Here is a 56827-nt window from a genome sequence, read left to right as displayed (position 1 = left end):
CCGGGACTCCGGGGTTTTGCCACAATGAGCGTCCGCATGCGGGCGGGAGGAACGTGATCATGCAGCATGAAGACACAGCACTGCTTCATGTCAGGGTAATGTCGTCGCTGGGCGGATGGTGGGAACAGACAGGCAACGCCCTGTACTTGAGAAATGGAATCATCGACCGTATCGGAGGTACTGCCGAGGTTCAGGCTATGGCCTCCAGCAGGAACGCACAGGTCCTCGATTTCGCCGGTACACCTGGAGCGACATGCTATCCGGCATTTATGGATGCTCACCTGCACCTTGACCTGTATGGATTCTCGCTTATGCGGTTGAACCTGAATGGCGAAACGTCACTCGATGGGGCCCTGGAGCGCATCCGTGTGGCTGGCAGACCGGACAGCGGAGTCTGGGTCCGAGGCGATTGCTGGGACGACGAACTCTGGTCCAAGAGCCCGCATCGCCGACAGCTCGACGACCTCTACCCGAATTCGCCAGTAGTGCTCAACCGCAAAGACTACCACTCGCTCTGGCTCAACACGGCCGCTCTCAAGGCGGTTGACCTGTGGAATTCCCGCCCGTTCGGTTCTGACCTCGTTCCATGTGACACGGACGGCCCCACCGGCATCGTCCGCGACGCCGCTCAGGACTGGGTTCTTTCCCGAATTCCCGCCCCCCAGCTCGACGAACGGTTCGCTGCACTCCACAGCGCCATCAGCAGACTGCTCTCGATGGGCTTTGCCTCGTGCTGCAGCATGGACTGGGGCATTCTCCCGGAACTCGAGGCGCTGATCCCCGCCATGAGTGAAGAACCTCGCATCCGGATCTGGCAGGCCATCGGCCTCAACAACCTCGACGCGGCCGTCTCGCTCGGGCTTCGGTCCGGTTTCGGCTCGGATTTCCTCCGACTCGGAGGCATCAAGCTCTTCGCCGACGGATCGCTTGGTTCCCGGACAGCGTACATGGAGGAGCCGTGGCAGGGAGCATCCGACAACCATGGCTACCACACCTACGAATCCGTGAACTGGCTGGCCGATCGATTCCACAAGGCGGACGAGAACGGCTTGTGGGTATGGATCCACGCCATCGGCGATAGGGCCAACAAGGAGACGCTGGATGCGTTCGAACAAGCCGGCGTCGCCGCTTCCAAGGGGCATGCTCACCACCGCATAGAACACGCCCAGTTCCTGCGCCCCGAGGATGTGGAACGCTTTGCCAACCTCGGGATCACGGCGTCCGTACAGCCCTCGCATCTCGACCTCGACATCGGTAAGCTGAAGTCAGTCTTCCCCACACCGCATCCACGTTCGTATGCCTTCAGGTCACTGCTCGACAGCGGCGTGGAGCTGAACTTTGGATCCGATGCCCCCGTCGAAGACCCCGATCCACTCAAGGGCATCGCGTTCGCCGCATTCCGGACACGACCAGGCGAGCAGCCGTATCAGCGCGAGCAGTGCGTCAGCGTGCAGGAGGCGCTTACCGCCTACACCGTCGCACCTCAAAACTGCGTAGGCCTGTCTGGACAGCGAGGCAATCTCGCGGAAGGGCAGGACGCGGATGTCGTCGTCCTGTCGAGGGACATCCTTGGAGACAACGACCCACAGGCAGTACGGTCGACCCAGATCCTCGCCACGATTGTGGCAGGTAATCTCGCATTCAGAGCCTGAGCAGGGGAGGGCATGCATGGCAGGAGGCCCCGCTCACGGGGGTCTCCCTGTTTTTGCAAATGTGTTCCAATTGCGATACTCAGTGCTCGATCCGGCGAGCCGGTTTGCGGTAGTAGAGCCACATGGCCAGGCCGAGTAGGCCAGCCAGAACAAGAAACCACACGACCCTGTCGAGGCGGACAGGGTTCTCCCTGCTGGAACCAGGCGTCACGACCGTCACGTTCAACGCGTGAATATCCGTTTCGCCCTGGTGCTGGACGCACACACGGTGGAAGACCCCGGTAATAAGCACGACGTCTCCAACTGTGCGGTAGTCCTCCACATGCGCAATGACAGGCATGGCCACGTCCTTTGGCACGAACACCCCCATGGCAGTGTTGTTGCCGTTCGACAGGTTCATCCATGTACCATCATTGCGTACCATCGGGCCCTGCAATACCTCTCCCTTGAAGAACACAGTCCTCCCGTCCCACTTGTAGGAGTTTTCTACAAGTTCCGTCGTCGACAGCACGGACGGTAGTCCAGCACTTACGGGAACCGGCGCGACGATCAAGGCCACGAGCGCCACGACTGTCAGAACGACACAGAGTCTCTTCATACGGCTACCTTCCTGAGTTTCATGCTCCGGAGACTTGTGGCGATGAACCCGAACAGCGTGAATACCGACAGAAACTCCAGACGTCCCATCCACATCTCCAGCATGTACACGATTTTCAGCAGCGTGGGCATGCCAGCCTGCGTCACTCCACACGAAAGCCCGGTGTTGCTGCCGGCCGACACGGACTCGAACAGTGCATCTGCCATGGGATATCCGTAGGCCATGCCGACGATGGCACCGACAGCGTAGATGAGGACATACAGGACGACAATGACTGCCGCGCTCTTGACCACGCCGTCGCTGAGGATGTTGTCATGCAGGTGATGATAGTGCCCCGTGACGACAGCACGCTCGGGAGACAGGAGCTTCCTGATGTCGGTAGCTATGCCCTTGACGATGATACCCATGCGCAGTCCCTTGAACCCACCGCCGGTCGAAGCGGCGCTCGCGCCGATAGCCATGGCGATGGTCGTCGCAAGCATACCGAGAGGACCCCATTCGCGCACAAACGTCCGCGCGTAGATGTTGGACTGGCCAGTCGTCGTATGGCCCGATACCAGCTGAAAGAATCCGCGCCGGAACAATGCCACGGCATTCGGATAGACGCCTCGCTGCATGAGTGCCAGACACACGAGAGAAAACGTCGTCAACACCGTGATCATGAACGAGACAATCTCCACGTTGCGAAGGATCTCCCTGCGGTTGCCGCTCCAGACAGCGTAGTGCAGAGCGAAGTTGAAGGAACCCAGGATAAAAAACACCATACTGGCGATGTCCATCGCGCTGCTGTGATAGTACAGCATGTTCTGGCTGTAGGGGGCGAAACCTCCGGTGCTCCAGGCGGACATGAAAATGTAGGCACCGTGAAAGAATGCAAGATGCGGTTTGATGCCATTCGCCATGGCGATGAGTCCGAGGACCACAGTTCCAACGCTCAGGTAGATGAGGGAGATGCGCCAGATAAGGACCGCGATGTGCCGGACGTTGGGCTCGAGTTTCTCTTCCTTGCCTTCGCCGACCATGATCTTGAATGCACCGCCCGTGGAACCGATCAGGAACGTCAGCGCCAGCACGACGATCCCCTGACCGCCGACGTACGTCAGGAGATGACGCCACATGTTCAGTCCCTCGGCAATGTGATCCAGGTCCTGCAGGAGAAACATGCCGGTCGTCGTGAACCCACTCATCGTGTCGAAGCAGGCATCGAGGAACGACTTCATGTGCCCGCTCAGCATGTAGGGAACACCAGAGAGCACCATGGCGACCAGCCATGATCCCGCGGCGATGACCATCGCATGGGTGAGCCCCGGCGTGCTCCTGGTACGAGAAGCGAGCGCCAGGACGTACCCAACAAGCAGTGTGAGTGCAACGGAAATGGCAAAATCCAGAGCGGAGGCCCATTCACGAAAAACGAGACTGGTCATCATCGGAACGAGCATCAGCAGACCGACGCCAATGGTAACGAGGCCGGTATAGTACCCTATGATGCGAAAGTCCTCCCTCCAGACCCTGCGAACCATAATTTAGCGCCCCACGAAGAACAACCAGGAGATGAGAAGCCCGACCCCGATGAGGGCGCCTGTAAACGCTACCTCGGTGAGCATCCCCAGGAGGTCACGACGGAGAGAAGTCGAACGCCTCGTGCGAGTCCTTTCCCTCATGACGGTCACGCCTTGACGAATACGCGTCTGAACTGCTCTTCCGCCTCAGGAGCCACCAGGCCGATGACGATGTCGCCTGCACTCAGAACCGTAGCCCCGCGCGGGAAGATCACGTCGCCCTCATGCATGATGGCAGCCACGACGCACCCGGCAGGCCATGTCAGTTGCCTGATGGTCTTCCCAATCACGGGAGACTCACTGGTAATCTTCAGCTCGACAAGAGTCGCTCTGCCCTTGCCCAGCGACACGAGAGGGATCATGTCATTCACAATGATGCCTTCTTCGATGACTGTCGCAAGGATGTTCGTCGAGTTCAGAGCAAAATCCACGCCGAACTTGTGAAAGATGTCCTCGTTGCGAGGATCATTGATGCGAGCAGTCGTCAGTGGAACCTTGAAGCGAACTTTGGCGAGCTGACACGCCACCAGGTTGTCGGCGTCGTCTCCCGTTACTGCCGCAAACCGGTCGGTCTTCTCGATGCCGGCGTCGATGAGAGCGCCCATGTCACAGCAATCGCCGTTGATGACCAGCGCCTTTCCCCAATCCGACAACGCCTCACAAGCCTCCGCATTTTGCTCGATAACGGCAACGTCATGCCCTTTGCCGACGAGCAAATGAGCAAGATAGGACCCAACCTTTCCTCCACCTGCAATAATGATATACATGGTTCTACCTCTCATTCAGATGGAAGATCGCGCTGACCTTTGGAAGGTCCGATACGTGCAGCGCCACCAGCAGGTGATCACTTTCGGCGACAACATCGGTTGCTTTGGGGAACGTCGTGGTTCCATCGCGCGTCAGCGAGATGACCTTGAAGTCGTCCAGAGCCTCGATTTCGGCTATCGTCTTCGCCGGAATTCTCGTGTGGAAGGTGACTTCGACCAGCTCGATACCGCCGCCGGGCAGAATGAAGTGACTGTCCTCGCTGCGGATCATGAACTTGCTGTAGATGATGTTCGCAGCTGAAGTCGTTGGACAGACTGTCTCGAGGCCGAGAGCCCGGTAGGTCTCCCCTTTGACAGGGTCGAACACGCGGGCGATCACCATGGGCACCTTGAAAATAGTCTTGGCGACCTGTGCGGCCATGATGTTCATGTTGTCCCCATCACTTACGGCAGCGAAGCCATCGGCATGCTCAATCCCTGCGGACTTGAGCACCTCGATGTCGAATCCAACTCCGGTGACAGTAGCTCCATTGAACTCATCGCTGAGCCGACCGAAATTGCCCGGATTGCGGTCTACCACAGCCACGTCATGGCCTTCTTCCGAGAGCTTCGTGGCAAGCTGAGCGCCAAGGCGCCCACAACCAACGATTACAATATACATGACCAGCATCTCCTTGCGAACCCGTGGAACGGACTCATCACAAACGAGTGAGTATAGGCAGCCCCCTGCGGACGTCAAGGTTTCCAATCTCCTTACTTGGGGTGTCCCTTCACATCGCCAGACAAGACCCATTCATAGGCTCTGCGTTGTTGCAGGCTCAGCGCAACGGTGCTACCATGGGCCGCGCACATTTGCCGTCATCAGGAGATACCATGCAGGAATCGCTCGAAAACCAACTCATCAAGACGAGTCCGAGAGGAAGCCGTCCGCGCCGCACGCGAGCTACGTCCCCGGTGGTATGGGGTCAGTCAGGCGCTGTCATGGCATTCTACCACAGCGGAGCGCTGGCTGATATCGTTATCATTCTAGGGATCCTCGGCGTTTTCTACGGCATAACTCAGGTCGGCCGCGAGTGGACGGGCGTTCTGAGGCCGACGGTACTGATCGACCTCTCATTCCGTGCGCTGCCTCGGTACACACTGTTCTCACTGGTCCGTGGGTTGGCCGCCTACTGCATCTCCTTCCTCTTCACTATTGTGTATGGCTACTGGGCGGCCAAGGACCGGCTGGCCGAGAGACTGCTTGTCCCCATCCTGGACATCCTGCAGAGCATCCCCGTCCTGGGATTCATGCCAGGCGTCGTGCTGGCACTCGTTTCCCTCTTCCCCAACAGCAACATCGGACTGGAACTTGCCGCAGTACTGATGATCTTCACGGGACAGGCATGGAACATGACGTTCAGTTTCTACAATTCTCTCAAATCGGTACCGCAGTATCTCCAGGAGGCCGGCACCATCTATCGCTTCAACTGGTGGCAGCGTCTCACTCAGATTGAGATGCCCTACAGCGCCGTCGGCCTTATCTGGAACAGCATGATGAGCATGGCCGGTGGATGGTTCTTCCTCATGGTCACCGAGGCATTTCAGCTGGGCAACAGGGATTTCAGGCTGCCCGGCATCGGGTCCTACATGTCCGTCGCTGTCGAGAAAGGCAACGTACCGGCCATGGTCGCAGCGGTCGTCGCCATGGTCCTGATGATCGTTGCGCTGGACCAGTTGCTGTGGCGGCCGACCGTTGTCTGGGCACAGAAGTTTCGTATCGAGGACACGAGCCAGGAAGAATCGATGGACTCGTGGTTCCTGGACCTCCTCCACCACTCGCATATCCTGCGCTGGATGGGCACTGCAGGTTCCTCCGTCGGCCATGCATTCGGCAGCCTGGTTTCGCGGCTGTTCCGGAACGTCCCTCGCACTATGCCGGGCAGCTCTCCTGCTGCTTCTCCTCCCGAGAAGCATGGGGTGTCGAACCGTCCTTCGGTCTCCGTCGTCTTCTCTCGAATCCTGTTCTTTCTGCTGGTGGCCGGACTGGCTGTTGCCCTTGTCCAGGTCGTTCGCCTCCTCATATCCGTTCGCATCGGTGAATGGCTGCGCCTGCTGAAGAGCGATCTACTGACCCTGGCACGCGTAACCGTGGCCATTGCCCTCGGGACCCTGTGGGCCTTGCCGGTAGGTCTGCGCATCGGACTCTCGCCAAAACTGTCGAGGATCATGCAGCCAATCGTCCAGGTCGCGGCATCGTTCCCGGCGCCGATGCTGTTCCCGGCCGTGATCCTCCTGCTGGCTCTGCTCAGAATCAATATAGGCTTCGGAAGTGTCGTACTCATGCTGCTTGGCACTCAATGGTACATCCTGTTCAACGTCATTGCCGGCGCACAGGCGATTCCCTTCGACCTCAAAGAGGCTGCTGCGAGCTACCGTGTTACGGGCAGGCAACGCTTCTGGTCCCTGTACCTGCCGGCCATCTTCCCGTACCTCGTGACCGGCTGGGTGACAGCAACGGGTGGAGCCTGGAACGCCAGTATCGTCGCCGAGATCGTGACGTTCCGCGGTGAGACCCTCAGAGCACAGGGGATCGGATCTGTCATCAGTGAGGCCGCATTTGGCGCCAAATTCGCCGAACTGGCTGCTGCAATCCTCATCATGTCGCTGACCGTCGTGCTCATCAACCGCTTCGTGTGGCACAGGCTCTATGCCGTCGCCAGTACGCAGTATAACCTCAGCAAATAGAGGAGACCCCATGGAAGGATCTGTGCAACAGCCCATCCTGCTCTCGAGCGAGAACGTCACTCAGCGCTTCTCAATGCCCAACGGAAACATGGTGACCGTCCTGGACAGCATAAGCATGGAGATACGGAAGGGGGAAATCATCTGCCTCCTCGGCCCCTCGGGCTGTGGCAAGTCGACATTCCTGCGCATCCTGGCCGGCCTCATGAAGCCCACCAGCGGCAAGGTGTTCGCCCGTGGCACAGAAATGGCAGGCCTGACCCCGGGAGTCGGCATGGTTTTCCAGATGTTCGCTCTCTTCCCGTGGATGACCGTGAGCGAAAACATCCAATCCGTCCTCGTCCCTCTGCAACTCCCACGTGAGGAAGTGCAGCATCGCGTCAGCACCGTGATCAAGATGGTCGGCCTCGAGGGCTTCGAAGAGGCGTATCCACGCGAGATCTCGGGCGGCATGAAGCAGCGAGTGGGCATCGCACGCGGTCTTGCAGTACAGCCTGAACTGCTTTTCATGGACGAGCCGTTCAGCGCAGTAGATGCCTTGACGGCGGAGTCGCTCCGCACAGATCTGGTCGACATCTGGGACGAGGCCGATGGTCAACCTGCCTCCATCGTCATGGTCAGTCACGACATCAAGGAAGTCGTCTACATGGCGGATCGCATCGTTGTCTTCTCGGCGAACCCGGGGCGTATCCGCACGATCGTCCAGAACAAGCTGGCACGACCTCGCGACTACCGGGCACCGGAGTTCCTGGCGATGGTGGACTACCTCCACGACATCATCACGACCAACGAACTCCCCGACATCCCTCCTGTGGCGGTAACCACTCCTTCACGGCCCGTCTACGAGCCACTTCCGCCTGTCTCGTCCGGTGACGTCGTCAGCTTCGTGGAGTACCTGGACTCACATGGCGGCCAAGGCGACGTCTTTGTCCTGGCTCACGAGTTCGGCAAGGAATTCAGCGACCTCATCAACATCGTCAAGGCTGCCGAGATGCTGGATTTCATCGATACACCAAAGCAGCGCACCGTGCTGACGCCCCTGGGGCACCGCTTCTCGGACATGGACACCGAGGACCAGAAAGTCGTCTGGAAACAGCAGATCCTGACTCTCAGCATCTTCAAGACGGTTCATGCGGACGTTCAGGCATCCCGGAATGGCACCATGCTCGACGACGAGGTCCAGGACCGCCTGGCACAGCTGTTGCCCAACGAGAACCCGGAGTTCACCTTTGCGACCTTCATCAACTGGGCCCGTTTTGGCAATCTGCTGGCATTCGACGAGGATTCGGACGAGGTGTCGCTCCAGTAAGACGAGCCGTTTGCAGCCCCTTCACAGCCACACCCCCTCAAGAACCTGAACGTCGGGTTGACAGAACGCGTATGGCTATATACTTACTCTTTGTTGGTTTTTGCTGGCAGGAGGGTGTCATTTGCCTCCCTCTGGGTCCAGACTCTGGAGGCACGAAATGAACATACTCATCATCCCTGTCGTTGCCGGCCTTACCTGCATTGGAGCCGCACTCTACCTGTTCCTCAGGCTGAAGGCAGCCAAAATCTCCTCTCCGAGAATGAGCGAGATCGCCAGCTACATAGCAATCGGGGTACGAGCGTACCTCTCCCGCCAACTCCGGGCGATTCTGCTCGTCACTCCTATCGTTGCAATAGTCCTGGGTTTCGCTCTGGACATCTGGATTGCAGTGACATTCGTGCTTGGCGTCTTCACTTCGCTGATTACAGCGTACATGGGTATGAGCGCGTCCACCCGTGCAAACGTCAAGACCGCCGACGACGCGACTCGATCGGTGAACACCGCGTTTCACACGGCTGTCTTTGGCGGATCCATCATGGGTTTCTCGATCACGGGATTCAGTCTTGTCGTGCTGTCGGTGCTCTATCTACTGTTCAAAGATCCAAACCCCCTCGTCGGCTTTGGATTCGGTGCCAGCCTCGCGGCTCTCTTTGCCCAGATCGGGGGAGGCATCTATACCAAAGCAGCCGACATCGGAGCGGATCTCGTCGGCAAGATCGAGGCAAATATCCCCGAGGACGACCCCCGCAACCCGGCTGTTGTCGCCGATCTGGTGGGCGACAACGTAGGCGACTGTGCCGGCAGAGGCGCAGACTTGTTCCAGACGTTCTCGGATGACATCATCACCGGAATGGTCGTTGCTCTCACACTGGTCCCCAAGTACGGAGGTGCCGTGCTCTTCTTCCCCATGCTCCTCCAGGCAGTTGGCCTTGCTGCTTCGATGCTTGGCGTCCTGTCCATACGGCTCTTCGACCGAAGCAAGCCCGAAACCGCCTTCTACCTCGGCATGGGCGTGACCACCGTCTTTGCGGTGCTCGGCTCCTTCCTGGTCAGCCATTTCCTGGTTCACGACATGGCCCTCTTCATCGGCACCTGTCTGGGAGTCACAACCACCCTTGCGTCTTCGATCATCACGCGGTACTATGCAGGTTCCTCGGGAAAACCGGTCCACGACATTGCCGAGGCATCCAAGCGCGGTGTAGCGCTCAACGTCATCACAGGGCTCTCCGCTGGTCTGCAGAGCCCCCTGGGATCTATCGTCATGATCGTCATCGCTGTCGCAGCGGCATACTTCATCTCCGGCGGCTCGCTGCTGGCGATCGTCGCCGTCAACATTGGTACCGATTTGCTCATCGGCTACATCATGACTGCCGACGCCTTCGGTCCGATCATCGACAACGCATCGGGTATCGCAGAGATGTCGGGGGCGCACGAGCAGGTCGTCCGCTCGCTGTCACAGCTCGATTCAGTCGGCAATACCATGAAGGCAACCACCAAGGCCTATGCGATGTCATCCGGAACGGTAACGTCCTTCGTCCTGTTCTCGACGTACTTCTCCATTGTCGGTCTCAAGACGATAAATGTGATGGAGCCGTACTCCATTGCATTCATCCTGCTCGGCATCTGCCTTCCGTACCTCATCAGTTCGCTCACCATCGGCTCGGCAGCCAAGACAGCAATGCTCATGGTCGACGAAGTCCGCCGCCAGTTCAGGACTATCCCTGGCATCCTGAAGGGTGAGGCAAACCCCGACTATGCAACCTGCATCGACATCTCGACGCGCAACGCCCTCAAAGAGATGATCCTTCCGGGCGTCATCAGCATCGCGGTGCCGATTTTCGTGGGACTGATGTTCGGCCATTGGGCGCTTGGGGCGCTCCTTATCGGAGCAGTACTCAGCTCGGCCCTGCTGGGGCCATTCTTCAACAACACCGGGACTGCCTTCGATAACGCCAAGAAGCTCATCGAAGACAGTGGACGCAAGGGGTCCTTCGAACATCAGGCAGCCGTTGCTGCAGACACCGTCGGCGACCCGCTCAAGGACGTGGCAGGACCCGCGCTGCTGATCTTCATGAAGCTCATCGGCATGGCAGCCCTGCTCATCGCGGGCATCAAGCCACTGTTCTAGCACAGGCACAGCGCCATCATCAGGAAGAGGCGGGACATCACGGCTCCCGCCTCCTGTGCAAATCCTGCCTCTTCTGGTATAGTATCGCTATCTCATGACACCAGCAGAGGAGTGACCCATGAACGTAGCTCAGTTCATCACCGGTTTGTTGCTCATCGTCCTGTCTGCAGGGCTCTATTTCGCGTCCAGATCGCGCAAGTCGCATGCCGGTCAGCTCTGCCAGGCACAGACACTGAACCTTCAGCAGGCTGCGCAGGGCCGGCTCTACGGCAAGTTTCAGGGCTCAATCGTCGCCGACCAGCCGCTCACGGCACCCTACTCGGCTCGCCCGTCGGTCGCCTGGAGCGCCCACCTGGAGAAAGGAACCGACGAATCGGACGAGGACGGCACGACGACCAACTGGGAGACCGTGTGGTCGCAATCCGCCAGAACGCCGTTCCAGCTGAAGGGCGCGGGCGAGTTGTGGTTTGACGAGCGCGGCGGTCTGCCCACCCTTGACGCGCCGTCGACCTTCGACCAGTCCATTCATGACGCGACGAACCCCATCATTGCGCCCTACGTCACCGGCAGCCGTGGCCTGCTCAGCCGGCTGAACAAGCCGAACTTCCACGCCGTCGAGACATCGTTTGCTCCCGGAAGTCAGGCATTCTTTGTCGGCCCCGTCGAGGCGGTCAATGGGTTCTGGGTCGCGCGCGCCGGTCAGAACAAGGAGTACAGTGTCCTGACGTGGAAAAGCGAACAGCAGGTCCAGAAACGCATGAGCGGTGTCGGCACCCTCTGGTGGCTGCTCAGCCTGGTCGCGTTCGCAGCAGGGGCCCTCGCCATCCTCGTTTCGTTTAGCTAGCATCTCTGGTCGCACAAGTATTGCCCAAGAAGGCTCTGTCCGAAGCCTCCAGCAAGGAAATTGCAGTCAAGTAGGTTCCATTCATACCCGATTGGGGCCCCAGACGTCTGTCCGAGGCCCTTCTTCATTTGTGCGAGACAACGTTGGACTATCATGTACTGGAGATAGGCGGTCTGTGCCCTGACGATGGAGGAATACATGCCTGACAACATGAACGTCAAACGTACCAAGATCGTCGTCACACTCGGACCAGCGACGAATTCCGAGGACATGATCCGGGCGCTCGCCGAGCGCGGGGTGGACGTCTTTCGGATCAACTTCTCACACGGTACGGACGAAGAACGACTTGCTACCATTGCTGCCGTGAAAAAGGTCCGCGGCGAACTCGACCTGCCTCTCGCCATCCTCCAGGACCTGCAGGGACCGAAGATCCGCCTGGGCACGTTCAGCCAGGGACCATGCGAGATCGCGACCGGAGATGACTTTCGTCTTACAACCCACATGATGGATGGAAATGCCCAACAGGCCAGCGTGGACCACCCTCGTCTCACCACCGAGGTGCGGCCCGGGGAACTCATCTTCATCAATGACGGCCTGATTCGTCTCAAGATACGCGAAATCGAGGGTGACACCATTGTCACGGAAGTCTTGAAGGGAGGAACCCTGTCGGACCACAAGGGGGTCAACTTCCCCCAGTCGGACCTCCATGTCCCGTCCATTACGGAAAAGGACAGACATGATCTTCTTACTGGGCTGCGGGCGGGCGTCGACTATGTAGCGCTCTCGTTCGTGCGCACGCCAGACGATGTTCGCGAGCTCCGTACACTCATGGAGACACACGACGCGCATGTTCCCATCATCGTCAAGGTGGAAAAGTGGCAGGCCGTCCAGAACATCGAGAGCATCCTCGCCGTGGCAAACGGCATCATGGTCGCCCGGGGAGACCTGGGCGTCGAGCTGCCTATCGAAGAAGTCCCCCTCATCCAGAAGAGAATCATTGCCCTCTGCAATCACATGGGCAAGCCAGTCATCACCGCGACGCAGATGCTCAATTCCATGGTCGAAAACCCATCCCCCACGCGGGCAGAAGTGACAGACGTCGCCAATGCCATCTTCGATGGTACGGATGCTGTCATGCTGAGCAACGAGACCGCAGCCGGCAAGTTTCCCGCGGAGACCGTCGAGATGATGGAGCGCATCATCGAGACAACCGAACGAAGCAACCTCTACTGGACGGCCATAGAGGCCCGTGATACCGAGTGTGCCTCGGACACGTCGGATGCGATCGCCTATGCCGCCGTCCGCACCGCTCAGACCGTCGGGGCCAAGCTCATCGTCTGCGCGACAGAGTCGGGCAGGACCTCGGTCCTGATCTCGCGCTATCGCCCACACACGCCCATCCTTGCTCTAACACCGAGTGACCTGGTTCAGCGCCACCTTGCACTGTACTTCGGCATCATCCCGATGGTCGTCCAGCAGTTTGAGAGTGTCGACCACATCCTCCGCACCGCCGTCGCCATGGCGCGCATGTCTCATCTGGCACGACGAGGCGACAAGATCGTCATTACTGCGGGTTCGCACGCAGGTGTCGCCGGCAGCACCAATCTCATCAAAGTCGAGGACTTGAACTAGGCTCGCTCCCAGAGCATTGCAAATCGACCGGTACACATAGAATAAGCTTGGTACAATACCCCGGAGTTCCGGGGTATGTCATAACAAGGGGGAACAAGCATGAAAAGAAAGGCATCCTACTTCAAGATCTTCCTGCTTGGATTCGGCTTCTTCGGTCTCTCGATCCTCTGGTCGCTCTACAACTCGGATATTCCCATCATGCTGAAAAACGTCTATAGCATGTCGTACACCGCATCCGGGTGGGTGATGAATCTCGACAACATTCTGGCCATTACGCTCATTCCTCTGGTTGGTTTCTGGTCAGACCACCTCTGGACGCGCATCGGCCGTCGCATGCCATTCATCATCTCGACACTGCCCATTGGCGGACTCCTGTTCGCTCTGGTCCCATGGATTCCGCTGTGGCTTGGAACAAGTGCAACATCACTCGCGGCATTCATCCTGGTACTCTTCTTTGTGAACATCTGCATGGGCATTTCACGATCACCCATTATCGCTCTGATGCCGGACCTCGTTCCGCCGGAAGAGCGCTCACCAGCCAACGGCGTCATCAATTTCATGGGAGGATTCGGGTCCCTGCTGGTGTACTTTGTTGTCGGAAAGATCTCGACGACCAACAGACCGCTGGGGTTTGCCATTGCAGGAGCATCGGTCCTGGTGGCCGCCGTCATCATGTTCCTGTCGATCAAGGAGACGCGTGACTCGCTTGACCGCAAGGCTCCTCAGTCGGAGCATGCTGACTTCTCCCTGCTTCGCAGGATGTGGACGCCGAAGTACCGCAGTCTCCTGCTCATCTGCCTGGCCATTTTCTTCTGGTTCATCGCGTTCAACGCCATCGAGACGTACTACCCGACGTACATGCATGCCGAGAGTCCTGCCGTCCGCGACCTCATCACGAGATTCGGCACTGCGATACCCACCGACGCAGCTCAGATTGCCCAGTTGGACAAAGCCCGCCAGGCGTCCGAGGCAAGTGCCAAGTTCAATCTCGGCGTCTTCTCCCTCGCGTTCATGCTCCTGTCGATTCCGGCAGGCTTCATCGGCAAACGGCTCGGCCGCAAGACGACGATTCTCATCGGGCTTGCAGGCGTCATCATCATGGTCCTCCTGCTCGCCTTCGGTATCGCCACGACCGCTGGACTGACCATCTTCGTTATGGGCGGCCTGTCCTGGGCTCTTGTCAATATCAACTCGCTGCCGACCGTTCTTGACATGGGGAACCTGGAGATGGTCGGAGCGCTGACCGGTATCTACTACTTCTTCTCCCAGGCCGCCAGCATCGTCAGCCCTCCACTCGTCGGACGTATCGCCGATCTCGCAGGCGGGACGATGTCGGTCATGTTCCCCTATGCGGGTATCTTCTTCGTGCTCGCAGCGGTCTGCATGCTCTTCATGCGCCCTGAAGACAAGCCGGCTGTCTCGTCCGACAATGGCCCTGCCGTTTGACAAGGCCTCCGCAGCTCCGATCCGCCACCAGGCAGGATCAGACACAGCCTGCCTCCTGCTGCACGGCTTGACCGGAGCACCTGCTCGCGACCTCTGGTTCCTCGCGGACTATCTTTCTGCACGCGACATTTCCGTCGTTGCCCCGCTGCTCACGGGCCATGGCAAGACGTGGAAGGAACTGGAGTTTGCGACGTCGGAATCCTGGCAGAATGACGCCCTCACGGGGCTCGATGAGGCGTGCGCGATGGGCAAGACCGTATTCGTGGCTGGACTGTCGATGGGTGGAACCCTCGCCCTGTACCTGGGAGAACATCGACCCGAAATCGCAGGGCTGATCACGATCAACGCGCCCGTCTATCTGGACGACCCCAAGATGAAAGTTGTCCCGATCCTGCGGCACTTTCAGAGAAGTCAGCCCAAGGCGCCTCCGGATGTCGCCGATCAGGACGCCATGCTCCCAGATCTCGGCTTCAACTCCCTGGAGGCCGTCTATCAGTTCGAACGCCTCATGCGGGGCGTCCGTGGCGACCTTGGCATGGTCACCCAGCCGCTCCTTTCCTTCCGTTCGACGCAGGACCACGTCGTCCCGCCCCGCAACGCGGAGTACATCCTTGACCACGTCAACAGCCGCGTCAAGAGCGTCATCACCCTCCAGCGCTCCTACCACTGCGCCACGATAGACTATGACCGCGAGAGGATTGCGGTCGGCATCGAACAGTTCATCGCACTGGTACAAGCGCGGCAAGGCTGAGCTTCGTCCTTCTCATAGCGACCGACACCACAAACCCCCGGCCTCACGGCCGGGGGTTCTGACAGATCAGAACCTGAACGCTATTTGCGCCGTAGGCGGAAGTTGATGCCTTCGCGCCGCAGAGTCCAGCCCCCCAAACCTGACCCGCGCCGTGCCGTATTCAGCTTCATGGTCAGGATGCGGTCGGTCGAGAAGATACGAGCCGCGACGGCAGCCAGAACGAAGAACAGCGCAAACTGGTAGACGATGCCCAGGGCGACCATCGTGAAGTTCTGGGCAAAGATGTACTGGGCCGCCAGGAAGGGGTGTGAAAACGGGATAGCGTAGATGAGCCATTTCAGGACGGGAGACGCCGTGTTGATGTCGATGAACATGGTAATGAGGTAGGGCAGCAGGACCATCATCATGAGCGGCATGATGATGAATTGCACACTCTTGAGGTCTTCGGCAAACGCTCCCAGAATGACGGCGATCGACAGGGCTACCATGATCCCGGCGAAGACGCTGAGCCCAAGAAGAACGTAGCCGCGCAGATCGAGAACCAGGCCCAGCTTCTGGATTGCCTGGGAAGCAGTCCCGGAGGTTCCACCACTGCTCCCCAGGAGACTGCCCATATAGCTTTTCATACCGACCATGTACGCAGCGGCGGACACCAGCGCAACGATGCCCGAGGCCATCATCTTGGCGGTGACCAGGGCGCCCCGTCCGATGGGCGTCGAGAGAAGTGTCTCGAGCGTCTTGTTCTCCTTCTCACCTGCAATAGAAGCGGCAATCATTTGGGCAGCCAGGATGATCACGAGTGTCAGGACGATCGGTATGACCATGGTCTGCTGCATGACGACGGTGACAATCTCCTGGGGGTTGCCTTCTGCCGATGTCGTCCCCACCGTGACAAACGACTGCGCGCTGATGGGGTGCTTGACGATGGCGGGGTCCAATCCAGGAGCCTCGGCCCTGATGTACATGTCGCCGACATACTCGTTCATGGCGTTCAGCGCGGCGTCCAGCCTGAACGTTCCCTGCATTCCCAGCAGCGAGAAATTGCGCATGATCGTGTAGGTCTGGACCTTCTGGGGATGCTGCGCCTGGATGCCGGCCTCAAATCCCTGTGGAATGACGAGGACAGCAGTCCCTCTCTCCGACGCGACCTTGCGGACGATGTCGTCGACGATGCCCTCAGTGACCGTCGTAACCTTGAAGTTCACGTTCGTGAGGATGCCGGCAAGCATCTGTGATGTCTGGCTGCGGTCAAGGTCCACGACCGTCACGGGCTGGGGGGCGGCCTGCTTCTTCTGCTCCTGGTTGATGACCCTGCCCAGAAAGCTGTAGATCACCATGATCAGCAGGATTGGGATGAGCGTCTGCCACGTGAGCATCTCTTTCAGTTCCTTCTTCAGTACGACGAAGAATCTCCTCATTGCTTCACCACCTGAACAAAGACCTCTTCGAGGTTTGCTTTGCCATATTTGTCCTTGAGTCCCTGGGGTGTTCCCACGTCATGGATCGTGCCCTTGTCGACGATGGCCACACGGTCGGACAAGTACTCTATCTCGAGCATGTTGTGACTCGACAGTAGCACCGCCATGCCTTCGGCTGCTGTCCTGCGAATCGACTCACGAATATCGATGGCGGCAACCACGTCGAGACCGCTTGTCGGCTCGTCGATGATGGCCAGTTTTGGGCGCGTCATGACGACCCGTGACAGAAGCAGTTTGCGCGTCATGCCCTTGCTGTACGTGCCTATCTTGTCACGCAACCGTTCGCCCAGTCCCGTGACGTCCGAGGCTCTCTGGACGTACTCACGCTGCACCGCAGCATCGGAAGCGAACAATTCTGCCATGAAGCTCAGGTATCCCAGACCCGTCAGGTTCTTGTAGGCACCGGCCTCTTCGGGCAAGTAGCTGATGATCTCGCGTATCCGGGCTGCATCCTTCTCGACATCCATCCCGTAGACACGAGCTGTGCCCGACGTCGGTTGCAGGATGGTCGCCACGATACGCAGGGCCGTGGTCTTGCCAGCACCGTTGGGTCCGATGAGCGCGAAGATCTCTCCGGGCGCCACCTCGAAGCTGATGCCATGCAGGGCCTCGAACTTCCCATAACTCTTCTTCAGGTTCTCAACAACGAGTGCCTGTTCCATGCTGAAACCTCCCCGCTTGTCCTCACACCGATGCACGCCTTTCCTCACGAAGCCCGGCGTCCTGCTGACGCAATTGTATCAGAATATTGGTACAGACGAGGATGTCAACTCCAGGCGTGAAACGTCAGGTCAGAGAACCCTCCCAGGCCCGGACCGCCAAGCTGCTGAGGGCAACTGGCGAGAGTGTGGTCATGCCAGGATATCCTCGAGGAACTCGATACACGGCACGGCTGCATCACTCATGAGGATGCTCATCGCATCGATGTGAATACCCCGCACGGGCCGCGTCAGGCCAGGTACGCCTGCCGCAAGGGCAGCCATCGTCGACCGTCTCAAATGCTCCTGCTTGCGACGATCAATCGCCTCAAGAGGACTTCCATATCCTGTCCCGTTCCTCGTCTTGACTTCAACCACGTGGACATGGCCGTTCTTCTCGGCAACAATATCCAGCTCTCCGTAGGTGGTACGAAGGTTTCTGGCCACGACATGGAAGCCGTGGTCAGTCAACCACCGAGCCGCAAGTTCCTCACCTGCGTTTCCGAGCGCTCGGTTGTGCTGTCCGCCCAAGGAGCGACTCCTCAGTCTCTACAAGTTGCCTGACAACGAACGTCCGCCGGTGCTCGCCAGACGGCCCCCTGGTCCGAAGGGCCTGAATGTGCTCGCGCGTGCCATAGCCAACATTGCCCTCGAATCCGTATCCGTGAATATGTCGAGCCATGACGCGCATGGCCGCATCTCGTGACACCTTGGCAGCGATGCTGGCTCCCGCAACTGATAGCACGGTCGCATCTGCGTCGATGATCGCCATGGCAATCAGATGCTCCTCATGCTCGAGGAACGGCGGAAGCAGCGAACCATCGACGACAACACCAATGCGTGAACCAATACCCCAGTGCTGTCTGACCGCCGGCAGGAGAAGGAGGAGAGCCTTTTCCATGGCCCGGTAGGTTGCCCGAAGAATCCCATCCGCGTCAATTTCCGCTGTGGTGGAACTCCCTGTCGCAAACAGCGCATGCGCAGGCAGAAGCTCGAACGCCTGTTCCCGCTGGCGCTGACTCAGAAGCTTCGAATCGTTGATGAACATGGTGCCCTGCGGATCCGTGATGGCACAGGCGCCCGCATAGACTGGTCCCGCAAGCGCCCCCCTGCCAGCCTCATCGATGCCGATAATGACGTCCAGCTCATACCGGGATTTGATGCCTTGCTCAAAAAGCGCTAGAGCTTCGTGTCGCATGTTGTTCTCCCCGTCCGCCGATGGAAAAACCCTCCCCGTCGAAACGAGGAGGGCAGATGGTCGCTGCTGCTATTGCGCGAGGCCTGTCTGGGCTCGAAGCACGACAAAGTGCTTGAGGGGCCAATAGGCGAACATTGCGCGCCCGACAATTGAACTTGTTGAAACGGTGCCAAAGGAACGCGAGTCGAGGCTCACCGCCCGGTTGTCTCCCATCAGGAACAGCTGCCCCTGGGGAACTGGCGTCGGCGAGAAATCCGGCATGACGTACCCGTGCAAATACGGTTCATCGGCTACCTTGCCATCCACGTACATCTTGCCGTCCTTTGCCTCCACGGTTTCGCCCGGAAGGCCAATGACACGCTTGATATACGGGTCGCCAGTGGTAACGCCGGGCGGCCAGAAAATAATGACGTCACCCCGTCGTGGCTGATGAAAATGGTACGAAAGCTTGTCCACCATGACGAGATCGTCCGGAAAAACAGTCGTCTCCATCGACGACATCTGAATCCGGTACGGCTGCACCACCCAGTGCCGTAGTGCATAGGACGCGCCGAACGCGACCGCGATAATGATGACCCAGTCAACTACTTCGCGAATGGCCTTATTCAAGGACTAGACTTCTCTCTTCTCCTTGACGTTGCGAGCCGTGCCGACTCTGTCTCTGAGATAGTACAGCTTCGCACGACGGACATCGCCGTGGCGCACGACCTCAAGTCTGGCAATCATCGGAGAGTAGAGCGGGAATACCTTCTCTACACCAACGCCAGAGGAGATCTTGCGAACCGTAAACGTTTCACGGCTGCCGCCGCCCTTTTTGGCAATGACGAGACCCTCAAAAACCTGGATTCTCTTCTTGCCACCTTCCACAATGTTGATGTGAACCTTGACAGTGTCGCCGACCAGAAGGACGGGCATGTCAGGCTTCACATATCTGCTCTCTACAAGGTCAATTGCATTCATTTCGGAACTCCTTTCACCGGGCTGACATTCACACGAACATTTAGTTTAGCAGAACGCCCACGTTTATCAAGGCGAGAAGTAACATGCAGATCCCGCACACTTGCCGAGGCGTCCTCACGCAACACATTGACAAAGCGACAGAAACCACCTGCAAGAAGTCTACACGTTTGCCGGATGGCCGCAAGCCCACAACTGCGAGGGATCACAGGGCCGAGAAACAGTTCTTGGCGAATGCCCTGCTATCGCGTATACTTTATGTATAGGGAGACCACCCGGCACAGATGGCAGAGACAGCATCGAGGAGACACTCGTGGACACAATTCGCAACAGGAGGAGCATTCGGAAGTACACCGCCCAGCCGGTGCCTCAGGAGCTTGTGACCAGACTGCTTGAAGCAGCCATGTCGGCTCCGTCGGCTGGCAACGAACAGCCATGGGAATTCATCGTCATCACGGATCGGGAACTGCTGCAAGCCATCACGAAGGTACACCCGTACTCCCAGATGTTGAGAGAGGCGCCGCTCGCCATCGCCGTATGTGGGAATCTGGAGCGAGAGAAGTACCCAGGGTTCTGGGTCGAGGATTGCTCAGCTGCAACGGAGAACATCCTTCTCGAGGCAGAGGACATCGGGCTCGGGGGCGTATGGCTCGGCGTCTATCCACACGACGAGAGGGTCAAGGGGCTCGCCGAACTGTTCGGACTGCCCTCATCCGTTATCCCGTTGTCGATCGTCGCACTCGGCTATCCTGCGGAGAAGAAACCGCCCGCCGAGCGTTTTGATCCCTTACGGGTCCACACCAATCGGTGGTAGATCGTTCTCCTGGTGGGAAGCTCTCTTTCTGCACTCTGCCACGACCCCGCGCGGGATAAAACGCGTGGCAAGCCAGACAAGGCCAGGCACAACAACCAAATCATCGAGCTGTCCCAGCACTGGCACGAAATCGGGGACAAGATCCACTGGAGAAGCCAGATAGACGAGGGCCGCCCCAAGAAGCCATTTTGACACTCGTGGGGTCCGTGGGTCCTTCAGCACAAGAGACCACACACGCACTTCGCGCCTGATGCGCGCGACGGCTGTGCCCAGGCTCACGTCAGGAGCGTCCCAGCAGGCGATCCAGGATGATCGCGGCTGCGCTGCGTACCGACAGGTGGTTGAACTCTGTCGGCCCCCAGATGGGCTCCAGGACATAGTCCATCTGTGCCATGATCTCATCTGCCAGGCCAAAACCAGTCCCGAACACCAGCAGGTACGGATGATCCGCTGAACGAATCTTCTCGCCTATTGCCATATAGCCGATGGAGTTGGCGAATGTCCGCGCGCTTGTCGCTACCAGGACTGGTTTCTCACCTTCCGCGTGTTGAATCTCGGCAACAGCTTCTTCAAAATGCGACACGACCCGCAGCAGTGACAACGATTCGGCGCGGTTTGGATTGTACTGAAGCCCGAATCCCTCGTTCCAGAAATGAGCGATGCGCAGGGCGATCTGTTGTTCCTGTGGGAGGGGCTCGACTTCATACATCGCCTTGGCTCCATAGGTCTTGCCGGCCCGCGTGATGTCATGGATATCATGGATGACGATGGATGTGGTGACAATCTCGTGGTATTTGTTGTAGACCGGGTGGTGCACAACGGCCAGGTACAACCTGAAGTCAGTCAATGATCCCCCTGAGGTCTGCCAGCACGTGGCTGAGGTACTTGCGGTCCTGGTCAGTCAAATCGAAATCACGCAGCAGGTCGGGCCTTCGGATGAGGGTTCTTCTGAGTGCCTCCTCTCGACGCCACCTGGCAATGTTCGCGTGATGGCCTGAAACAAGAACGTCAGGCACAGCCTTCCCGTCCAGCTCCCGTGGGCGCGTATACTGAGGATACTCCAGGAGTCCGGAGGAGAAGCTCTCCTCGCCCGTGGATGCGGCGTTCCCGGTAGCCCCCGGAAGCAGGCGGGTAATGGCGTCGATGATCTCGATTGCAGCAATCTCGCCCCCAGAGAGCACGACGTCTCCAATTGAGATAGTGAGGTCGAGCCGTTCCATGACGCGCTCGTCGATGCCCTCATAGCGCCCTGCAATGAACAGGAGACGCTCCTCGTGTGCCAGATCCTCGACCATGTTCTGTGTCAGGCGGTCGCCCTGTGGGGCAACCCCGATCTTGAGCCACGAGCCTGCTGGATTGTCGATTGTCTCCAGTGCCTCGATGAGCGGCCTGGGCAGGAACATCATCCCCGCACCCCCACCGAATGGGATGTCGTCGGTCGTGTGATGGCGGTCATGCGTATAGTCGCGAAGGTCGACGGCCTCGAACTCCAGAATGCCCTTGTCGATGGCCATCTTCATGACGCCGACCTGAGTGAACGGTTCGTACAGCAGAGGAAATATGGATATCGCTTTGATGTTCATGGCAGCAACAGTATAGCAGACGCACCGGCTTGCCAAGCATGAACCGCGCGTCACATGGAAACGCCCCGGTTGGATCCGGGGCGTTTCGAGACACAGAGATGCGAACTACTTCAATGCCGTACGGGTCTCGGTGCTGTTCGCCGGCTTGGTGGAGACCGGCTTCAGATAGGTGTCCATCCATCGACGGATACTGTTCAGACGATCGATGCGCCGGTCAGTGCGTCCGGTGCGCGACAGCCCATGTGGTTCCTCGGGGAAGACCACGAACTCACTGGGTACATGATTCACCTTGAGTGCCGTGAAGACCTGCTGACCCTGCTCCAGCGGGCATCGGAAGTCCATTTCGCTGTGAAGGACCATCGTGGGTGTGATGGCCGACCCCAGGTACTTCACCGGAGACCTGTCCCAGAGCACGTCGATACTCTGCTGCGGCGACTTGTCGCCACAAGGAAACTGGAAGATCCAGTTGAGATCACTGGTACCCCACATGCTGATAAGGTTGCTGACACTTCGTTGTGTCGCCGCGGCTGCAAAGCGGTGCGTGTGGCCAATAATCCAGTTGGTCATGTAGCCGCCGTAGCTGCCACCGGTGACACCCATGTGCTTACGATCGATGTACGACTTCTTCGCGACAAGGTCACTCCAGTCCATGAGATCGTCGTAGTCGACCGTGCCCCACCGGCCCCAGATGGCCTTCTCGTGCTCCTCGCCATACCCGGTTCCGCCCCGTGGATTGCTGAAGTACACGACATAGCCGGAGGCGGCCAAATAGTAGAATTCGTGCATGAACAGATTGCCATACTGATCCATTGGACCACCGTGGATCTCGAGAATCGATGGATACTTCCTCCTGGGGTCGAACCCGGGAGGTGTCATGATCCATCCCTGGAGGTCGTGTCCATCGCGTGCCTTGAACCAGACTTCTTCAACCTTGCCAAGATCCAGCCGACTCAGGAGTGCCTTATTGAGATGTGTCAGCTGACGAACGTCGCCTGTGTCCATATCGCGCACCCAGACCTGCCCAGGATCAGTCATCGTGCCAAGGAAATACGCCATGCTCCTCTGCTGATCGTCCACGGTGAATGTTCCGACGCTGCCGGGAGTGTCGATGACGGTGTAGAGGGTCCCCTCGTCGACTGCGATCGCCATCAGCCGGGTGCTCCCGTGTTCAGAAATCTGAAAGTACAGGACTTTGCTATCTGCCGACCACACGGGAGGCATCTGGAGCCCTCCTCCTACGTCGTTCAGGGTCGAACATGTGAGTGAGATGTCATACGGTCGTGTCACACTTCGTGCGATTCCCTTCCCATCAGCCGGAACGACCCACAATTCGACGTTCTGCCACCATTCGTTCCAACCCCTCGGGCCAATATAGCATATCGTGCTTCCGTCGGGCGCAAAGACCGGCGCACCGTTCCAACCTGGAGGCGTTTTGATAAGTCTCATATCGCCGCCAGCTGCCGGCATGACATAAATATCAACCAAGTCCGGTTCGAGGTCTGGGTCGTCGCTGCGATTGCTGCAGAATACGATGGACTTGCCGTCCGGAGACCAGGATGCGTTGTATTCGTCATACACCTTGCCGGAAGTGAGCTGCTTTACCTTCCCTTTGGCAACATCGACGACCCACAGGTGCATCCGTTCATGGCCGAGCCACCCCTGGCCGTCTCCACGGTAGAACACACGTGTGTAATGCCGCGATACGACGCCCAGCTTCTTCTTCTGCTCGTCCGCCTCGCGGTCAATGACTTCCTGGTCCTTCTGTGTGAACTCCAGCAGGAGGCTCCTGCCATCAGGCGACCATGTCAGGCTGGAGATCTCGCCCTTGAGATCCGTAAGGCGACGTGCCTCACCGCCATCGGCATTGATGACATAAACCTGCGCGCTCTCGCCTTCCCTGCGCGATGACAGGAACGCCAGAGTCCGTCCATCGGGCGACCACCTTGGCGATGCATCTGTCTGGTCTCCCTGCGTGAACTGGCGTTCGCCGGAACCATCTGTGGGTGCCATCCACAGATTCGCGTACTTCTTCTGTGTCTTCTTGTCCACCCGCTGAACGCCATAGACGACTTGCGATCCGTCCGGCGACACGCGAACGTCCGTGATAAGCTGCAGTGCATAGAGATCCTGCGCCGTGATGGAACGCAGAGATTGCCTCGGTCGTGTCATGCTTTCCTCCATCGTTTCCATGTCAGTGGCGGCGGTGCATGCGCACCCATTCCAGCCCCATAGTTCAATGTTCATTGTATGTAAAACCACACGCAGGTATAGCGGAAACCGAAAAAGACCCCGGCAGCCAGCACCGGGGCCTCCTGGACACGAATGAGAGTCGAGCTAGAATTCCTGCCGCTGCAGCATGTGGTACGAGATCCACAGCATGCAGGCGCTCAGAACCACGCCGACGACAATAGGCACGAACTGCGGTACGGGGCGTTGGATGAGAATCGGACTCCCGAACAACGCCAGCGGGTTGAGCCAGCGGAGAGGCTTGAACTGGCCCACGACTGCAAGAACGATGATGATGCCCCCTGAGAAGAGCATTGCTTTCATACGATCCGGCACGAGCACTGAGAGCAATGTCGCAAGCGACGCGAATGTCACGAGCGCAATCACGCTGTGCAATGTCGCAGTAAGCAAGAATGCCAGCTGGGGCGTCTTGCCGACAACGACGGCTCCCAGCACCGCTCCTCCCGTCGAGACCAGCACTGCCAGAACCAGCCCTCCAACCAGGACGATGACCTTGGAAGCCAGGATCATGCCCCTGCTGACTGGGCGCGAGAACAGGAAGATAGCGGTGTGGAGCTCCCGTTCACCGGCGACCGCCCCGCTCAGCAGAACGACTGCGAGGATAGCGCCCACCTGTTGCAGGTTCTTGCTGAACCACTGGGAATATAGGTATGCATTCACGTTGCTGAAGTCCGGCAGCAGCTTCTTGATCAGATCTGCATACTCTGGTGGGATCTGGCCCATGCCGGGAATTCCCCCTTCGAGGAAACGATATGCAATGGAGACAGCCACTCCCATCACCGACAGCAGTACACATCCCACGATCATCTTCATACGGTTTTCCCGCAGCTCTTTCCACATCAGTGCTTTCACGTCATGCCTCCACAAACCGCAGGAAGATCTCGTCGAATGGCAACGACTGCACGTTGAGCACGATGCCTCCAGCATCGGCAAACGCTGTGCGGGCTTGTTCCTGGTCGGCGAGCACCTCGATGTCCCAGGCGTCCTGGCCGAGAGCCCGCTCCCGCTGGATGGCAACACTCTTGACGTCGCGTGGGCTGTGTCCCACCCCAAACCGGACCGTGTAGACCCGATACCGCGCCTTGATGGATTCCACCTCGTCCTGGAGGACCGTACGGCCGTGGCGCATGAATGCCACCGTATCACAGATCTTCTCGACCTCGCTCAGAATATGCGATGAGAAGAAGACCGTCAGATTGCGCCGAGCCGTCTCGTCTGCCAGCACGCCCAGGAAATGTGACCGAACCATGGGGTCCAGACCCTCGGTGGGCTCGTCGAGGATGAGCAATTCCGGTTCCGTCGAGAGAGCGATGTAGACCCCAAGCAGCTTGCGCATTCCCTTGGAATACGTAGCAATCTTGCGTGCAAGTGGCAGTTCGAAGATAGTCTGCAGTCTCCGCACGTTCTCGTCCACGGAGCAGCCGTACAGGCGCGCGTTGAACTCCAGAATCTCAAGGCCTGTCATGTGCGCATAGAGTGAGAAGTCCTCGGGGACGAATCCGATGCGACGGCGTAGGGCCATTCCATCTCCTGACGGGACCGCACCGAGAACCGTGAGCGACCCGGCCGTAGGCTCCATCAGGCCGAGCATCAGCTTGATGCTGGTCGTCTTGCCTGCACCATTTGGCCCCATCAGGCCAAAGATGCTGCCCGTCGGGACGGTCAGACACATGTCTTCCAGGGCCCGTACCTGCCCGTAAGACTTGCTGACGCCAATCATTTCTATCGCATTCATGAACTACCTCCCTGATCATGCGCTTTCGCAGAAGTCTGCTTGCGCCTCTCCAACCGCTCAATAAGGTCATCGATCGTGAGGCCCGCGTTGCGAGCCTCGACGACCAGCATTTCCACCATGTGTTCAAGGCGTTCTGTCTCCACGCCGATCCTGCCTTCCCGCACAAACGTCCCCTTGCCGCTGACGGTCTCGACCATCCCCTCGCGCTCCAGGTCCCTATATGCCTTGGCAACCGTATTCGGGTTGACAGCCAACTTGACGGCAAGTTCGCGTACCGTAGGCAGCTGGTCACCCGGATGCAGAGTGCCGAGAGCCACACCATTCCTGACCAGCTGAATGATCTGCAGGTACACGGGCACACCATCATATGGGTTCACGTAGAATTCCATCATCACCTCTTATTGTACTATTACGATAGTACAATATGTTCAGTTGTCAAGAGTCGGCTGAGAGCGGCTGTTGTTGGACTGATGGAATGTGGAATGACGGAAGTCAAGTCCAGAATGTTGGTGTAAATTCTCCTTTCGGTAAGGATCAGGTCAGGCAGTCAATTGGTCAGTGTGGTTCAGTTCGTTACTGTCGAGTTGCATAGCTTTCCTGGCTTCTTCCTTATCAGCTTCATAGCGTTCCATGGTGAAGTACTTCTTGCCCGTCATCCACTTCTCATGCATCTCCATCAGGACAGAACCCATCAGCCGGATCATGCTGGCCTCATTGGGGAAGATGCGAATGACGCGTTCCCGCCTTCGCAACTCTTCATTTAAGCGTTCAATGCCGTTTGAGGTCCTCAGGCGTTTGCGGTATGGTTCCGGCAGACTGTAGACAGCAGTGATCTCATCAAACCGTGCATCCAGCAACGCCATGGCCTTGGGGGCTTCTTCCTGGTACCGCTCCAGGAGTTGGTCTTTCCTGGCAGTGGCCTCGTTGAGGTCGGGCGCGTTCTCCAGGTCAGTCAATGCAACCTTGAGTTCTGTCTGGAGCTTCTTGGGTGTCTTATCCAGCATATTCTTGGAGAAATGGGTCTGGCAGTGCTGCCAGCTCGCCCCACAGAAGTGCTTCCTGATGGCCTTCGTCAGCCCGCCGTGATCATCGCTGGTCACCAAATCCACATCCCTGAGCCCTCGTTCTTTCAGGCTCAGGAAGAACTCATTCCAGGCCGCCTCACTCTCTCCATCAGCCACCGTGAAACCGAGCACCTCCCGTATCCCCTCGTCGTTCACCCCTATGGCAATCAGGAAGCCTTTGGAAACTATCCGGTGCTGCTCCCGGGCTTTCATATAGATGGCATCGACCACCAGGAACGGAGTGTGCTGCGGGAGCGGACGATGCCTGAAGGCGTCCACGAGGGGATCCAATTGCTCGCAGAGTGCGGAGACGGTTGATTTGGAGAAGCTGCTCCCACACAGCGTTTCCGTGATCTCACTGATCTTCCGGGTGGAAACGCCCTGAATGACCATTTCCATCAGGCTCAGGAGGAGTGCCTGCTCGCTGCGCTGATAGCTGCTGAACAAGTCCGTTGAAAACGTTCCGTCCCTGAACTTCGGCACATGCAGGATCAACGAGCCCACCCGTGTGGCCAGCATCCGGGTCCGGGAACCATTCCGGTACGTGGTTCGCTCGTCGCTGCGTTCGTACGGCTCGGCATTGAGTTGCTCTGTTGCCTGAGCTTGCAACACCGCATTGAAGACCTGCTCCAACAGTTTTGTCACGGCTTCCTCGCGCTTTCCCAGCATCAACTCTTTCAAAATATCGTCTTCCAGTGTAAGATCTCCTTGAGCCATTGGTTCCCCTTTCAGTTCTTGGTTTGTCACAAACCCATTATACCGAAAGCGAGCCCTTGGCTCTTTTAATGTCTTGAATTTACACCAACTATACGGACACTATCATGACGGATTAAAGTTCGGTCATTTCGCCACAGAAGTTGATTACATCAGGGTTTGCAGAAATGGCGATACATTGGCTCAGTCAACGTTCGCACCTTGCCCCGTCACGCAGGTTAGTCAAAACATCGCTACCACGTCATACTTACAGTGGAGGGTATAATCTCCGCTGCGATGCCGCAACGATACGGCGCGCTGATGGCGCTGGTGACCAGGTTCCATTCCAACGCCCTTGTTGAAAGAAAGCACGCATTGGAGGCATACAACATGAAGACGACGAAATCACGATCCTGTTCCATAACGGCCACATTCCTGAGCATCCTGTTGATTGTCACTTTGATGGCAGGATGCAGACCATCGACTCCGGAGAATCCGCCCATCGACACAACCGGTTCGGCGGCAGCTGAACAGGTAGTCAGAGAATACTTCAAGTATTGGAATGAAAAGAATGTCACCGAATTGGAGAAACTCATGACTCCGAACAAGAAAGGCATATCGTGGGAATTTGACAATCTGGAGTATATAAAGCTGATAAGCATCACCGAGAAGAAATCGAGTGACAAGAACAGGAAAGTCTTTGAGGTGGCTTTTGATGTGAAATTCAAACTCGGCGTTGGCGGAGGATATATGAAGGACGGGAAGACTACGTGGGACTACCTGTTGAAACAGGACAGCGCCAACTCGCCTTGGCTCATCTATGACTGGGGACTACCACTGATCTAGGATAATGGCGTTCACCGACTGATTCTTCTGGCGTTTCAGTCTTGCCGCTCTCCTGATCTTGATCGAGCACGCTAGCAGAGGGCCCGAAAACGAAAAGTGCTGGTGTTTGGAGCCACTATATAGCCATGCTGGTTTCCAGCCTCTAAACACCAGTACTGTTTTGTCTCAGTCCAGCTGGTTCTGGAGGATTTCTGGATGCTGGTCCCCTTGGGAATCCTGTACGTCGTGCTGCCGCAGAGAGCATAGCGAGCGATGAAAGACGGGGCAAAGCTGCTGTGGAAGAGGATCTTCGCTGGCAGGAGCTGACGTGCTTTCGGGACGAGTCGCCCATACCTGACACCTAGTCTCCTGTGTTTTGGCGCTTTCTGAGTTCCGCATCTCTGTTGCTCTCCTACCAAGAAATTGGACCCTCTCTTCAGGAATTGAACCCCTGTTTTGGAAATTGATCCCCGATTTCGGGAATTGAACCGAATTGCCGATGATGCCAGTTGGTGACCAGTGTTCCTGCCATTCTGACATCGCAGCCCTCTCTGATCGCTTTCGAGCACCAGGCGCGAAACTACAAGACGGAAAGTGCTGCTATTCCCGACCCCTACGCAACCATACGGGTTTCCTGGCACGAAATACCAGTACTTTAATGCTTCAATCCAACTGAGACATTAAGGTACTACCATTTCGTACCCACGAACCTGCATCATTCCGTAGGGGGTCACAAATGCCGACACTTTACATTTGGAGGTCCTTGCCTGCACGCTTGAGTATTGCTGCGCGAGCTCAGGGGCCCATGTATGCCAGGATCAGTACCCCGAGGACGTGTCGCACCCAGGGCTGAGACAGGCTCTCCTACGGTCTACTGAGCGTGAAGACAGTGACCTCGGGAGGACAGAAGAACCGAACGGGCAGGACACTCATGCCAAGTCCCTGACTGACGTAGAGAGGAACGTCGCCGACCTGGTACAGGCCGCGCACGAAGGACGACCCTGTCAGGGCCGCGGTCAGGCGGTCTCCCCACAGAGGGAGCCTCACCTGGCCCCCATGCGTGTGGCCGGTCAGTACCAGCGAGGCATGCTCCGACGCCAAGATGCTGGCCACGTCTTCTGGACAGTGTTCCAGCACGATCGCCCGCTCGCCCGCTGCCAACCCGGAGAACCCCGCTTCGACATCCATGTGGTAGCTGTATGAATCGTCCAGACCTACGATGACGACTGGACTCCCGCCCGAGCGACGGCTGATCCGCGTCAGCTCGTTCTCCAGAACAACAAAGCCCGCCCGCCCCAGCTGTTCCAGGAACTGCTCCATGGCCTCTCCATCACCGAAGCGCCAGTGTTCATGGTTTCCCGGGACGTAGACGACCGGAACGCCCGCCGCCTCACAGAGCTGCTTCGCCCACCCGAGGACCACAGGCATGCTGGAACGCCTGTCGGCGACGTCTCCCGTAACGACAACGAGGTCAGGCCGTTCCCTACGGACCGTATCGATGGCCCGCCATGCTGCCGGCGACGGGTAGCCCAGATGGGGGTCGCTCAGCTGGATGACCGTTCCTCCGTTCCACTCTTCGGGCAGCCCAGCAACCCTCGCTTCGATCCGGCGAATGAGAAGAGTGTTTGGCTCGACGACTGCGGTCTCCAGGAACAGAGCAGCAGCCAGAGCCAGCGCCCAGATCAGCCGCCTGTGCCTGCGAGCGGTCACCGAGTGGGCGATCTGTCCAGCCTGCATGACGTGACCGTGATGAACGTCAATTCGGGCCGGCACAAGAACCGTATGGGAACATGGCTCATACCCATCCCGGCGTTGACATAGAAGAACGTATCACCCAGCTTGAACAGCCCGCGTGCGAAACGTGTGCCGTATCGCGAAGGAACACGCAAGGCACCGATGAACGGGAGGCGGACCTGCCCTCCATGGGTGTGGCCGGCAAGGACCAGCCGTGCGGCAGGACGCTGTGCCAGCTCCTCGAACGCCTCGGGAGCATGCGTCAGCACCAGCGCGAATGCGGTGTCGGGCACTCCCTTGAAGCTGGCATCCAGGTCAGCGTGCCCAAAGTACGGGTCGTCCGTGCCGACAAGCCACATGCGGTCGCCATGTCGACGCAGCATAACATTCTGATTTGCGAGGACTCGAACGCCCGTCTCCGCCTGGAGGCGCTTGTGCCACGCCTCAATGCTCTGTCTTGTCGGAAAGGCTCGATGGTCCCAGTTGCCGGGTACGACCACCATCGGCACTCCAGCGGCGTCCTGCAGCTCGCTCAGGAATGCGAGGCATGCCGATGCGTGCTCTGGGCGATCGACCAGGTCACCCGTGATGACGACAAGATCAGGACGCTCCCTGCAAATGACGTCGATTGCCGTGCGGTAAGCCCGCGAAATACGGTGGAGGTGCAGGTCCGACAACTGCGCGATCTTCAGGCCGTCGAAGCCTGCCGGCAAGCGCGGGGACGCAATCGCAAACCGAGTGACATCCAGCTGAAACGGCTCCCGCAGGAAGCCTTCAGCTGCTGCGGCACCCGCGAGCGCACCGCAGAGGATGCCTGCTGCCCTTCTTGTCGCTGCTGTGTTCACGTGTTTTCTCTCTCCCGTGGTCGTGATTGATACGCAATGCTCTGAGTATAGCGGTACAACAACGAAGGGGCAACCGTACAGAGCGAAAACCATGATGGCGGCGCCAATACGCCGCCATCATGGGAAAGGAAGGAGGATGACAATGTCGCCTCCTGTGTCGTCCGTCGGACTCTACAGCACGCCGAGCTTCTTCGCCTCCAGCGACAGGCTCTCTCTGAACTTCGGATGCGCTATCGCGATCAGCGCGAGCGCACGCTCACGCACGCTTTTCCCCTTCAGGTGTGCCACACCGTACTCTGTGACGACATAGTCAGTATCCTGACGGGGTACCGAGACGAAACTACCCGGACTCAGCATCGGTACGATGGTCGAAATCTCATCATCCTTCACGGACGACCGCAACGCAATGATGCCCTTTCCTCCCCGCGACAGCGTGGCGCCCCGGTGCATATCGAGCTGGCCACCAGTGCCCGTGTAGTGTCGGTACCCAATGGATTCGCTGCACACCTGTCCTGTCAGGTCCACCTGCAACGACGTGTTGATGCTCACCATGCGGTCGTTCTGAGCGACGACATATGGGTCGTTCACGTAGGAACCTCTAAGGAGCTCAACGCCAACGTTCTCGTCGATGAATTCGTAGAGGCGCTGACCGCCCATAGCGAAGGTGCCGACGATCTTGCCCTTGTGAAGCGTCTTCTGGGTATTGTCGATGACTCCCGTCTCGACCAGGTCGACGATGCCGTCAGTAATCATCTCAGTGTGGATCCCCAGGTGCTTCTTTCCCGACAGGAACTTCATGATGGCGTTGGGGATGCCCCCGATGCCTATCTGCAGCGTCGCTCCATCATCAATGAGCTGTGCGATGTTCTCGCCGATGTGCTGCTCGATATCCGTTGCCTGGATGACAGGGACAGTCAGGAGCGGAATGTTGTTCTGTACCAGCAGGTCGACGTCGTCAACGTGCACCTGCGTGTCTCCAAATGTCCTGGGCAGGTTCTCGTTGATCTCCAGCACCACAAGGTCAGCGTGTTCGATCATGTCCTTTTCGTAGACGAGACACAGAGACAAGGACATGAACCCGTGGCTGTCAGGCGGCGTTGCCGTCCCGACAAACACGTTGATCGGCTCCGCCTGGATCTTCTCTCGTCCGGCATTGTGCAAGTTGTTGGGGATGAACGAGAGGAGTCCCTTCTTGTAGAGCTCACGTTCAGCGTTGCCGAAGTACCAGCTCTCCATTCTGAATGGAGCATCAGCATCGGCTCCGACGTCAGCCAGGAATGGGTATTCCCTCAGGAGAAGGCAGGATATGACCTTCACGTTGCGTACGCGCTCCCGGATACCGTGCAGCGACGACAGGAATCCCTGTGGCTGGGCCGCCGCCATTCCCACGACGACCGTGTCATTTGACACTATCCTGCCAAGCACCTCGTCCATCGACACGAGCCTCTTCATCCACGATCCCTGCTGCATCGTTCCCTCCCTTGAGATCAATTTGCTCCGTGTCTCAGTCGATATGCCACCCGTCGGCCGAGTTCATGTTCCCAGAACGATGCCCCCGTCCACAGCCAGCGTTGCGCCGTGAACGAACGCAGCCTGGTCGGACGCAAGCCACACGTATGCATCTGCGACATCCTCAGGAGCCCCGATGCGTCCTACGGGCGTGTGGGCGACCATTCCTTCCAGGACCTTCTCCGGCATCGCAGCAACCATATCCGTCATTATGAACCCAGGCGCAACTGCGTTCACGCGTATTCCGTACTTGCCCAGTTCGCGCGCCCACGTCTTCGTCATTGCGATCAGGCCGGCCTTGGTCGCCGCGTAGTTCGTCTGTCCAAAGTTGCCGTACGCTGCGACCACCGAGCTAGCGCTCAGGATGACGCCATGCCCCTGCTTGATCATGTGAGGAGCGACGGCCCTCGTCGCGACGAACACGCCTCTCAGATTGACGCCGATGACAGCATCAAAGTTGGTGTCCGACATCGTTCCAGTGACGACCCCTTCCTTGTACTTGACCAGCTGACCGTCGCGCGTGATGCCGGCGTTGTTGACGAGTACATCAATGTGACCCCATATCTGGACAACCTCGGCAACCGCTCTTTCCACAGCCTCTGTATCGGCGACGTTCACCGCCTGGAACATCACGGGAGTGTCCAACTGCTTCAGGTCGGCCAGCGTCGCCGCCCCTGCCTCGGCATTCATATCCCAGATACTGACGCGCGCTCCCTCCTCGGCGAACCTCCTGGCAGTGGCCCGGCCGATGCCTGCAGCTCCGCCTGTGACGACGACAACCTTGTCCTGCAGTCCGTATCCCTTTGTCATGGCTTCCTCCCTATCTACTTGACGCGTTTCAGTACTGATGCGAAGTTGCTGACGTTCGAGCCACCGACGTTCATGACGAGCCCTACCTCCGGGTTGTTTGCACCGAGCCCAAGCGGACGGCCCTCAAGCTGGCGCGCGACGTAGACGTGCATCGACACACCCGTGGCCCCCACGGGGTGCCCCTTGCCAATGAGACCTCCGCTAAGGTTAACCGGGCAGCTGCCGTCCGGCTGTACGACGCCGCCCCGCTCGATCAGCCGGCCCCCGTCGCCTTCTGCACACAGCCCCATTGCCTCGTACGTCAGTAGCTCATTGATCGTAAAGCAGTCGTGGACTTCTGCGCAGTCAACGTCCGGTACAGTAATGCCGGCCTTGCTGTAGGCTGACTCGACAGCCATCCTGCCAGCAACGTTGTGCCACAGCTCGCGTTTGCTGGACTGCATGTGATCGGTGACAAGCGTCTGTGAGGTGATCTCGACCACGCGGTCCTTGAGGGCCTTGACGTCATCAATCGGTCCCAGCACCATGGCCGCCGCTCCGTCGCTGACCAGAGAGCAGTCCGTGAGTTTGAGAGGATCTGCAACGAGAGGGTTTTTCTCAGATACGTGCAGAGCGAACTCCAGACTGCTCGGCTTCGTGTACATATGCGCAAGCTCGTTGTGTGTCGCGTTGTCACGGTTCTTGGCATGCACCATGGCTTGCCACAGACTCATCTGGTCGTCGCTGTACCCGTAGTGCTCACGGTATACCTGGGACCACATGCCGAAGAGGCCCGGGAACGTCATGCCCTTGCTTCCCTCTTCTGGCCAGTACGATGCCATGGCAAGCGCATGAGTAACGCCGTCCCGGTCAAGCGCCGTCATCTTCTCGACCCCGATGGCCAGGACAAAACGGGCCTCCCCCGCGCCAACGGCCAGACGCGCTGCACGCACAGCGGCAGAGCCGGAAGCACATGCTGCCTCCTCTTTGACACATGGCTTGTAGAGCAATGCCGGGTCGATTTCGACGGCCCATGAGGCCAGATGTTCCTGGTTGTTGAACGACCCTGAGCTGTAGTTGCCAACCCACACCCCATCGATGTCTCTGGGATCGATTTGTGCGTCTGCAATTGCGCCGCGTCCAGCCTCAACGATGAGATCGTAGACGCTGGAGTTTTCGAGCTTGCCAAACCTGCTGCTATAGCTTCCGAGAATTCCGACACTCATGGTGTCCCCCTTTGTTCCGGATGGTATTTCGCCCGGCGCCTGCGCCGTTACAGTTTCAGACGAGTCTGTATGCGCGTGACCAACTCCGACAGACCCTTGGGCAAGAACATGACTGAACCGATGATGCTGAGACCGAAGATGACAGTCGACAGGAATTCCATCCTGCCACCGATGACGACCGGCAGCATGACCCAGAACAGAGCGCCCAGGATAGGGCCTATGATCGTACCCAGACCGCCGATGATGCTCATGGACAATAACTCGATGGAGAATGTAAGCCCGAAGTTCATGGGATGGAGGTACGAGATGGTGAAGGCGTACAGCGCCCCCGAGAGGCCGGCAATGCAGGCGGCAAAGATGAAGGTGATGAGCTTGTAAGCCGCAACATTCACACCCATTGCCGCAGCCGTCATCTCGGAATCGCGCACAGCACGGACTGCCCGCCCACTACGACTGTTCAGGAAGTTGCGGACAACCAGGAACACGACGACAAGGATGACGACGAAGAAGTAGTACTTGGACGCCTCGCTGGTGAGCTCCCAGCCTCCGAGCCGAAGAACCGGTATGTTGATGAGACCGTAGTCTCCCCCGGTAATGGCGAGCCTCTTGATGACGTCGGCAACGGAACTTCCCAGTGCCATCGTCGCTACCGCCAGGTAGAACCCTGACAGACGCAGCGACGGGAACCCGATGACAAGCCCGAACAATCCGGCACCGGCCACACCGGCGACAACAGCCAGAAACATGTTCACGTGGTACGTCATGACCAGCACTGCCGCCGTGTAGCCACCGATGGCCATGAATGCTGCGTGTCCCAGCGAGACGAGACCGCCAAACCCCATGAGCAGATTGAGTCCTTGTGTCGCAATGGCATACAGCATAGCGATGTTCAGGTAGCCGATAATCGACGGCCTCGTTCTGAACACGAGCGGGAGAACAAGGACAAGCGCCGCCATGGCTCCGTTGACCGCCAAACGCCTTGTACTGGAAGGAGTCATCAGAACCTCTTCTGCTGGTGCTTGCCAAACAGTCCCTGTGGCATGACCAGCAAGACGATGACGATCACGATGAGCATGAAGCTGTCCTTGATGGCTGGGAATTGATATGCCACAAGGTTCTCCACGACACCGATGATGAGTCCGCCGACAGCAGCGCCGAACACCGAGCCCATGCCTCCCAGGACGATGGCCGTGAAGGCTTTCACCTGAATGAGACCCATGAACGACGGCTCCAGTGAGAACCTGGGGACGATGAGCAGTGCTGCCAGACCCGCCATCGCGCTCCCAATAGCCCATACCAACATGTAGATCGATGGAGTGGGGATCCCGAGGACACGCGCCGCGTATTCGTCCTGTGAGATGCTCCGGGCTGCGGCGCCTTGCCTGGTCCGGTAGAGGAACAGGTACAGGATGCCGAATGTAACGATCGCGGCCAGTAGGACCACAATGTCCTGCCTGCCCAGGATAACCGGGCCCAACTTGATGGGATCGCCCGACACGAGTGGCGGGAAGAGGCGGGGTTCAGTCTTGAACAGGAACGCTGCCAGGCCCTGGAACAGCAGCGACAGACCCAGCGTCAGCATGATGAGCGACAGGTGGGAACGTGAACGTACCGACCGCATCATGAAGCGCTCGACAAGCAAGCCGACGACAGCTCCCGCAGCAATGGCAAGGATGAGAACAAGCGAATACGGTACTTTAGCTGTCGTTATCATGAAGAATGCCAGGTACGTGATGAACATGCCTGTGTCGCCCTGGGCGAAGTTCATGACGTTCGTCGTCTGCAGAATAAGGACGATGCCCATCCCGACCAGCGCGTATATTGCCCCGGTCGTCAGCCCCCGGACAGTCAGGTTCAAGAAGATGTCGATGCTCATCGGGTCCCTCCAAGGTAGAGCTGTTTGACCATTTCGTTCCCGTTGAGCTCACGCGCCGTCCCCTCAAGAGCCACCTGTCCTGTCACGAGAACGTATGCCCGGTCGGCCAATTCCAGGGACCGCTTGGCGTTCTGTTCGACCAGCAGGATGGAGACGCCGGACTCACGCAGGCGGGCCAGCGTATCGAACACCGTGCCGATGGTCTTGGGCGCAAGGCCCAGGGACGGTTCGTCCAGCAGCATCAGGCGTGGATTCGGCATCAGTCCCCGGGCCAACGCCAGCATCTGCTGCTCACCCCCTGACAGCGTGCCACCGGCCTGCTTGCGGCGTTCGGCAAGGATACTGAACATTGCATACATGGCCTCGAGTCTGCTCTTCTGCAGGCTGCGCGGCATGCTATAGGCTGCCAGCAGCAGGTTCTCTTCCACGGTCAGGTCGGGGAAGATGTGCCGTCCCTCGGGGACGTGGGAGATGCCGCACTTGACGACCTCCGCGGGCGACAGTCCATTGAGTGCCTTGTCGCCGAACATCACGGAACCCTTGCGTACCCGGATGAGCCCAGTGATGGTCCTCAGAAGCGTGGTCTTGCCCGCCCCGTTGGCGCCAAGCACGGCGACAATCTCTCCCTTGTCGAGACTGATGGTGACATGATTCAGGACGTCGATAGGCCCATACCCTGAGACGACCTGGTCAACTCGCAGCATGGGTTTCCTCCCCGAGGTACGCCTCGATGACACGCTTGTCTGCCGAGACCTCGGCCGGCGTTCCTCCCGCGATCTTCTCGCCGAAGTCCATGACCGTGACCGAGTCTGAGATGTCCATGACCAGTTCCATGTCATGCTCGACGAGAAGCACGGTCGTCCCGGCATCTCGCATTTTCCGAATGACCGCCTTGAGTGCGCCTTTCTCCGACGTCGGTATGCCGGCGGCCGGCTCGTCGAGCAGCACAAGACGTGGGTGGCTTATGAACGCACGTGCCAGCTCCACGGACTTGAGCGTGCCGTAGGGCAGGACGACTGCGTATGCAGGAGCAAGAGCAGTCAGCCCGAAGAAGTCGAGCGTTTCTGCCAGCTGCTGTCCTGGTTCCCGGGCAAGTCCCAGCAGTTCGCTTGTGAACCTGCTTCGAGACTTGCTGTGGAATCCTACCAGAATGTTCTCACGCACGGTCATGCTTGGGAAGATGCTGAGGTTCTGGAACGTACGTGTCACCCCGATCTCCGCAAGGCGATGGCGTGGCAAGCCACGCAACTCCCTTCCAGCGAACTGGATGCCTCCTGAATATGGCACGAGTTGAAAGATGGCGTTGAACACCGTCGTCTTGCCCGCTCCATTCGGACCGATGAGCGCATGAATCTCGCCGTCCTTCACTGTCAGGTTGAGTGACTTGACGGCGACGACGCCTCCAAAGCGCACGGTCAGGTTGTCGATTGTCAGCATGGTGTCCTCACTTTGTGCCCGGGGGCTTCGGCCCCCGGGCAGGATGCCGCCACTGTGAGTGGCCTACTACAATTGTACTAAGGCTTCAGGACGCTGATCCAGTCGCTGACCTTGACAAGCGCGCCCTTCTGAACTTGCATGAAGAACATGGAGTACTTTCCGGAACGCTCGTTTGGACCATAGCTGATGTCCTTGGCGAGGTATCCAGACCAGCCGTTGAACGTCTCCAGGGCCCACACCAGTGAATCGCGCGTGGGATAAGGGCCGGACCTGCGTACAGCCTCGGTGAAAACCTCAGCCGCCACCCAACCGGCGACGGCATACGAGAATGTCAGCGGGTCGTCCTTGGGATAGTACTTTCTCCACGTGGCGAAGAACTTCGCGACACCGGGGTCCGTGAGGTTGGAGAAGTCCACCCAGCCGGTCACGTAGACACCATCAGCTGCAGCACCCGCGGTCGCGATGATACCGGAGTGAGGATAGGGCAGGAATATCTTCTGCGTGAGACCGAGCGACTTGGCGGTCTTGACGACGTTGCCGCCGGTAGCAACACCGGTCGCATAGAGGATGAGTGCATCCGCATTGCTGGCCTGCACCTTGAGCAAATACGAGGTGAAGTCGGTCTCGGTAGCAGGGAACGGTGATTCGACAACGATCTTGCCACCGTACTTGTCGACACCCAGCTTGATGCCCTTCAACCCTTCGTTGCCTGCATCATCGTTGCTGTATAGCACGGCGATGTTCTTGAGACCAAGCGTGCTGGCAACGTATTTCGCGAAGATCTGACCCTCGTTGATATAGTTGGGCTGGACCGCAAATACGTAGTTCTTGGCTGGAATCGCTATCTTGGAGACGCCGGATGCCTGGTAGACGAACGGCACCTTCTGATCGTTCAGGTAGTCCATGACGGCGAGGCAACCAGGAGTACCAAGGCCGCCGACCACGGCAAACACCTTGTCCTCCGTGACGAACTTCTTGACGATGGTCACGGTCTTGGCGGGGTTGAACCCGTCATCTTCGACCTTCAGGTTGATCTTGCGACCATAGACCCCACCCGCTTCATTGACCATGTTGAAATATGACTGCATGCCGTGCGAGAACGGGATCCCGACCACCGCGTATGGACCGGTCTGAACTGAGAACGAGCCGATGAGGATCTGGTTCCCTGTGATTCCGGGAACCACGCCCGTCGTTTTGGATTTGATGGAGATACTCTTCGTCTGGGAATCGTAGTAGACGGACAAACCAAAGGCCTCGCTGATGAGACGCAAAGGCACCATGGTGCGGCCCGCCTTGATGTAGGGAGCTGCTTCGAGCAGCTTGGTCTCGGACCCAACGATGGCTTCCTTCGAACCGATCGTCAGGATGACTTCGACCTCGCCGAGTTTGATCGTTACTGTGCGCGAGGCTGGATTCCAGTCCACCACGGCTCCGTAGGTCTCCGTGATGAGACGAACAGGGACGAACGTACGCCCACTGATGATCTCGGGTGCAACTTCCGAAGCGAGAGGGAGCCCGTTGAGGGCATATTGCTTGAACCCAACCTGCAGCACCATGAAGAAATCCTTGGTTTCAGCGCTGGCCGGCCGCACGCCCGCAAATAACCCGACGACGAGGGCAATCGCAAGTGCTAGTGACAGTACCTTCTTCATTGTCATTCCTCCTGTTCTATAAGAATGAGACGCCACACATTCAGCCGTTCTGTCCACCGGATACGGCCACGTTATGGGCCGTGTTCTCTCGCCTGCGTCTGCCAGTCGCTTTCACCCCCTTGTCATGATTGTTGTCAGCTTTCGAAGCGGCCCTCCGGGCCGCTCCTTCAAGTCCGTGCAGAACAAGTCGTACAGAACTTGTGAGCGCAGCAGGTGACACCTCAGCGTCGAGATGGTCACTCCACAGAACCCACCGCAAACCCAACCAGTGACCCACGCCCATAAGAGCAAGCGCGGTGATCTCAGGATTGCCAGGCCGAATCTCGCCCGCCACCATGGCTCGCTCCAGCACAACCGTGTAGGGGTCGGACAGTCGCGTGTAGTACCACCTGCCGAGGTCCTTGTCGACAAACTCCGCCTCTCGGACGACACGGTAGGAATTTCTATGCTCCCGAATGTAGTTGCAGAAGGACTCGAGTGCTGCCACCTCGATGATGCGCCTGTCAGCAAGGCCTCGCACCGCCTGAGCCGTATGGCGCCGAAGGCCCTCGTTGACCTCGACGACCAACCGTGACAGCAGCTCCAGCTTGGAGTCGAAGTACAGGTAGGTCGTCCCAGGCGCAACCCCCGCCGCCCGGGCAATGCTGTAGATATCGGCATTCCAGTAGCCCTGCTCACCAAAGATGTGCTCTGCAGCCGTCAACAGGTTTTTCTGGGTGCGCTCGCCTTTCGACAGGCGCACTTCGGGTTCCTGCAGAGGAGCGGCTTCGGGAAGTGGCACGAGACCTTCCGGGGCATCGCCGCGCATGTCTATGCCATGTAGTGCGAAGTCGACCAACTGCGTGCAGAACCCGTCGACCGTGAAGAGGCTTTCCCACAGAGTCTTCTTGACCGCCACCAGATACACCGATCCGAGAAGGTAGTAGCCTATGTCGTCGAGATCGAACTCCGCAGGCACCAGTCCACGTAGCTGGTCACCCACGATCGCTACAACCCGGGAGTAGAAATCACGGACAAAGACGTACCCGTTGAACTCGGTCTCCGTGAAGACCCTGTACAGGTGCGTGTCGCGCCCCACTACTTCCAGAATCGTCGAATAGAACGCTCGAAGCTTCCCTTCCAGGCCCTCTGCTCGTTCCATGCCACTGGACAGTGCCCCGGTGAAATCCTCCGAGAACGTCTCCAGAACCGCGAACAGGACTCCCTCCTTGGACTTGAAGTGCCGGTAGAAAGCTGAGTTCGAGATGCCGACGTCGCGAGCAATCATCGCCACAGATGTCTGCGAGTAGCCGTGCGTGAAGAACAGCTTCAACGCCGAGCCGACGATCCGCTCGGACGTCGAGAGTGTCGTCGAGACCAAGGGTTCTCGCGACTTCACCGCTGTCATCTGCCTACGATGCTCAACCATCACTCTCTATAGCTCCTTCTCAAGGGTTGCGGCGAACTGCTCCGGTTCGACGAGCATCGGAAGGTGTACCTGCCCCTCAAGGACGACCAGTTTTCCATGAGCAGCTGCGACCGTCGGCCGAATCCAGTCGATGGGAACAACACCGTCTCGATCACCATGGAGGAACGTGATCGGCATGAAAAGGGTACCGAGCTGCGTAGACATTCGTACGCCTGCCAGTGAATCCGCCATTTCCGTGTAACCCTGAGGAACACAGCGAACAGCGTCAGCGATGATCTCCTCCAGAATGTCCTCTGCAAGGCCGAACGGCTCATTGTTCTTGCGTGTCATGGCCTCGATGAGTGGGGGATTCTGCGTCAGCATTAGAAACGAGGCCCGCATCTGATCCATCATGGGGTAGCCATCCGCGGGTCCGCAGCCAATCAGCACCATCTTGGAGAACTGAGCTCCCTTAAGCGCCGCCATCAGACCGACGATTGCTCCCATCGAATGGCCGACATAGACGGCAGGCTCGAGATGCCAGTACTTCTGGCAGGCAATAAGCGCGTCGGCGCAGTGTTCCACTGTCGTGGGTGGGACATTGTCCGACTTGCCGAATCCGGGGAAATCGATAAACACATTCTTCCGGTCGAGCGGTAGATAGGGCATCATCAGTCGCCAGGAGTTGGCGGAAGCCAGGTTCCCGTGTCCAAAGATGACGGTCTTGCTGCCGTCTCCCAATCGCTCGGAGTAGATTCGCCTTCCTTCAAACGGTGCGTATGCCATCTCTAACCTCCCTTACAGCCAGCGCATGGCGTAGCACGCCATGGCGTAGCCGCCGCCCGAAGCTGTCATGACCACGATGTCGCCACTATGGATGAGGTCCTGCTCGAGCGCGTCGTGCAAGGCCATGGGAACGCAGGCTGAGCCCGTGTAGCCGAACTTCTCCATGACCGTATGCGTCTTGGTCATCGGCAGGCCCAGCGTATTCATGACCCCTTCGATCGTGTTCCTGCGGACCTGCGTGAACAGCAGCATGTCAGCGTCCTGCGGTGTCAGGTTGGCCTGCGCCAGTGTCTCCCGTACCAGGCGGGGCCAATGGACCGAGTTGACATCCGGGAACCTCTTGTTCTGGTTGTACTGCACCTTGTGTTCCTGGTTCGCTACTGACTCGGCTGTCGGCAGTCTGGCTGACCCCAGGTAGACGCCCAGGTAGTCCCAGTAATACCCGTCAGCGTAAAGCATCGACCCGAGATACCCGCCAGTCTCGGACTCGTCTTCGACGAGCACGGCAGCGCCAGCTCCGTCGGAAAACGTCGGGGCGGTGACCTTGTCTTGCCAGTTGAGAAATCGCGTCATGGCATAGGTACCGATGACAAGTGCCTTGTGGAAATGCTGGTCCGCCATGATGTACTTGGTGGCCGTGTTGAGCGCAGTGACCCAGCCCGCGCACGCGCAGTTCGTGTCGAAGATACCTGCGTTCTTGGCCAACAGTCGGTGCTGAACAATGGACGCTGTGCATGGCGAGATGTAGTCGGGCGTATCGGTGCTGACAATGATGAGGTCCAGTTCCGAAGGCTTGACTCCGGCATTCTTCAGCGCCTGCATCCCTGCATAGACGGCGAGGTCAGATGCTTCCTCATCGTCTGCCATGATCTTCTTGACCCTGATGCCGCCCGTCTGAATCTGTTGCGTCAGATCCAGGTTCAACATTGCACCGACCTCCCCGGTCGGCATCGAACGTGTCGGCGTATAGATGCCCGTACCGGCGATGCGTACTGTCCTCATGTAACCGCTCCCTGACCCGATCGACTACAGACGGAGCGCGACCGCGCCCATCGCCTGTCCTGCGCCCGATGCCACCAGCACGACCAAGTCATCGGGCTTCACCTTGCCCTGCTTGCGAGCATCATACAATGCCATTGGGATGCACGCCGAGCCGGTGTAGCCGTATCTGTCCATGATCCAGTGTGACCTTGACTCTGGGATGCCCAGAATCTCCAGCACTTTCTTGATGACCGAAAGATTGATCTGAGTGAACAGGATCAGATCGATGGCACCCAGAGGCTCGCCGACCTTCTCCATAAGGCTCTTCACCAGTCCAGGCCATGCGACCAGGTTGGGATTCTCATCGTACTTCTTGAGGATGCGCAGCTTGTGCAGACCCTTGGCAAGCGTATCGTCGTTGATTGGATACCTGGTTCCCCCACCGAACACGCCCAGATAGTCATGATACGTGCCGTCGGCGATAAACTTCGACGCGATGAGACTCTCGCCTGTGTTCTCGATGACGACAGCTGCGGCACCGTCGGCGAAGAGAGAGGCCGTGTACTTGTCATCCTTGTCCACATACTTGGTCATGCCATATTCGCCAATCAGCAGAGCGTACTTGAAGTCCGGGTGAGACCTGAACCATGAGTCCACAGTCACGAGGGCAGTAACAAACGAAGCACAGGAAGCAGACAGGTCGAAGACCATCGCGTTGATAGCCCCAAGCTTACCCTGGACGACAAGCGACGTCGGCGGTGAGATGTACTCGTGGGTGTCGGAAGCGACGACGACCATCGAAAGGTCCTTTGCCGTAATCCCGGCTTCTGCCATCGCCTCCTGGGCAGCAGGAAGACAGAGGTCAACCACGGATTCGTCGTCAGCCAGCCAATGACGCTCCTTCTGACCAACTATTCCTTCGAGGAAACCACTCAAGTCCTCGTTGAAGTACTCGCTGAAGTACTCATTCGTCAGAACCCTGTCCGGAACCTTGACTCCCATTCCCGCAATGTGTGACATTCCCGCCTCCATCACTAGAAAATGCCAAACCCAAAACCTGAATCACCTCTCACTAGATGCAGTATTCATGAACCCGATGCTTTGTCAATACCCCCGTGCCACCGATCGCAAACGCCCTCCAAATGCGATTCCATACGGCATCGCAGTCTGTGCAACCAGACGTGTAACAGGGGACAGACGTAGTTGTTGTAACATGCTGGCCACCGGGGCGGGACTGGATTCCCGCCTTCGCGGGAATGACAGACCATGTAACAGGGGACAGGCGCCTTGCTCAAAAGGCGTGGCAACTACGCATACTTTTCTGGAGAGTTGACGACCTGACTGTTCCGACAACGCAAAAAGGCGCCGGGAAGCCCGGCGCCTTGTGTCACGTGCTGTGGTTGAACGGTCAGACTTCTTCCAGCAAGCCTTGGAAGGTGTCGTGGTGCCCTTCCTCGTCCCCCAGGATCTCGGTGAAAATGTGTGCTGTCGTGAGGTCTCCTTCCTTGGTGGCCAGGGCAATGACCTCTTTGTACATCTTGATCGTCTTCTCCTCGGCCTTCATGTCTGCGGTCAGCATCTCCTTGAGTGATGATCCAACAGTAATGGGGTCAGGCTTCGTCGTCGGCGTCCCTCCGAGGTAGAAGAGCCGTTCGGCAATTGCCTCGGCGTGTTTCATCTCCTCGATGCCGATCTTCTGGAACTCATCCTTGACCGCGAAGTGCTTCATGCCCTTCCACTGCACATGCTGCCACATATATTGGACCGCAACCTGCAGTTCGCCGGCAATCGCGTCGTTCAGCATACCGAGCAACTTCTTGGATGCCATCGTTACTCCTTTCGGCAGCTCGCCGGATGCGTTCCAGGCGCCCCGGTTCCGCCCGTCAGTAGACCACCTCCTAGCCGGCAGTCCACTCCTGAACCCGAATGCGACCAGTTTCTTCGCGTACTTCACATGTTTTCAGACTATACCACATATCGCGCGAGCATGTCAAGCCGAGTGGACATGCAAAAAGGGCAAAGCGTTGCCGCTCTGCCCTGAACCGTACAATGCAGTGAATTGCTAGTCGATAGACAGGATGACGCCGTCCTGAATGAGGACCGAGGTGGAGCTGATCTTCTGGAACAGATTGTCCCCCATCTTGACTTCAACAGTCCCTTCAAGGGCGCCCTGAACGTAGACAGAGCCAAGCTCCAGTTTGGATACCTCGGCCTTCTTGGCCTCGAGATCCATAGCCATTTGCTCCTGCTTTGCCTTCTCCTCCTGCAACTGCGCCTTGACGAGATCGTCGTACTGACCGCCCACGCCGCCACGAAGGATAACCTGCGAGAGTGAGGACTTCAGTCTCTCAAGGTTCTGTTTCGCCCCAGTATACGCTCCGTCCAGCTCCTTGAGATAGCTGTCCTTGAACTGCTGGGTCACGACCGTCTTGATGAGAACATTCTGTTTCATCCAAACGCTGGTAGCCATCGATTCTACTGCTCCTCTTTCAGACCACCCTCGGCCTGTTCGTCGTTCATGCTGTCGATTTGGACTGTGGCGCTCTTACCGGACTTGGCAGAAGCCGCTCTGACGATGGTGCGAATTGCCTGAGCCGTGCGACCCATTTTTCCGATGACTTTGCCGGTGTCCTTCTGGCCGACCTTGATCTCATAAGTCATGGTCTGCTCTCCAGCGATCTCAGTGATAACCACTTCTTCGGGGCTATCCACCAGAGCTTTGACGATCGTCTCGACCAACTGCTTCATCGGGAATCTCCTGATGCGCGCAGAGCCGGCTTACTTCGCGGCCTTGCTAGCAACGAATCTTTGCCAGATACCGTTGTGCTTGAGGAGGTTGCGCACGGAATCAGTTGGCTGGGCGCCAAGTCCGAGCCAATAAGCGACACGCTCTTCGCTGACCTCGATCTTCGGCTCCTTGGGTTTGGGGTCATAGTATCCGAGTGTCTCGATGACCGCGCCGTTGGTCGGTTTCTTACGGTCCAGCACGACAAAACGATAGTGCGCCTGATGCTTGGTTCCAGTCCTTGCGAGCTTGATGCTTACCATGTTTCCTCCTGTTGCGTACCTGCGAGTATTAGAATCCGGGCAAGCCAAAGCCCCCGGCGTGCCTGTTGCTAGCCATCTTCGCCATGCGGCTGAACAACTCGAACTGCTTGAGCATTCTGTTGATGTCACTGACATCCACGCCTGCGCCGCGAGCAACACGACGCTTACGGGACGCGTTCAGGATGGCAGGACTGCGTCTTTCGCTGTCGGTCATGGAGTCAATGATGGCCGTGAATCTCTTTGAAACGCCTTCGTCGGCAACAGCCCCCTTCGGAACCATGTTGGCGGGAAGACTCTCAAGCATCTTATTTATACCACCAACTTGAGCTATTTCAACCAGCTGATCGCGGAGGTCGTAAAGGTCGAACTTCCCCGTTTGGACTCTCTTGGCGACGCCTGCTGCCTTTGCCCTGGACTCGGCGTCATCGTACCGCTTGAGCAGTCCCTCGATATCGCCGTAGCCGACGATGCGCGCCGCATGCCTCTCCGGTATGAAGTAATCGAGGTCCTGCAGATGCTCTCCGACGCCGATATACCTGATTGGCTTGCCAATGGCCTCTTTGAAGGACAAGACCGCGCCACCCTGTGCGGGTGAATCGAACTTCGTGAAGATCGCCCCAGTAAGTGGGGCAACCTTGTCAAAGCTCTGCGAAAGCGGAATGGCCTTTGATCCGATCATCGAATCGAGCACGATCAGGGTCTCGTCAGGGTGGTACAGCGCAGTAACCGTCTGCAGTTCATCCATGAGCTCTGTGTCGAAGTCGTGGCGTCCTTGCGTGTCCAGCAGTTGAACATCCAGGGACTTCTCCCGGGCAAACCGATCAGCACCGCGGATGAGATCCGCCAGACTCTCGGCATGTTCCCCGTAGAACTCGACCCCCGCGTCAGCTGCCAGCTTCTGTAGTTGCTGGTAGGCTGCCGGCCGGCCGTAGTCTCCGGGAATGAGAAGAGGGTAGTGACCTTCCTTCTTGAGGAGAAGTGCCAGCTTGCCCAGCGTCGTCGTCTTGCCAGACCCCTGGAGACCCACAAGCATGACCCGATATGGGATATGTGTGATGGCGATGCCTTTGCCGCCCTGTCCTCCAAGCGCCTGCGTCAGCTGTTCGTAGAGAACCTTGACCACCTGGTCACCGGGCGTGATACTCTTGAGGACCTTCTCGTCCAGGCATGCCTCACGCGTCTGAGTGATGAACGACTTGACAACTCGATAGTCGACGTCGGCGCCGAGCAGACCCAGCTTGACCTCGGCTAGCGCAGCATCAATGTCTCCCTGTGACAGCAGACCCTTGCGGCGCAGCCCATCGAAGACCCCACCAAGCGCTTTCTTTACAGATTCGAACACTCGGGATACCTACAGCTCGTGGCTGTTACGGTTGATCAGCTTCTCGAACAGGGTCTTCAACTCCCCAAGGGTCTGTTCACCTTCTGTGTTGTGTGACTGTGCGCAGCACTGATCGAGTTTGGCCATGATCTTCCGGAACATCACAACGTTCTTCTTGTAGTTTGAGATAAGCTCCAACTTGCTCTCGCAGCGCCTCATGCGTCCAAGTGAGCGACGGATGTGGTCATGGACGGCCTGCCGTGAGATCCGCAATTTGCGGGCGACCTCGGCGCCGGAGCAGCTCGGCTGGATGTACAGCTCCAGAACGCCGAGCTCCTTCTTGGTGAGCAGCCCCGAGTAGAACTCAAGCAACTCGCCGATCTCTTCCTTGCGCTTGATCTTCTTCTCGTGACCAGGAGTGATGGACACCTTTTCCTTCGGCTTGCTCTGCATAGTTCAGCTCCTTATCTGCATGTAGCGGAATAGGTACGTTCTCACTGCTATTGATGCTTACTCTGACAGCAATATCATGTTCACTATATCGTCTTTGTCAAATGGTTTTATGCTCATAAGTGTTTCACCATTGCAGACCAGCTTGATTGGAATACGCAATTCACGCGCAATGCTCACGATACTGCCGCCTTTCGCGCCGGAGTCGATCTTGGTCAGGATGATGCCCGAGATCGGGATCGCCTGACGGAAGGCGCGGGCTTGCATGAGAGCATTCTCGCCGGTCGTCGCGTCGATGACCAGCAGTGTCTCTGACAATGGCAGACCCAACTTCGTTTCAATGACGCGCACAACCTTCTGCAGCTCGAACGTAAGGTTCTTCTTGTTCTCAAGCCGACCTGCCGTGTCGATCACCACGACGTCCACGCCGCCCGCTACAGCTTTCTGAAGTCCGTTGAACACGACACTGGACGGGTCCTGTCCCTCTACCGAACGCATCACTGGGACGCCGACGCGATCAGCAAGGATAGCAAGCTGGTCGACCGCCCCGGCGCGAAAGGTATCGGCCGCAATCAGCAGGACCGAGCGGTTCTCCTGCTTGAGCATGTTTGCCAGCTTGGCGATCGAAGAAGTCTTGCCCACGCCGTTGACCCCCGTAACGAGGATGACGGCAGGTGAGCCCGTCGTGTGCAGCGTACTGTCCAGATCAAACACGGAACTCAGCTTGCCACGGATACGCTCGATGACCTGTTCTGCGGTGGGACGGCCCAGCAGTCCGCCCTTTCGTACTTCCTGCAGGATCGCCATTGTCGTGTCGACGTCGATGCCGGCGTCGATCAGAAGCTCCTCCAGAGCATCGAAATCTGCTGCCTCGTGGCGAGCGCTTCCGGCCTGTTGGCGCACGGTCTGTGGTGCAGCGGACGACATCGACTCCTGTGGCTCGGCTCCGCTGTCAAGCACCTCGACTGGATATTCCTCCTGCACCGGCTTGTCCCCACCAAAGAGCTGCTTGACGCGCGAAAGGAAGCTCACTGACCAGACTCCCCTCGATGAGGGTGCTCCGAGACAAAAGCATCAAGGGCCGCACGAGCGGCGTCCTCTTCGGCCTTCTTCTTGGATGACCCGCGGCCTTCGCCGTACAGGACGTTGCCGATATACACCAGTGACGTGAACACGTCCGATCCGTCTTCGCCCCGCGCGACCTCCGTATCATACGACGGCAGCAGGCGGACGCTCCGCTGCGTCTCTTCCTGCAGGGCTGTCTTGTGATCCAGGACCGCTCCGTTGCGCAGCTCGGCGATTGCCTTGTGAAACACGATGCTGACAAACTTCTCGGCCGCGTGCATGCCGCTGTCAAAGTATATGGCAGCGACCAGAGCCTCAAAGCCGTCCGCGAGAATCGCCGGCTTGCGCTCGTCGCGCAGCTTGTCTTCGCCCTTGCCCAGCAACAGATACCTGTCGAGCCCCAGTTCCAGCGCGCGCTCATAGATGCCCTGCTCTTTGACCAGTGCGGCGCGCATCTTAGAGAGATCGCCCTCTTGGGCGTCCGGAAACTCGAGGAACAACAACTTGGCAACGATGAAGTTCACGACACCGTCGCCCACGAATTCAAGCTTCTCGTTCGACGTGTAGCTGTGGTGCTCGCTGGCGAATGAGCTATGCGTGAGAGCGACGACCAGATAGCGGAGATTCTTGAACGATACGGGGAGTGTCTTGTTGAATTCCTCGGTCCGCTCCATCACGAGGGCACCGGTGAAATCGTCCTTCGGAACGACGATCCGATGAATGGCGGTCCTGCGAGTCGGGCGTATGCTGTCTGTCATTTCCAGAGTGCCTCCAGCTTCGTCACAAGGCCTTCGTCGCTGACATTCCTGGCGACACGGATGGCGTGATAGATGGCCGTGGCGTCGGACCTCCCATGACAGACGATGCTGATGCCCTTGACTCCCAGCAGCGGTACCCCGCCGTACTGGCTGTAGTCGAGTTTCTCCTTGACGAGTCGCAGATTGCTGTGAGCCAGCGCGCCACCGAGCTTGCCCTTGATAGAGCTGCCGAGCGCCGACTTCATCATGCCAAACAGCGTTTCTGCCGTACTCTCCATGGTCTTGATGAAGATGTTGCCGGTGAATCCATCGCTGACCACGACATCCGCGGCATGTCGAAAAGCTTCTTTCGGTTCGACGTTGCCAATGAACCCAGGAGTCTTTGCGGCCAGAAGCTTGTGCGCCTCGATCATCTGGCGGGACCCCTTCTCGGCTTCCTCGCCGATGTTGAGGAGGCCAACCGTCGGCGTCTCCTTGCCCGTAGCGAGGCGACAGTAAACCTGGCCCATGCGCGCAAACTGCAGGATGTTCTCTGGAACACAGTCAGCCACTGCTCCAACATCGATGAAGTAGAACGGCTCGCCCGTCGCGGACGGTACAGCAGTAGTCAGCCCCGGGCGAAGGACGCCGCGAATGCGGCCGAGGACAAAGAGGGAGATTGCCATCTGTGCCCCGGTACTGCCGGCGGAGACGATCGCATCGCACTTCTTCTCGGCAACGAGCTGGATGGCCCGATACAGCGACGAGTCCTTGCGCGTCCTCAGTACTTCGGATGGGTGGTCGTGAAACGTGATGACCTGGGTCGTCGGGACCACTTCGTACGAAAAGAGCTGACCCTGACGATACTGGGACAGCTCACTATTGATAGCGACCTCGTCGCCCACGAAGACAACCGTGACACCAAACGCACGGGCAGCTTCTACGGCACCCTTGATAATCTCATGGGGGGCATAATCGCCCCCCATGGCATCGACTGCAACCTTCATACGCTAGGCGGCAGGCTTTTCCTTCTTCTCTTCCTGCTTGACCACGAGCTTGCCATCGTAATAGCCGCAATACCGGCAGATATGGTGTGTACGGATAAGCTTGTTGCAGTGGCCGCAGTGGACAAGGGGGCTATGGTTGTTCCTGAAGCGCATCTTGACTTTGCTGTATCTATTGCCCTTCCTGCTGTGGGTAATTTTCTTCTTTGGATTTGCCATTCAACTTCCTCCTGATCGAGAGTCACTGAACTACAATATTAACGACTTTTCCCTTGATTGCAACGACACGCTTGACAATGTGTCCGGCCGTGTACTTGACAACGTAATCCTGAGCGAGGGCCAGGCTTCCCAGTTCCTCGTCGGTCGAGTCCGAAGGGACGAGCATCGAGCCCCTCACCTTGCCATTAACCTGCACGGCAACCTCAACTTCGCTCTCGACAAGCTTGCTCTCGTCCCAGGCAGGCCAGGGCTGTTTGTGAATGCTCCCTTCGCACCCGTACTCCTGCCATAGTTCCTCTGTCGTGTGGGGAGCGAAAGGGGCCAGGACGACAAGCAGCTGCCGCATCGCGGTCTGCCACTCAGCCGTCGCCAGAACCGTCTCGTCGTTCCTCACGGTCTCGGACAGGAAGTTGAAGTACTCCATGAACGCGGCCACCGCGGTGTTGAACTTGAACTTCTCGATGTCCTCGGTGATCTTTCTGATCAACTTGTTGATCTGCAGATCGAGCTTCGGAACCGCAACGTCCGCCAGGTTCCCCCGTGGTACGTCGATGCTCCGCTGTGCGAGCTCCCACAGACGCTTCATGAAGCGGTGCGCGCCTGAGATACCTTCCTTGGACCAGGCGACCTCCTGCTCAAACGGCGCCATGAACAGTTCATACAAGCGCAAGGTGTCGGCACCATACTGCTCGACAACCTCGTCGGGAGTAATGACGTTATGCTTGCTCTTGCTCATCTTCTGCCCGTCGTAGGAAAGCAGCATTCCCTGGTTCATGAGGCGAGCGAAGGGCTCTGTGAAGCCCACGAGACCTTCGTCGTACATGACCTTGGTCCAGAACCGGGCATACAGCAGATGCATGACCGCATGCTCCGCGCCACCCACGTACAGGTCGACAGGAAGCCAGTAGTCGATGGTCGCCCTGTCGAAGGGCGCCTTGTCGTTGTGAGGGCTGGTGTACCGCAGCTCATACCAAGAGGAACAGGCGAAGCCGTCCATGGTATCCGTCTCGCGCCTGGCTGGTCCCCCGCACACAGGGCACGTCGTTTCGACCCATTCCTTGACGCCGGCCAGAGGCGACTCGCCCGTGCCGCTTGGTTCATATCCCTGGACATCCGGTAACACGACTGGCAGCTGACTCTCGGGAACCGGGACCGCCCCGCATGTTGGACAGTGTACCATCGGGATCGGAGCTCCCCAGTAGCGTTGGCGGCTGATAAGCCAGTCACGCATGTGGTAGTTGGTCTGCGCCGTTGCAAACCCCTTTGCTTCACCCTCTTCGACCATTGCCGCGAAAGCAGCCTCCGTTGTCAGACCGTCGAAGCGCCCAGAACGAACCAGCGTTCCGTGCTCGGAGTATGCATCATTCCACGACGTTGCCTCATATGCGATGCCCGGCCATCCGATGACCTGACGGATCTGGATACCACATCTGGTGGCAAACGCAAAGTCACGGCTGTCATGAGCAGGTACAGCCATGATGGCGCCCGTGCCATAGCCCATGAGCACATAGTCGGCAATCCAGACCGGGACCTTCTCGCCCGAGAACGGGTTGACCGTGTAGGCTCCCGTGAAGACACCCGTTTTCTCCCTGTCTGTCGACATGCGGTCGATCTCCGTCTTGGTCTTGCTGGCAGCGATATATGCATCGACCTCGGCATGCTGTCCGCTCGCAACGATCTCATGGATCAGAGGATGTTCAGGGGCCAGCACGAGGAACGTAGCGCCCATGATGGTGTCCAGACGAGTCGTGAAGACCGTTACCGGATGCTTCGAACCATCGCCGGCCGACACGATGTCGAAGACGACCTCGGCACCAACGGACTTGCCGATCCAGTTGCGCTGCATGATCTTAATGCGCTCGGGCCAGTCCACGGTATCAAGGTCGTCGGCCAGACGATCGGCGTAGTCGGTTATCCTGAAGAACCACTGTTTCAGCTTCTTCTTCTCCACGGGGGTCCCGCAGCGCCAGCACTTGCCATCCTTTGCCTGCTCATTAGCCAGGACAGTCTTGCAGCTCGAGCACCACCACTGCTCCGACTCCTTCTCATAGGCAAGGCCCCGCTTGTACAGAAGCAGGAAGAACCACTGAGTCCACCGATAGTATTCGGGATCGGATGAGTTGATCTCTCGCTCCCAGTCGTACGAGGTCCCGATGAGTTTGAGCTGCCTCTTGAAGTTGGTCGTGTTCTTAATGGTGATCTCGCGCGGATTTTTCTTCAGCCTGATAGCCTCGTTCTCAGCGGGGAGCCCGAATGCGTCCCAGCCCATGGGGTGCAGGACATTGAAGCCCTTCATGCGGTAGAAGCGACTGATGACGTCGGTGGGGATATAGTTGCGGCAATGGCCGACATGCAGGCCGTCTCCTGATGGATACGGGAAGTAATCCAGACAGAAGAGCTTTGGCTTGACCGAGTTCTCTTCCGTCCGATAGGCCTTCTCGGCCTCCCAGAGGTCTTGCCACTTCGGTTCGATGCTATGAAAATCGTATTCTCTCATCGGTCACTCCAATTGTGAATGCCTAAGGTGCCTGACCCCAACGGTGTTCACATTTCAAGGATCAGGGCTGCAGCCTCTCCATGTCGCGTGGGAACAGGGCGGCCTCGCGCAGGTTCGTCAGACCTGTCAGCTGCATGATAAACCGCTCCAGCCCGATGGCAAATCCACCGTGCGGCGGCATGCCGAAGCGGAATGTCTGCAGGTAGGCGGCCACAGCATCCTGGGTCATGCCACGAGATTCCAGAGCCCTGGCATAGTCGTCAAACTTGTTGAGACGCTGCCCACCCGTGACGAGCTCGGTCCCCCGGAACAGAAGGTCGAATGAGTTGGAGTACTTGGGGTCGTCCCGGTTCGGCGCCGTGTAGAAGGGGCGCTTCACCATCGGGTACCCGGTAACGAACAGGAAATCGGACTGGAACGTCTCCTTTGCCCACTCGCCCAGCCACTTCTCGTGCTGAGGGGCAAGATCCGGCTCTCCGCGGCAATCCTCGCCCTGATGTTCGAAGATCCACTGCTGTGCGTCCGGGAAGTAGACGTGCGGAAAGGTCTCGGGCGCCAGCGGCATTGCGACCTTGAGAAGCTCCAGCTCCCCGGTGCAGTGCGTCGTGAGATAGGAGAGGATCCCCCTGATGACTTCGGTGAGAAGGGCCATGACCGTCGTATGGTCCTTAATGAACCCCATCTCGGCGTCCATGCTGACGTACTCGTTGAGGTGACGGATGGTCTGATGGGGCTCGGCCCTGAAGACAGGGGCCACCTCGTACACGCGTTCGAAGACACCGACCATCATCTGCTTGTAGAACTGGGGGCTCTGTGCCAGATAGGCCTGCTTCCCGAAGTACTCGATCGCGAAAACGTTGGCGCCTGACTCAGAAGCTGAGCCGATGATCTTGGGTGTCGCCACTTCGGTGAAACCCTTACCGTCGAGGACCTCCCGGAATCCGTGGGCGACTGCGGCGCTCAGTTTGAAGATGGCCTGTTTGGAAGGCGCCCTGAGACCGACCATGGCATTGTCGAGGAACGTATCCAGATGCGCATTGATGACCGGCTTGTTGATCGGAAACGGCAACGCTTCGGTGACAGGAGACAGCACGGTGAAGGAAGGGTCGTGCACTTCGTATCCACCGGCGGCCTGTGGCTCTGCAACCACCGTGCCCTCGACCTGGATGACGCTCTCGACAAGCAATCCGTCGATGGAAGCCACTGCCTCGGGAGCCTCAACGACGATCTGACAGATGCCAGAGCGATCGCGCAGGTGGACAAATACCATACCGCTTCCCAGCCTGCGAATGCGGTGCATCCAGCCCGCCATCATGATGCGTTCACCTGCGTGAGAGGACAGTTCGTTGCTTAGCACACGTTCCATGTCAACCTCCACATATGACAATGGCCGCTCTCAGGGCAACCGCCCAGGACCGGCCCTCGACAACTTCTATAAGGTTACTTCCTGACGGCCTTCCTGTCAACAGGAACGTGCTGATGAATCAACATGGACAGGTCACAGTGCCCCCAGATGCCCCCTGACCTGATCATCGTGAACGAGAGCAGACGGAAGTCCAGTGCCACGTTCTGGTCTGAAGACGCACAACCCCTGGCGGATCACTTGACCCGTTTTGCGCCACGACTATCCTGAGAGCAGGATCGTGCGCATTGCCCACTTTTCGTGCGTGGGGCAAGAAAACTGCGATTCGACGAAGTCAAGGAGGGTTCAGGAGCTGCAAACGGAAACAACACACAGAAGACAGTCGCCGGCAGTGTGGCATGCCGCTGGTATGGTCAGACGTAGCATGGAAACAGGCAAGAGGGGGGACCATGACTGACAGGGAACTCCGTTCAGGCGAGGATTCCATAGTGCAGAAGCAGGCGGAAGAGACGTTGCGGGAGAGCGAGGAGCGGTATCGATCCATTCTCAACACCTTTCCCGACGACATCACCAACACAGAGAACGGCGAGTCGGGCAAGGGGACACAGCTCGAGATCACGGTGCCGACAGGAGCGTGTCGGATAAACCCTGACAGAGATGACGTATGTGGGAGCAAACCATGACGATACTGCCCCCGGTCCTTACGCCAAAGAACAGAAGGCTTCCCTTTCTCCTCATTGCCCTCCTGACCCTTGTCATCCTTGTGATCAGCGTCATTTCACTCGTCTCCGGCTGGCTTACCATCTTCCAGAACCTGTTCTATTTGCCCATCATCCTCGCATGCGTGTATTACGTAAAGAGGGGGTTTGTATTCTCGGTGATCCTGGCGTGTAGCTATTTTTTCTTGATGCTCATCTTCTCACGGGATCCGGTCGTTCTCCAGGGCGCTGTCATCCGGGTGCTATTCTTCACCCTCGTTGCCGGGGTCATCACCTACTTGTCCATTGTCAGGATACAGGCAGAAGGCGCGCTGAGACAGGCGCACGATGAACTGGAACAGCGTGTGGCGGAGCGGACTGAGGAGTTGCAGCAGGCCAATGAGGACCTGCGGGTGGAAATCACCGAGCGCAAGCAGGCGGAGGCTGAGAAGGAGGCGATCCAAGCGCAGCTGGTCCAGTCCCAGAAGATGGATGCCATCGGCCAGCTGGCAGGAGGGGTGGCACATGACTTCAACAACCTGCTGACTGGCATCCTGGGCAACATCGCCCTGATGCGCGCTGGTCTGCTTGCTGCGGATCCGTTGCTGGAATACCTGAATGCAGCCGAGACCGCTGCCCGTCAGGCAGCCGATCTCACCAAAGGACTGCTGACCTTCAGCCGCAGTGCCATGGCCCTGCCAATGCCCATGAATATCACGGCCGCGCTGGACGCGGCCCTGACGCTGCTGAAGCAGTCGCTGCCGGCCACCATCGAGATCGTCCGCGACTACGAGCAGACAGCGTGGAACGTTCTGCTGGACCAGTCGCAGATGACGCAGATCCTGCTCAACCTTGCGGTGAACGCACGCGACGCTATGAATGGCAAGGGGACACTGACCATCCGTGCCAGGAACGAGGTTGTGGGAGAAGAATACCTCCAGACCCATCCGTTTGTGCGCACGGGGGAGTTCGTCCATCTCAGCGTCACGGACACCGGTCCGGGGATTCCGCCGGCAATCCTGGAGCACCTCTTCGAGCCCTTCCATACAACCAAGCCGGTGGGGTCCGGCACGGGGCTGGGGCTTTCCATTGTCTACGGTGCCGTGAAGCAAGCCGGAGGGTGGATCACGGTAGTATCCACGGAAGGTGTCGGAGCGACCTTCGATATCTACCTCCCTCGATGCCTGGAAGAACCCATGCAGTCCGTCACTCCCAGTCCCCTCTCTGTGAACGTATGCAGCGGAACGGTCCTGGTAGTCGAGGACGAGCCAATCGTCTGCGCGGTCGCGCAGACTCTCCTGAGCAGGAAGGGGTATACGGTCCTGACAGCACCGGACGGGGCGTCGGCCCTGAACGTCCTGCGGGAGCACCCTGTGGGCATCGGGCTCATCCTGCTGGACATGACCATGCCGGGCATGACGATAGATGAGATCGTGAAAGCCATCCGGGCCCTGGACCCCACGGTCCCCATCCTGCTGAACTCCGGGTACACCTCCAACGG

Annotated in this window: 57 protein-coding genes; 12 read left to right on the top strand and 45 right to left on the bottom strand. The window is 58.2% G+C overall.

The window, feature by feature from the left end; genetic code table 11:
• Positions 1-53: 53 nt before the first annotated feature.
• Positions 54-1652, top strand: coding sequence for a hypothetical protein (locus tag C0398_05705; protein ID MBA4365488.1), 1599 nt, complete (start codon positions 54-56; stop codon positions 1650-1652).
• A 79-nt stretch (positions 1653-1731) separates the two neighbouring features.
• On the opposite strand, the gene C0398_05700 is transcribed toward C0398_05705, so the two are convergent.
• The 4 genes from C0398_05700 to C0398_05685 form a co-directional block, all read right to left on the bottom strand.
• Positions 1732-2250, bottom strand: coding sequence for a hypothetical protein (locus tag C0398_05700; GenBank protein MBA4365487.1), 519 nt, complete (start codon positions 2248-2250; stop codon positions 1732-1734).
• A complete protein-coding gene (locus tag C0398_05695) occupies positions 2247-3770 on the bottom strand; it encodes a cation transporter (GenBank protein ID MBA4365486.1) in 1524 nt (507 codons plus the stop codon). Before C0398_05695 ends, C0398_05700 begins: the two co-directional genes overlap by 4 nt.
• A gap of 146 nt (positions 3771-3916) precedes the next feature.
• A complete protein-coding gene (locus C0398_05690; protein ID MBA4365485.1) occupies positions 3917-4591 on the bottom strand; it encodes a hypothetical protein in 675 nt (224 codons plus the stop codon).
• Positions 4581-5369 (bottom strand): potassium transporter TrkA, encoded by a 789-nt coding sequence (locus C0398_05685; GenBank protein MBA4365484.1) that lies wholly within the window; start codon positions 5367-5369, stop codon positions 4581-4583. The genes C0398_05690 and C0398_05685 overlap by 11 nt, the downstream gene beginning before the upstream one ends.
• Positions 5370-5449: 80 nt before the next feature.
• Here C0398_05685 and C0398_05680 point away from each other — a divergent pair, with 80 nt between their 5' ends.
• The 4 genes from C0398_05680 to C0398_05665 all read left to right on the top strand — a co-directional run bounded on the left by C0398_05680 (position 5450) and on the right by C0398_05665 (position 11581).
• Positions 5450-7303, top strand: a complete 1854-nt coding sequence (locus C0398_05680) for an ABC transporter permease (protein ID MBA4365483.1) — start codon at positions 5450-5452, stop codon at positions 7301-7303.
• A gap of 10 nt (positions 7304-7313) precedes the next feature.
• Positions 7314-8609, top strand: a complete 1296-nt coding sequence (locus C0398_05675; protein ID MBA4365482.1) for a nitrate ABC transporter ATP-binding protein — start codon at positions 7314-7316, stop codon at positions 8607-8609.
• A 157-nt stretch (positions 8610-8766) separates the two neighbouring features.
• The gene (locus C0398_05670) at positions 8767-10737 is read left to right on the top strand and encodes a sodium-translocating pyrophosphatase (protein ID MBA4365481.1); all 1971 of its coding nucleotides are present in this window, start codon (positions 8767-8769) and stop codon (positions 10735-10737) included.
• Between the two features lie 118 nt (positions 10738-10855).
• On the top strand, positions 10856-11581 hold the full coding sequence (locus tag C0398_05665) for a hypothetical protein (protein ID MBA4365480.1): 726 nt from the start codon (positions 10856-10858) through the stop codon (positions 11579-11581).
• Here C0398_05665 and C0398_05660 read toward each other — a convergent pair.
• Positions 11578-11781: a hypothetical protein gene (locus C0398_05660; protein MBA4365479.1), complete on the bottom strand. Its 204-nt coding sequence runs from the start codon at positions 11779-11781 to the stop codon at positions 11578-11580. The two genes, C0398_05665 and C0398_05660, sit on opposite strands and share 4 nt — an antisense overlap.
• Positions 11782-11791: 10 nt before the next feature.
• On the opposite strand from C0398_05660, the gene pyk reads away from it, so the two are divergent.
• The 3 genes from pyk to C0398_05645 all read left to right on the top strand — a co-directional run bounded on the left by pyk (position 11792) and on the right by C0398_05645 (position 15410).
• Entirely contained in the window at positions 11792-13213 is a 1422-nt protein-coding gene (gene pyk, locus C0398_05655) for a pyruvate kinase (protein ID MBA4365478.1), read from the top strand.
• Between the two features lie 99 nt (positions 13214-13312).
• On the top strand, positions 13313-14659 hold the full coding sequence (locus C0398_05650; GenBank protein ID MBA4365477.1) for an MFS transporter: 1347 nt from the start codon (positions 13313-13315) through the stop codon (positions 14657-14659).
• Positions 14562-15410, top strand: coding sequence for a hypothetical protein (locus C0398_05645; GenBank protein ID MBA4365476.1), 849 nt, complete (start codon positions 14562-14564; stop codon positions 15408-15410). Before C0398_05650 ends, C0398_05645 begins: the two co-directional genes overlap by 98 nt.
• Before the next feature lie 80 nt (positions 15411-15490).
• On the opposite strand, the gene C0398_05640 is transcribed toward C0398_05645, so the two are convergent.
• From C0398_05640 to rplS, 6 genes are all read right to left on the bottom strand, one after another.
• A complete protein-coding gene (locus C0398_05640) occupies positions 15491-16828 on the bottom strand; it encodes a hypothetical protein (GenBank protein ID MBA4365475.1) in 1338 nt (445 codons plus the stop codon).
• Positions 16825-17550, bottom strand: a complete 726-nt coding sequence (locus C0398_05635) for a multidrug ABC transporter ATP-binding protein (GenBank protein MBA4365474.1) — start codon at positions 17548-17550, stop codon at positions 16825-16827. Before C0398_05635 ends, C0398_05640 begins: the two co-directional genes overlap by 4 nt.
• A gap of 189 nt (positions 17551-17739) precedes the next feature.
• Entirely contained in the window at positions 17740-18132 is a 393-nt protein-coding gene (locus tag C0398_05630; GenBank protein MBA4365473.1) for a hypothetical protein, read from the bottom strand.
• Positions 18077-18784 carry a ribonuclease HII gene (locus C0398_05625; GenBank protein MBA4365472.1) on the bottom strand — a complete coding sequence of 236 codons (708 nt, stop codon included), beginning with the start codon at positions 18782-18784 and terminating at the stop codon, positions 18077-18079. Before C0398_05625 ends, C0398_05630 begins: the two co-directional genes overlap by 56 nt.
• Before the next feature lie 69 nt (positions 18785-18853).
• A complete protein-coding gene (gene lepB, locus C0398_05620; protein MBA4365471.1) occupies positions 18854-19393 on the bottom strand; it encodes a signal peptidase I in 540 nt (179 codons plus the stop codon).
• A 3-nt stretch (positions 19394-19396) separates the two neighbouring features.
• Positions 19397-19744, bottom strand: a complete 348-nt coding sequence (rplS, locus tag C0398_05615) for a 50S ribosomal protein L19 (GenBank protein ID MBA4365470.1) — start codon at positions 19742-19744, stop codon at positions 19397-19399.
• A 310-nt stretch (positions 19745-20054) separates the two neighbouring features.
• Between rplS and C0398_05610 the strand changes: the two genes are divergently transcribed.
• On the top strand, positions 20055-20555 hold the full coding sequence (locus tag C0398_05610; GenBank protein ID MBA4365469.1) for a nitroreductase family protein: 501 nt from the start codon (positions 20055-20057) through the stop codon (positions 20553-20555).
• Here C0398_05610 and C0398_05605 read toward each other — a convergent pair.
• The 8 genes from C0398_05605 to C0398_05570 all read right to left on the bottom strand — a co-directional run bounded on the left by C0398_05605 (position 20529) and on the right by C0398_05570 (position 27901).
• Complete coding sequence (locus C0398_05605; GenBank protein ID MBA4365468.1) at positions 20529-20933, bottom strand: hypothetical protein; 405 nt, start codon at positions 20931-20933, stop codon at positions 20529-20531. The genes C0398_05610 and C0398_05605 overlap by 27 nt on opposite strands.
• On the bottom strand, positions 20836-21402 hold the full coding sequence (locus C0398_05600) for a hypothetical protein (protein ID MBA4365467.1): 567 nt from the start codon (positions 21400-21402) through the stop codon (positions 20836-20838). The genes C0398_05605 and C0398_05600 overlap by 98 nt, the downstream gene beginning before the upstream one ends.
• On the bottom strand, positions 21395-22138 hold the full coding sequence (gene trmD, locus C0398_05595; protein MBA4365466.1) for a tRNA (guanosine(37)-N1)-methyltransferase TrmD: 744 nt from the start codon (positions 22136-22138) through the stop codon (positions 21395-21397). Before trmD ends, C0398_05600 begins: the two co-directional genes overlap by 8 nt.
• 105 nt (positions 22139-22243) lie before the next feature.
• A complete protein-coding gene (locus C0398_05590) occupies positions 22244-24382 on the bottom strand; it encodes a hypothetical protein (protein MBA4365465.1) in 2139 nt (712 codons plus the stop codon).
• Positions 24383-24472: 90 nt separating this feature from the next.
• Positions 24473-25312 (bottom strand): hypothetical protein, encoded by an 840-nt coding sequence (locus tag C0398_05585; protein ID MBA4365464.1) that lies wholly within the window; start codon positions 25310-25312, stop codon positions 24473-24475.
• Positions 25239-26120 carry an ABC transporter ATP-binding protein gene (locus C0398_05580; GenBank protein MBA4365463.1) on the bottom strand — a complete coding sequence of 294 codons (882 nt, stop codon included), beginning with the start codon at positions 26118-26120 and terminating at the stop codon, positions 25239-25241. Before C0398_05580 ends, C0398_05585 begins: the two co-directional genes overlap by 74 nt.
• Positions 26117-26512: a GntR family transcriptional regulator gene (locus C0398_05575; GenBank protein MBA4365462.1), complete on the bottom strand. Its 396-nt coding sequence runs from the start codon at positions 26510-26512 to the stop codon at positions 26117-26119. Before C0398_05575 ends, C0398_05580 begins: the two co-directional genes overlap by 4 nt.
• A gap of 147 nt (positions 26513-26659) precedes the next feature.
• A complete protein-coding gene (locus C0398_05570) occupies positions 26660-27901 on the bottom strand; it encodes an IS256 family transposase (GenBank protein MBA4365461.1) in 1242 nt (413 codons plus the stop codon).
• 273 nt (positions 27902-28174) lie between these two features.
• On the opposite strand from C0398_05570, the gene C0398_05565 reads away from it, so the two are divergent.
• Entirely contained in the window at positions 28175-28723 is a 549-nt protein-coding gene (locus C0398_05565; GenBank protein ID MBA4365460.1) for a hypothetical protein, read from the top strand.
• A gap of 843 nt (positions 28724-29566) precedes the next feature.
• Here C0398_05565 and C0398_05560 read toward each other — a convergent pair.
• The 26 genes from C0398_05560 to C0398_05435 all read right to left on the bottom strand — a co-directional run bounded on the left by C0398_05560 (position 29567) and on the right by C0398_05435 (position 54631).
• Positions 29567-30439, bottom strand: a complete 873-nt coding sequence (locus tag C0398_05560) for a hypothetical protein (GenBank protein ID MBA4365459.1) — start codon at positions 30437-30439, stop codon at positions 29567-29569.
• Positions 30409-31374, bottom strand: a complete 966-nt coding sequence (locus C0398_05555) for a hypothetical protein (GenBank protein MBA4365458.1) — start codon at positions 31372-31374, stop codon at positions 30409-30411. Before C0398_05555 ends, C0398_05560 begins: the two co-directional genes overlap by 31 nt.
• 78 nt (positions 31375-31452) lie before the next feature.
• Positions 31453-32751, bottom strand: a complete 1299-nt coding sequence (locus C0398_05550; GenBank protein ID MBA4365457.1) for a 4-hydroxybutyrate--acetyl-CoA CoA transferase — start codon at positions 32749-32751, stop codon at positions 31453-31455.
• Between the two features lie 63 nt (positions 32752-32814).
• Positions 32815-33600: a 3-oxoacyl-ACP reductase gene (locus C0398_05545; GenBank protein MBA4365456.1), complete on the bottom strand. Its 786-nt coding sequence runs from the start codon at positions 33598-33600 to the stop codon at positions 32815-32817.
• 14 nt (positions 33601-33614) lie between these two features.
• Positions 33615-34805: a propanoyl-CoA acyltransferase gene (locus C0398_05540; protein ID MBA4365455.1), complete on the bottom strand. Its 1191-nt coding sequence runs from the start codon at positions 34803-34805 to the stop codon at positions 33615-33617.
• Between the two features lie 47 nt (positions 34806-34852).
• Entirely contained in the window at positions 34853-35803 is a 951-nt protein-coding gene (locus C0398_05535; protein MBA4365454.1) for a branched-chain amino acid ABC transporter permease, read from the bottom strand.
• Positions 35803-36681: a branched-chain amino acid ABC transporter permease gene (locus tag C0398_05530; protein ID MBA4365453.1), complete on the bottom strand. Its 879-nt coding sequence runs from the start codon at positions 36679-36681 to the stop codon at positions 35803-35805. The genes C0398_05535 and C0398_05530 overlap by 1 nt, the downstream gene beginning before the upstream one ends.
• Positions 36678-37385, bottom strand: coding sequence for a branched-chain amino acid ABC transporter ATP-binding protein (gene livF, locus C0398_05525; GenBank protein MBA4365452.1), 708 nt, complete (start codon positions 37383-37385; stop codon positions 36678-36680). The genes C0398_05530 and livF overlap by 4 nt, the downstream gene beginning before the upstream one ends.
• Complete coding sequence (locus C0398_05520; GenBank protein MBA4365451.1) at positions 37372-38118, bottom strand: ABC transporter ATP-binding protein; 747 nt, start codon at positions 38116-38118, stop codon at positions 37372-37374. Before C0398_05520 ends, livF begins: the two co-directional genes overlap by 14 nt.
• 77 nt (positions 38119-38195) lie before the next feature.
• Positions 38196-39776 (bottom strand): hypothetical protein, encoded by a 1581-nt coding sequence (locus C0398_05515; protein ID MBA4365450.1) that lies wholly within the window; start codon positions 39774-39776, stop codon positions 38196-38198.
• A gap of 34 nt (positions 39777-39810) precedes the next feature.
• Positions 39811-41178: a hypothetical protein gene (locus C0398_05510; protein MBA4365449.1), complete on the bottom strand. Its 1368-nt coding sequence runs from the start codon at positions 41176-41178 to the stop codon at positions 39811-39813.
• Positions 41179-41184: 6 nt separating this feature from the next.
• Complete coding sequence (locus C0398_05505) at positions 41185-41943, bottom strand: hypothetical protein (protein MBA4365448.1); 759 nt, start codon at positions 41941-41943, stop codon at positions 41185-41187.
• A 12-nt stretch (positions 41944-41955) separates the two neighbouring features.
• The gene (locus C0398_05500) at positions 41956-42945 is read right to left on the bottom strand and encodes a ketoacyl-ACP synthase III (protein MBA4365447.1); all 990 of its coding nucleotides are present in this window, start codon (positions 42943-42945) and stop codon (positions 41956-41958) included.
• Positions 42946-42969: 24 nt separating this feature from the next.
• Positions 42970-43956: a ketoacyl-ACP synthase III gene (locus C0398_05495; GenBank protein MBA4365446.1), complete on the bottom strand. Its 987-nt coding sequence runs from the start codon at positions 43954-43956 to the stop codon at positions 42970-42972.
• A gap of 376 nt (positions 43957-44332) precedes the next feature.
• The gene (locus tag C0398_05490; protein ID MBA4365445.1) at positions 44333-44752 is read right to left on the bottom strand and encodes a ferritin; all 420 of its coding nucleotides are present in this window, start codon (positions 44750-44752) and stop codon (positions 44333-44335) included.
• A gap of 234 nt (positions 44753-44986) precedes the next feature.
• On the bottom strand, positions 44987-45394 hold the full coding sequence (locus C0398_05485; protein MBA4365444.1) for a hypothetical protein: 408 nt from the start codon (positions 45392-45394) through the stop codon (positions 44987-44989).
• Between the two features lie 5 nt (positions 45395-45399).
• Complete coding sequence (locus tag C0398_05480) at positions 45400-45672, bottom strand: RNA-binding protein (GenBank protein MBA4365443.1); 273 nt, start codon at positions 45670-45672, stop codon at positions 45400-45402.
• Between the two features lie 30 nt (positions 45673-45702).
• On the bottom strand, positions 45703-45972 hold the full coding sequence (rpsP, locus tag C0398_05475) for a 30S ribosomal protein S16 (GenBank protein ID MBA4365442.1): 270 nt from the start codon (positions 45970-45972) through the stop codon (positions 45703-45705).
• A gap of 28 nt (positions 45973-46000) precedes the next feature.
• The gene (locus C0398_05470; protein MBA4365441.1) at positions 46001-47314 is read right to left on the bottom strand and encodes a signal recognition particle protein; all 1314 of its coding nucleotides are present in this window, start codon (positions 47312-47314) and stop codon (positions 46001-46003) included.
• Between the two features lie 9 nt (positions 47315-47323).
• Positions 47324-47746 carry a hypothetical protein gene (locus C0398_05465; protein MBA4365440.1) on the bottom strand — a complete coding sequence of 141 codons (423 nt, stop codon included), beginning with the start codon at positions 47744-47746 and terminating at the stop codon, positions 47324-47326.
• 57 nt (positions 47747-47803) lie between these two features.
• Complete coding sequence (locus C0398_05460) at positions 47804-48775, bottom strand: signal recognition particle-docking protein FtsY (GenBank protein MBA4365439.1); 972 nt, start codon at positions 48773-48775, stop codon at positions 47804-47806.
• A complete protein-coding gene (rnc, locus tag C0398_05455) occupies positions 48772-49566 on the bottom strand; it encodes a ribonuclease III (GenBank protein MBA4365438.1) in 795 nt (264 codons plus the stop codon). The genes C0398_05460 and rnc overlap by 4 nt, the downstream gene beginning before the upstream one ends.
• Positions 49563-50552: a phosphate acyltransferase PlsX gene (locus C0398_05450; protein ID MBA4365437.1), complete on the bottom strand. Its 990-nt coding sequence runs from the start codon at positions 50550-50552 to the stop codon at positions 49563-49565. The genes rnc and C0398_05450 overlap by 4 nt, the downstream gene beginning before the upstream one ends.
• Before the next feature lie 3 nt (positions 50553-50555).
• Positions 50556-50768 (bottom strand): 50S ribosomal protein L32, encoded by a 213-nt coding sequence (locus C0398_05445; GenBank protein MBA4365436.1) that lies wholly within the window; start codon positions 50766-50768, stop codon positions 50556-50558.
• A gap of 22 nt (positions 50769-50790) precedes the next feature.
• Positions 50791-53265, bottom strand: coding sequence for a leucine--tRNA ligase (locus tag C0398_05440; protein ID MBA4365435.1), 2475 nt, complete (start codon positions 53263-53265; stop codon positions 50791-50793).
• 61 nt (positions 53266-53326) lie between these two features.
• Entirely contained in the window at positions 53327-54631 is a 1305-nt protein-coding gene (locus C0398_05435) for an aspartate--tRNA(Asn) ligase (GenBank protein ID MBA4365434.1), read from the bottom strand.
• A 446-nt stretch (positions 54632-55077) separates the two neighbouring features.
• On the opposite strand from C0398_05435, the gene C0398_05430 reads away from it, so the two are divergent.
• On the top strand, positions 55078-55311 hold the full coding sequence (locus tag C0398_05430; protein ID MBA4365433.1) for a hypothetical protein: 234 nt from the start codon (positions 55078-55080) through the stop codon (positions 55309-55311).
• A partial coding sequence (locus C0398_05425) for a hypothetical protein (protein MBA4365432.1) occupies positions 55308-56827 on the top strand: 1520 nt, incomplete at its 3' end. The genes C0398_05430 and C0398_05425, both read left to right, overlap by 4 nt.

This window comes from Coprothermobacter sp. (genome assembly GCA_013824685.1).
GTDB lineage: Bacteria > Caldisericota > Caldisericia > Cryosericales > Cryosericaceae > Cryosericum.
Note: the sequence above shows the minus strand (reverse complement) of the source record. Positions and strands in the feature narration are given on the sequence as shown.

What these genes read in the sequence shown, in the direction of transcription:
- C0398_05700 (MBA4365487.1), bottom strand. Translation starts at nt 2,250, where the DNA reads ATGAAGAGACTCTGTGTCGTTCTGACAGTCGTGGCGCTCGTGGCCTTG.
- C0398_05695 (MBA4365486.1), bottom strand. Translation starts at nt 3,770, where the DNA reads ATGGTTCGCAGGGTCTGGAGGGAGGACTTTCGCATCATAGGGTACTAT.
- C0398_05690 (MBA4365485.1), bottom strand. Translation starts at nt 4,591, where the DNA reads ATGAGAGGTAGAACCATGTATATCATTATTGCAGGTGGAGGAAAGGTT.
- C0398_05685 (MBA4365484.1), bottom strand. Translation starts at nt 5,369, where the DNA reads ATGGGTCTTGTCTGGCGATGTGAAGGGACACCCCAAGTAAGGAGATTG.
- C0398_05680 (MBA4365483.1), top strand. Translation starts at nt 5,450, where the DNA reads ATGCAGGAATCGCTCGAAAACCAACTCATCAAGACGAGTCCGAGAGGA.
- C0398_05675 (MBA4365482.1), top strand. Translation starts at nt 7,314, where the DNA reads ATGGAAGGATCTGTGCAACAGCCCATCCTGCTCTCGAGCGAGAACGTC.
- C0398_05670 (MBA4365481.1), top strand. Translation starts at nt 8,767, where the DNA reads ATGAACATACTCATCATCCCTGTCGTTGCCGGCCTTACCTGCATTGGA.
- C0398_05665 (MBA4365480.1), top strand. Translation starts at nt 10,856, where the DNA reads ATGAACGTAGCTCAGTTCATCACCGGTTTGTTGCTCATCGTCCTGTCT.
- C0398_05660 (MBA4365479.1), bottom strand. Translation starts at nt 11,781, where the DNA reads ATGTATTCCTCCATCGTCAGGGCACAGACCGCCTATCTCCAGTACATG.
- pyk (MBA4365478.1), top strand. Translation starts at nt 11,792, where the DNA reads ATGAACGTCAAACGTACCAAGATCGTCGTCACACTCGGACCAGCGACG.
- C0398_05650 (MBA4365477.1), top strand. Translation starts at nt 13,313, where the DNA reads ATGAAAAGAAAGGCATCCTACTTCAAGATCTTCCTGCTTGGATTCGGC.
- C0398_05645 (MBA4365476.1), top strand. Translation starts at nt 14,562, where the DNA reads ATGCGGGTATCTTCTTCGTGCTCGCAGCGGTCTGCATGCTCTTCATGC.
- C0398_05640 (MBA4365475.1), bottom strand. Translation starts at nt 16,828, where the DNA reads ATGAGGAGATTCTTCGTCGTACTGAAGAAGGAACTGAAAGAGATGCTC.
- C0398_05635 (MBA4365474.1), bottom strand. Translation starts at nt 17,550, where the DNA reads ATGGAACAGGCACTCGTTGTTGAGAACCTGAAGAAGAGTTATGGGAAG.
- C0398_05625 (MBA4365472.1), bottom strand. Translation starts at nt 18,784, where the DNA reads ATGCGACACGAAGCTCTAGCGCTTTTTGAGCAAGGCATCAAATCCCGG.
- rplS (MBA4365470.1), bottom strand. Translation starts at nt 19,744, where the DNA reads ATGAATGCAATTGACCTTGTAGAGAGCAGATATGTGAAGCCTGACATG.
- C0398_05605 (MBA4365468.1), bottom strand. Translation starts at nt 20,933, where the DNA reads ATGTCCTGGAGCCCATCTGGGGGCCGACAGAGTTCAACCACCTGTCGG.
- trmD (MBA4365466.1), bottom strand. Translation starts at nt 22,138, where the DNA reads ATGAACATCAAAGCGATATCCATATTTCCTCTGCTGTACGAACCGTTC.
- C0398_05590 (MBA4365465.1), bottom strand. Translation starts at nt 24,382, where the DNA reads ATGAACATTGAACTATGGGGCTGGAATGGGTGCGCATGCACCGCCGCC.
- C0398_05585 (MBA4365464.1), bottom strand. Translation starts at nt 25,312, where the DNA reads ATGCTGGAGGCATCGTGCTCAACGTGCAGTCGTTGCCATTCGACGAGA.
- C0398_05580 (MBA4365463.1), bottom strand. Translation starts at nt 26,120, where the DNA reads ATGAATGCGATAGAAATGATTGGCGTCAGCAAGTCTTACGGGCAGGTA.
- C0398_05575 (MBA4365462.1), bottom strand. Translation starts at nt 26,512, where the DNA reads ATGATGGAATTCTACGTGAACCCATATGATGGTGTGCCCGTGTACCTG.
- C0398_05570 (MBA4365461.1), bottom strand. Translation starts at nt 27,901, where the DNA reads ATGGCTCAAGGAGATCTTACACTGGAAGACGATATTTTGAAAGAGTTG.
- C0398_05565 (MBA4365460.1), top strand. Translation starts at nt 28,175, where the DNA reads ATGCCGCAACGATACGGCGCGCTGATGGCGCTGGTGACCAGGTTCCAT.
- C0398_05560 (MBA4365459.1), bottom strand. Translation starts at nt 30,439, where the DNA reads ATGCAGGCTGGACAGATCGCCCACTCGGTGACCGCTCGCAGGCACAGG.
- C0398_05555 (MBA4365458.1), bottom strand. Translation starts at nt 31,374, where the DNA reads ATGGTTTTCGCTCTGTACGGTTGCCCCTTCGTTGTTGTACCGCTATAC.
- C0398_05550 (MBA4365457.1), bottom strand. Translation starts at nt 32,751, where the DNA reads ATGCAGCAGGGATCGTGGATGAAGAGGCTCGTGTCGATGGACGAGGTG.
- C0398_05545 (MBA4365456.1), bottom strand. Translation starts at nt 33,600, where the DNA reads ATGACAAAGGGATACGGACTGCAGGACAAGGTTGTCGTCGTCACAGGC.
- C0398_05540 (MBA4365455.1), bottom strand. Translation starts at nt 34,805, where the DNA reads ATGAGTGTCGGAATTCTCGGAAGCTATAGCAGCAGGTTTGGCAAGCTC.
- C0398_05535 (MBA4365454.1), bottom strand. Translation starts at nt 35,803, where the DNA reads ATGACTCCTTCCAGTACAAGGCGTTTGGCGGTCAACGGAGCCATGGCG.
- C0398_05530 (MBA4365453.1), bottom strand. Translation starts at nt 36,681, where the DNA reads ATGAGCATCGACATCTTCTTGAACCTGACTGTCCGGGGGCTGACGACC.
- livF (MBA4365452.1), bottom strand. Translation starts at nt 37,385, where the DNA reads ATGCTGCGAGTTGACCAGGTCGTCTCAGGGTATGGGCCTATCGACGTC.
- C0398_05520 (MBA4365451.1), bottom strand. Translation starts at nt 38,118, where the DNA reads ATGCTGACAATCGACAACCTGACCGTGCGCTTTGGAGGCGTCGTCGCC.
- C0398_05515 (MBA4365450.1), bottom strand. Translation starts at nt 39,776, where the DNA reads ATGACAATGAAGAAGGTACTGTCACTAGCACTTGCGATTGCCCTCGTC.
- C0398_05510 (MBA4365449.1), bottom strand. Translation starts at nt 41,178, where the DNA reads ATGGTTGAGCATCGTAGGCAGATGACAGCGGTGAAGTCGCGAGAACCC.
- C0398_05505 (MBA4365448.1), bottom strand. Translation starts at nt 41,943, where the DNA reads ATGGCATACGCACCGTTTGAAGGAAGGCGAATCTACTCCGAGCGATTG.
- C0398_05500 (MBA4365447.1), bottom strand. Translation starts at nt 42,945, where the DNA reads ATGAGGACAGTACGCATCGCCGGTACGGGCATCTATACGCCGACACGT.
- C0398_05495 (MBA4365446.1), bottom strand. Translation starts at nt 43,956, where the DNA reads ATGGAGGCGGGAATGTCACACATTGCGGGAATGGGAGTCAAGGTTCCG.
- C0398_05490 (MBA4365445.1), bottom strand. Translation starts at nt 44,752, where the DNA reads ATGGCATCCAAGAAGTTGCTCGGTATGCTGAACGACGCGATTGCCGGC.
- C0398_05485 (MBA4365444.1), bottom strand. Translation starts at nt 45,394, where the DNA reads ATGGCTACCAGCGTTTGGATGAAACAGAATGTTCTCATCAAGACGGTC.
- C0398_05480 (MBA4365443.1), bottom strand. Translation starts at nt 45,672, where the DNA reads ATGAAGCAGTTGGTCGAGACGATCGTCAAAGCTCTGGTGGATAGCCCC.
- rpsP (MBA4365442.1), bottom strand. Translation starts at nt 45,972, where the DNA reads ATGGTAAGCATCAAGCTCGCAAGGACTGGAACCAAGCATCAGGCGCAC.
- C0398_05465 (MBA4365440.1), bottom strand. Translation starts at nt 47,746, where the DNA reads ATGCAGAGCAAGCCGAAGGAAAAGGTGTCCATCACTCCTGGTCACGAG.
- rnc (MBA4365438.1), bottom strand. Translation starts at nt 49,566, where the DNA reads ATGACAGACAGCATACGCCCGACTCGCAGGACCGCCATTCATCGGATC.
- C0398_05450 (MBA4365437.1), bottom strand. Translation starts at nt 50,552, where the DNA reads ATGAAGGTTGCAGTCGATGCCATGGGGGGCGATTATGCCCCCCATGAG.
- C0398_05445 (MBA4365436.1), bottom strand. Translation starts at nt 50,768, where the DNA reads ATGGCAAATCCAAAGAAGAAAATTACCCACAGCAGGAAGGGCAATAGA.
- C0398_05440 (MBA4365435.1), bottom strand. Translation starts at nt 53,265, where the DNA reads ATGAGAGAATACGATTTTCATAGCATCGAACCGAAGTGGCAAGACCTC.
- C0398_05435 (MBA4365434.1), bottom strand. Translation starts at nt 54,631, where the DNA reads ATGGAACGTGTGCTAAGCAACGAACTGTCCTCTCACGCAGGTGAACGC.
- C0398_05430 (MBA4365433.1), top strand. Translation starts at nt 55,078, where the DNA reads ATGACTGACAGGGAACTCCGTTCAGGCGAGGATTCCATAGTGCAGAAG.